The organism is Pseudomonas sp. rhizo66 (genome assembly GCF_031931925.1).
GTDB lineage: Bacteria > Pseudomonadota > Gammaproteobacteria > Pseudomonadales > Pseudomonadaceae > Aquipseudomonas.
In genome coordinates this window covers 1-54,848 of the sequence record NZ_JAUJWZ010000005.1, presented here as the reverse complement: position 1 = coordinate 54,848, position 54,848 = coordinate 1, and the positions used below count along the sequence as shown (strand labels likewise).

Genomic DNA, 54,848 nt, shown 5'->3' with positions numbered 1-54,848 from the left:
TCGCGCCGAGCAGACCGCCCTGCACAATCGGTTCAGGTTTGTCCGCCTCTTCGGCGGTGGCCGGGACACCCGGCAATGCAGCGGCGTCGATTTCACTAGCGCCGAGAAACAACAGTGCTCCCAGCAGAATGGCGATCCTGAACTTGCCCAAAACTCCGATCTCCCGTGGCTGAACCTGTAAGGAACTGATCAAATTTTATGCGGCAAGTTCAAGAGCCCCCTCACCCTAGCCCTCTCCCAGAGGGAGAGGGAACAGACCGAGTTGTCTGCGAGAAGTACATCGACCTGAGTGTCCGGAGTCGAACTCCAACTTTGAAAACACTGAAGATCTGCTCCCTTCCCCCTCGCCCCCTCTGGGGGAGAGGGTTGGGGTGAGGGGGAGCGCTTTTGATCTTCGCCTTGGACGTGACCGTCCGTAACGCCATCGAAACTTTCGCGAACCGCCCGCAGTCATCAAAAGATACGGGCAACACGAGGACTTTTCGACGGAGGGCGGCATGGCAACGATTCACATCGGTATTTCCGGCTGGCGCTACGAACCGTGGCGCGGGGACTTCTACCCCAAGGGACTGGCGCAGAAACGCGAATTGCAGTTCGCTTCGCGGGCGGTCAACAGCATCGAAATCAATGGATCGTTCTACGCCCTGCAACGGCCCGAACGCTATGCGCAGTGGTACGCCGAGACGCCCGACGACTTTGTTTTCAGCGTCAAGGCGCCGCGCTTCATCACTCACATCCGCCGCTTGCGCGAGATCGAAAAACCTCTGGCGAACTTCTTTGCCTCCGGGGTGCTGGAACTCAAGGAAAAACTCGGGCCGATCCTTTGGCAATTCCCGCCGAACTTCAAATTCGAGCCTGAGCGTTTCGAACATTTCCTCGCGCTTCTGCCCCACGACACCGAAGCCGCCGCCACCCTCGCCCGGCAACATGATGCCCATCTGCACGGCCACGCGAGCATGAAAGCCTGGCGCAAAAAGCCGCTGCGCCATGCTGTGGAGATTCGCAACGAAAGCTTCATCGATCCGGAGTTCGTGCGCTTGTTGAAACGCTACAACACTGCACTGGTCATCGCCGACACCGCGAACAAATGGCCCTACCGCGAAGACCTCACCAGCGACTTTGTCTACCTGCGCCTGCACGGTGCCGAAGAACTTTACGCCAGCGGCTACACCGCGCCAGCCCTCAAGCGCTGGGCCGAACGGATCGACGCCTGGCACCACGGCCAGCAACCGAAAGACGCGCACTTGATCGCCCCACGCCTGAAACCGCGCGCACGCAAATCCCGTGAGGTGTTCTGCTATTTCGACAACGACATCAAAGTCCGCGCGCCCTATGACGCCCGCGAGTTGCTGCAGCGTTTCGAGCTGGATAAAAACCTCGCCACCGCTCCCGGTGAACCCGCTGGCGAAGGAGTGCTGCCATGAGCATTCCGGAACCGGTCGGTTTCACCGATGAAGGCTCGGTGGTCGCGCCGTCGGTGCGTACGTTCACCGTACTGACGGTCAATACCCACAAGGGTTTTACCGCCCTGAATCGGCGCTTCATCCTGCCGGAACTGCGCGAAGCGGTGCGCAGCGTCGCCGCCGACGTGGTGTTCCTGCAGGAAGTCCACGGCACCCACGAGCATCATCCCAAGCGCTACAGCAACTGGCCGACAATGCCGCAGTACGAGTTTCTCGCCGACAGCCTCTGGCCGCAGTTCGCCTATGGGCGCAACGCGGTGTATCCGGAGGGCGATCACGGCAACGCACTGCTGTCGAAATTCCAGATCATCCGCCACGACAACCTCGACGTGTCGATCAGCGGCCACGAGAACCGCGGCCTGTTGCATTGCGTGCTGCGCCTGCCCGGTGACGGCACCGAAGTGCATGCAATCTGCGTGCATCTGGGCCTGCGCGAAAGTCATCGCAACGCCCAACTGGATTTGCTTATGCAACGCTTGGCGGAGCTGCCTGACGACGCGCCGGTGATCGTCGCCGGCGACTTCAACGACTGGCGCCAGCGCGCCGATGCACAACTCAAGCCTTGCGGTCTGCGCGAAGTGTTCGCCGAGCACCAGGGCAAACCGGCGCGCAGTTTTCCGGCGCGCCTGCCGACGCTGCGGCTCGACCGTATCTATGTACGCAACCTCAAGGCCAGCCAACCGAAAGTCCTGGCCAACCGTCCCTGGTCGCACCTTTCCGACCATGTCCCGTTATCGGTGGAGATCGAATTATGAGCAGCGCGCCGCTGGAGAAATCCGCCGTGGAACCGATCGCCATCAACCCGCCGATACGCGAGCCCGGCCAGGTTGATGTCGAGTACCACTGGCAGGGCAACAACCATGTGCAATTGCTGGAAAACGGCGAGGAATATTTCCCCCGAGTATTCGAAGCGATGCGCGCGGCGAAGAGTGAAATCCTCCTTGAGACCTTTATCGTTTTCGAAGACAAGGTCGGTGCCGAGTTGCAGGAGATTCTGATCGACGCCGCCCGGCGCGGCGTGCGCACCACCGTCAGCCTCGACGGCTTTGGTTGCGGCGAATTGAGCACCGGTTATCTCGCCGCACTGAGCGAGGCCGGCGTGCATCTGCAAATCTTCGATCCGGCCCCGAAACACCTGGGCATCCGCACCAACTGGTTCCGCCGTTTGCACCGCAAGATCGTGGTGGTCGACGGTCTGATCGCGTTCATTGGCGGGATCAACTTTTCCGGCGATCACCTGGCCGATTTCGGCCCCGAAGCCAAGCAGGATTACTCGGTGGAAGTCCAGGGCCCGGTGGTCGCCGACATCCACCACTTTGCCCTGCTGCAAAGCGGTCGCCCCGGACGCGCACGCTTCTGGTGGCAACGCCGGCGCCAGCGTCGCGCAGAGATGGCCTTCGACGATCACGACGGTCAGGTGCGTCTGGTGTTCCGCGACAACGATCAACACAGCACCGATATCGAAGACATCTATTTACAGGCGCTGCGCCGCGCCAAGCGCCGAGTGGTGATTGCCAACGCCTACTTTTTTCCCGGTTACCGCTTGCTGCGGGAAATCCGTAATGCAGCACGTCGCGGGGTCGAGGTACGCCTGATTCTGCAGGGGCAACCGGACATGCTGGTAGCCAAACTGGCGGCGCGCATGACCTACGATTATTTGCTCAAGGCCGGGGTGCAGATCCACGAATACTGCCAGCGCCCGCTGCACGGCAAAGTCGCGTTGGTCGATGAAGAGTGGAGCACGGTCGGCTCAAGCAATCTCGACCCGCTGAGCCTCTCACTGAACCTGGAAGCCAACGTGCTGATTCGCGACCGCGCTTTCAATCAGCACCTGTACGAGCGCCTTGAAGACCTCAGCCAGAACCACTGCAAAGCCATGGACCCGAGCAAGTCGCCACGTGGGCGGATCTGGCACATGACGGTGGGCTTTCTGGTGTTTCACTTTTTGCGGCATTTCCCGGCAATGGCCGGTTGGTTGCCGGCGCACAAACCACGGCTCAAGCCATTTCGAGGGAACACGCCATGAGCCATTCCGACGTGCATTCGAGCAGCCATGCAGCGCCAGCGTCCCCGTCGAAATGGAGCCGCTGGAAACGTCCGCTGACGCTGCTGTTTTTCCTCGCGCTGATCGTCTTGCTGACGATGTTCGCCACGCGCATTGAATGGGCCGAAGTGTTGGAAACCCTCGCCGACTTCAAGGTGCGCACGCTGATGATTGCCGCCGGCCTGACCTTGCTGAGTTTTTTGACCTACGCCAGTTTCGACCTGATCGGCCGCACCTACATCCGGCAGGATCTGACCTGGAAGCAGATCCTGCCGGTGGGAATCATCAGCTACGCGTTCAACCTCAATCTCAGCGCCTGGGTCGGCGGGATTGCCATGCGCTATCGGCTGTATTCGCGCCTGGGCGTGAGCAAAGGCAACATCGCCAAGATTCTTGGTTTGAGCCTGGCGACCAACTGGTTCGGCTACATGACCATTGCCGGCGTGGTATTCAGCAGCGGGCTGGTGAGCATGCCGCCGGGCTGGAAAATCAGCAGTGCTGCGTTGCAAGGCATCGGTGTGTTGTTGCTGCTGGCCAGCGCCGGCTATCTTGCGGCGTGTCAGTTTTCCAGGCGCCGCGAGTGGTCGATTCGCGGGGTGGAAATCAATCTGCCCTCCTTGCGTATGGCAGTGTTGCAACTGCTGCTGGGCGCGCTGAACTGGTCGCTGATGGCCGCGGTTATTTTCACTTTGCTGCCGAGCAAACTGGATTATCCGTTGGTGCTGGGGGTGTTGCTGATCAGCGCAATTGCCGGGGTCATCACGCATATTCCGGCGGGGCTTGGGGTGCTGGAGGCGGTGTTTGTCGCGCTGCTGCAACACGAGGCTTCGCGCGGCAGTCTGGTGGCGGGGTTGCTGGCGTATCGGGCGATTTATTTTCTGTTGCCGTTGTTGATTACGGTGGTGATGTATCTGGTGGTTGAGGCCAAGGCCAAGGCGTTGCGGATCGAGAAGAAACCCAGACATTAGAATCAAGAACAAAAGATCGCAGCCTTCGGCAGCTCCTACACTTGGAATGTATTCTCCCTGTAGGAGCTGCCGAAGGCTGCGATCTTTTGATCTTCAGGATTGAATAATGCTCAACCGTTCACCCACGACCATCTCGGTGATCCAGTCCACCAGAATCGAGGTGTAAGCCTGCTGCGAAACCGGTTCGCTCAGCGCGTGATCGGCGCCGTCGATAATCCTGTGCGTCAATGAATGCGTCTGCTGGCACGCGGCGCGGTAACTCATGATCGTCGCATGGGGCACGTAATCGTCGGTTTCCGATTCCACCAGCAACACATCCCCGGTGAATTGCGAACACGCATGCAGCGCCCGATTGGTGTCGGCGCGGATCAGCGTATTGCGATAGTCACGCAGGTCCGCCTTGTCCAGATCACGCTTGGGCGTGTGCCATTGATCGTCGCGATACAGCGCTGGCACGCGCAACGCCAGCCAGCGCACCGGGCGCAGCGAGGTCAGGATCGAAGCCAGGTAACCGCCGTAACTGGTGCCGACCACCGCGATCGCCGAGGTGTCGAGCGCCGGATGCGCAAGGAGGCGATCATAGGCCGCGAGCAAGTCTCGCAGATTGTCTTCGCGAGTCACGCGGGTCAGCGGTATTCCGGTGCCACCGGTATGCCCGCGCAAGTCAAAGGTCAGACACACACAACCGAGACCGGCGATGCCCTTGGCGCGCTCAAGATCGCGCTCCTGACTACCGCCCCAACCGTGGACAAACAACACCCCCGGCACTTTCGATTTGGGACTGAGAAACGTCCCGCTCATCTGCTCATCATCAATGTCGATTTGAATGCTTTCGCTTCTAGCCGTCATAAGATTTGACCGTTACGTATTTGAGAAGAAATTCACTGTTTTCAGCCGGGCCACGGTAGACCTCGATGGCGTCCGCCGGCAGCGGCTGATCGATATAGGTTTCCACCGATGAGACGCGGATCGCGCGCATCCCCGGATCGTTGACGAAGCTTTGCAGCGCCGCCACTTCGGCGCTGCTGGCGCCGCCCATGCGCCAGGATTGTTCGAGCACGCCGCTGCGGGATTTGCCATTACTGTCCAGGCCTTGGGCGATGTCGTAATTGCGCCGCGAAGCGTAAAAACTCGGATAGGCTTCATCCGCCGCACTGTCGAATACCTGTGCCTGCTCGATGGCCAGGCGCACATCGTCAGGCAACTCCAGCGCCAGCAGTTCCTCGTAACCACCCTGCACCACCAGCAAGTTCGAGCCACCGTAGACGTCTTCGCCGTGAGCATCCTTGGTCAAGTATTGATCGCCGCAGTAACTCAGCACCTTGCCGCCGATGAATGACTGGCCGACGCTGTGGGTGAAGACCTTGCTCAAGTCCTGCTCCAGCACCACGCCCTCGCTGAATTGTTTATCGATGCCGGGGCGGGCAAGGATTTCATCGAAGGCGTCGAGGCTTTTGATCACTTCCTGACCGCGACCGGCACAGGCGTGCACTGGCTTCATGCGTATCGGGCCGCTGTACAGCAGATGCTCGGCGGCGGGGCGCGCATCTTCCAGGGCAAACACGCTGAGACCATCCAGCACCACATTGCGCACGCGCTCGGAAAACAACGGCGACCAGCCTTGCGGCGCATGAGCCAGATGACTGCGCAGGCCGTGGCTGATGGCTTTGGTGCAGATGAAGTCGTGCTCGACAAAACCGCCCCACAGATCACCCGGGCCGTTGATGCCGAGTTCATGCGCGCGGGCGGCTCCGACAATGGTTTGCGTCGGCAGCAGATACAGATCACGGCCACGATGTTTGTCCGGATCGTAACTGCCGCCGAATTTGCATCCGAGAATCTGCGCCAGCCAGCGCGCCAGAGCCTTGTTGGTCTGCACTTCATGCTGTGGCGCGTGAGTGCGCACTGAGTGGGCGACGATCAGTTTTTTGCGGAGTGTCGGGGTCATGCGGTCCCCTTTAATCGGTTTGATGACTGTAGCGATGAGCGGTGCAGAGATCAGGCCAACGGTCGCTTTACGAAAATCCTAGCCCAATCAGAAGCTTGCCAGAAACGTGCTGGCACCACGCCTGTTTCAATCTGCACGAACGCGCGCAAAACTCCGGTAAATTGCACGATCTATCGTCCTATGGAGTTCAATGTGGGAGCGAGCCTGCTCGCGAAGGCGTCGTGTCGACCGACATCAAACATGCTGACCCACCGCTTTCGCGAGCAGGCTCGCTCCCACATTAGGCATTCGAAATTTTCGAAAACGGGCTCACACCAAACCGCGTCCGATAATCACTCGGCGCCAGCCCGGTGATCTTCTTGAAGATCGCGCGAAACGCGCCCGGATCCTGATAGCCCACCGTCCACGCAATGTGATCAATCGTGCCATTGCTGAATTCGAGCATTTCCCGTGCCTTGCCCACCCGCAGATGCTGGCAGTATTCGGTCGGTTTCAACCCGGTCGCCGCACGGAACCGGCGCAGAAAGGTGCGTTCCTCCAACCCGGCCCGCTGCGCCATCGCCGTCAGCGAAACATCGGTCGCGCCGGTGCTTTGCAACCAGTGCTGAACCTTGAGAATCGCCGCATCGCCATGACCGAGAATCGGCGCGAAGTTACTCCCGCACTCACTGGCGCTGTCACTGTGCTCTATCACCAGAAATCGCGCGGTGCCGGTGGCAATGCTCGGCCCGAGCAACCTGTCGACCAGGCGTAATCCCAGTTCCGACCAAGCCATCAATCCGGCCGTCGTGATCAAATCGCCGTCGTCGACAATCGGGGTATCAGCCTTGAGCTTGATCTTTGGGTAACGCTCGGCAAAGGCCTTGGCCGACGTCCAGTGAGTGGTCGCGCTGCGACCGTCGAGCAGACCGCTTTCAGCCAACAGCAGCGAGCCTACACAGACCCCGCCCAGCGTCGCACCGCTGGCATGCTGGTCGCGTAACCATTGCATCAGGCTGGCCGGCGCTTGCCCCGTTGAGAACCCTGCGATCGATGGCGGAATCAGCACTGCCAGTAAAGCGCCGTCGTCCCCCGCGAGACTGTTGTAAATCCGCGTCGGTGGCTGATCACCTTCGACCTGCCAATGACTCACCCGCAGCAACGGCAACTGCGCCGCCTGATGTTCGCCGGCAATCCGGTTGGCCACCGCAAACAGATCGGTCAGACCATGCACCGCTGCCATCTGCGCACCGGGATAGATCAGCACGCCCAGCTCAGCGATGGCGGCCCTTTCTGCGCCCATTGTCAGTTTTCCCCTGTCTATTGTCGGTGCGGCCAATCCTCGAATCGCTGCTCAGCGCCAATACTGCAGCCACTTCCAGCCAATACATCGAGGACACACCCATGGCCAAGCAAGCGCTCATCGTAGTCGATATCCAGAACGACTACTTCCCCCAAGGCAAGTGGCCGCTGGCCGGTGCCGACGCCGCAGCCGACAACGCCGCCCGGCTGATTGCCGCGTTCCGCCAGGCCGGCGATTCGGTCGTGCACATTCGCCACGAATTCACCTCAGCGGACGCGCCGTTTTTCACCCCGGGATCGGACGGCGCCAAACTGCATCCGAAAGTGCTCAACCGCGCCGATGAACCAGTGGTGCTCAAGCACTTCGTCAACTCGTTCCGCGAAACCGAACTGCAAGCGATCCTTGACGAACAAGGCATCAAGGAACTGGTGGTGGTCGGCAGCATGAGCCACATGTGTGTTGACGGCATTACCCGTGCGGCGGCGGATCTGGGTTATACCGTCACGGTGATTCATGATGCCTGCGCCAGCCGTGACCTGGAGTTCAATGGCCTGACGGTGCCGGCCGCCCATGTCCACGCTGCGTTCATGTCAGCGCTGGGTTTCGCCTACGCCAGCGTGGTGTCCACGGACGAATTTCTCGCTGCCAAACGCTGAGTCACATTCTGCAGAACACCAGGCCCGCCTCGCTGCGGGCCTTTTTTCGTCTGTCATGAAAATCTCACGCGTGAGCCATTGATGGCACTTTGAATTGGTTGTAGTGTGGCTCACGCGTGAGATGTTCATAACCGAGCCATTGCCATGAAAAGCCGTTCCCCCACCGCGAAGTCAGAGAGCCCCAAGGGAGAGCGTGCGAAAGCGTCCACGAAAAAACCGTCGAGCTTCTATATGAAGCAGATGCGCGCGGGCCTCGCGGCGGCCGGTTATGTGAAACACGAAACTTGGGTGCTTCCCGAAAACCGAAGCTTGCTCAAGCAAATGGAGCAACAGCTACGCCAACCGATTCTGGCTGGCTCTTTCATGTCGGAGAATTACATGAGCGCAGGCAACAACTGGACCATCGATAGCCTCTTCAACGCCCTCAAGGCCCTGGACGAGGTGGCTTCGCAAGAGATCACGCTGTCGCTGATCCAGAGCTCCGAACCCAGCATCAAGCTGGAAATGAACGAATTCGGCGGTCTGCCGATTCACATCGCCCTGGCCGGCCAGCAGATCATCGTCGACACCGTACTGGTGGACATCGACTCGATCACTGACGTGCGCGCCTTCAACGATGCCGTGCTGCGCAGCCGGGAAATGTTCCCGCTGTCGTCGATCGGGATCGAGTCGATGCCGAACGGGCAGACCGTTTACAACATGTTTGGCGCCCTCAGCGCCGACTCGAGCCTGACCAACGTCGTCACCGAGGTGAAAACCCTGGTCGACAACGTGCAGCGCGCGAGCGAAGCCTTCGAACACTTCTTCAAGTAATCAACAGGGAATATCCAATGACTCAGTCCATCTGGAGCAAGTTGTTCACCGCACTGCGCGGCGGCGCCAATGAAGTCGGCGAAGCGATCGCTGACCAACAGGCCCTGCGCATTCTTGATCAGGAAATCCGCGATGCCGACAGCGCGCTGTCGAATGCTCGCCGCGAGCTGGTCACCATCATGGCCAAACACAAACTGGCCGCCGACCGCGTAAGCGAGTACGACGCCAAGATCAAGGATCTGGAAGCCAAAGCCGTCTCGGCACTGAATGCCGGCCGTGAAGACCTGGCACTGGAAGTGGCCGAAGCGATTTCGACCCTGACCAACGAGCTGGATGTTGAGAAAAAGCAGAGCGATGAGTTCGGCACTTACGCCGAAAACATGCGCAAAGACATCAGCAAGGCGGAGTCGCGCATCAAGAGCCTGCGCCAGCAAGTGGACATGGCCAAGGCCCGTGAAAGCGTGCAGAAAGCCCAGGTAAGCGCCTCCATCGCCAGCGGCGGCGCCAATGGCAAACTGGAAACCGCCGTTGGTACGCTGAACCGTCTGCAAGCCAAGCAGCAACAGCGCGCGGCTGAACTCAGCGCTGCGGACGAGCTGGCTGACGCCTCGACCGGCAACGATCTGGAACGCAAACTGCGCGACGCCGGCATCACGCCGAACGAAGGCAGCGCCAATGCGATTCTTGAGCGCCTGAAGCAAAAGTCCTCGCAGTAACGCAGGGCAAAAAATCTGTGGGAGCGAGCCTGCTCGCGAAAGCGTCGTATCAGTCGACATCAATATTGACTGGTATGCCCTCTTCGCGAGCAGGCTCGCTCCCACACGGTTTGCGGCGTAAAAATCCTTCTGCTCGTTCACCGGTTCGCCCGGTACACTAGCGACGCTTTTTCGCCGACGAACACTTCCACCCGCTTCAAGGAACGTACCCATGGGATGGTTTAAAGACTTGCTGGGCACCAGCAACTGGCAGACCGCTGCGCCAACACCGACCGTTGCCAGTGGCCCACTCGGTCTGGCCCAAGGCAAGGCTGTCAGGTTCGATACGACCCTGGCGCTGTTGCTCGACGGTTCGACCACGGTGCGCGTGCCCTTCGATCAGGCGATCTGGAGCCACGGCTGGGTCGACCTCGGCCAGTCCAACAAACTGCACCGCTATTACATGAACGACGAGGATTTCTGGCTACAGATCCACGTCACCGGTGAAGATCAGATCGAATCGGTCACGCTGTTCAATTACCTCAGCTACGTAACGGTCAACAGTGACGCCGAACTGCAGCGTCTGGCTGGCCCCAACAGTCAGATCGGCCTGCCCGCCTACAGCCACGACGGCGTCGAATACACCCGCGAGTGGGGCACTGAACAAGGCCAGACCGAACTGGTGCCGATGACCGAACAAGTGGTCAATCCGGACGAAAGCTACACCATCGAACACCACTCCATGCTTTATGCGCGCGAGACCGGCCTGACCGATCGCCGCGAATTGCTGCTGTTCTCCGTCGAACAGGACGAAGAAGGCACCGTCAGCCTGAGCACCTCGCTGGGCATTTCGCTGTACACGACAGATCTGAGCACCATTTAAAAAAGGAAGTTTTTCATGCTGGAAGTGCTAGCCGTTTCCCTGAACAAAACCGCCCTGGTCGGTTTCGTCGTCTACCTGATCGGCGCCGTGCTGCTGTTCATGCTGTTTCAATTCGTCTACACGCGCATCACGCCGCACAAGGAGTTCGAGCTGATCCGCTCCGGCAACGTCGCCGCCGCCATCGCCCTGTCGGGCGCGATCATCGGCTTCGCGATTCCGGCCAGTAACGTGATTGCGTTTTCGGTCAACGTCCTCGACTTCGTGCTCTGGGCGGTGATTGCCGCCGTCGTGCAACTGCTGGCATTCCTCGCCACGGGCCTGGTGCTCAAAGGTACGTCCCAGCGCATCGCCAACGGTGAAGTGGCTTCCGGCATTTATGTCGCGGCGGTCGCGATCAGCGTCGGCATGCTCAACGCCGCGTGCATGACACCGTCCAACTGATCGGCAGGAAGCCTTCGATGAAACGCAGCAAATACGTTCAGTTGTCCCTTGCCGCTTCGGTGGCCATGGCTATCTCCGGCCAGGCGACAGCCGCGGATCAACCGCGCAATTTCCAGAATGTGGAACAGTGTGTCGACGCCGAAGTGGCTGCCGATGTCTGCTCCAATGCTTACGTCGCCGCCCTGACCGAGCACCGGCGCATCGCGCCAGCGTACGACAACAAGGCCAAATGCGACGCGGACTTTGCCGCTGACTGGTGCCAGAAGAACTCCGATGGCCGCTTCGTGCCGAAACTCGGCGGCTTCAAAGTGCCTGCGAGCGGTGAACCGGCACAGAACCTCGACGCCATCGCCGATGCACAAATGCCCGCCGGTAATCCAGCGGCGCAGAATGTACAAAGCACTTCGCACGTCTCCAGCGGCGGTAGCGGTGGCGGCAACGGCTGGCTGACCGGTTGGCTGATCGGCAACGCGATGAGCAACAACGCCGAACGCACGGTTTACCGCGATCGCGAAACGCGCCAGCCGTACAACACCTCGACGCAGTACCGCAGAGCCGAAACCACGACGCGCAGCCAAACGGATTACGAAAGCAGCAAAAGCAAACCGGTCAACGTGGCTTCTTCGACCTCACGCGGCGGCTTCGGCAGCCAGTCCAGTGCCCGTAGTGGCTGGGGTGGTTGGGGCAGCAGTTCCGGTCGTTCGAGCAGCTGACGATGAAGAAGATCCTCTGCGCCGAGCGGCCTGACTGGAAACAGACTGCCGAAAGCCTTGGCTTCATGTTCCACACCATCGATGACGAGCCGTACTGGGACGAAAGCGCGTACTACCAGTTCACGCTCGCGCAAATCGAAAACGATCTGGAGGACCCGACCACCGAACTGCACGAAATGTGCATGGACCTGGTCGACCGCGTGGTGCACAGCGAAGAACTGCTGGATCGCCTGAGCATCCCGGCGCCGTACTACGACATGATCCGCACCTCCTGGCTGCAAGGTCATCCGCATCTGTACGGGCGCATGGACTTTTCCTACAGCGGCAACGGCCCGGCGAAACTGCTGGAGCTCAACTACGACACGCCGACCAGTCTTTACGAAGCGGCGGCGTTCCAGTGGGGCTGGCTGGAACAATGCATCGAGCGCGGCACACTGCCGCGCCATGCTGACCAGTTCAACAGCATTGATACCAAACTGCATCAGGCCTTCGCCGAGTTACAGCTGAAGCGACCGTTCTACTTCGCCTCGATGAAAGACTCGGTCGAAGACAAGGGCACCACGGATTACCTTCGCCTGATCGCCGAGAAGGTCGGCATCGAATCGCGGCACATCGATATCGAAGACATTGGCTTGACCGCTGAAGGTCGATTTGTCGACCTGGAAGATCGCTGGATCCCGCACCTGTTCAAACTGCATGCCTGGGAGTTCATCTTCCACGAGCCGTTCGGCGCGGCGATTGCCGAGTGCGATACGCAGTTTTTCGAACCGGCGTGGAAGGCGATTCTGTCGAACAAGGGGGCACTGCCGTTGCTGTGGGAACTGCACAAAGGTCATCCGAATCTGCTGGCGACGCATCTCGACCCGAACCCGGCCGGCACGGTACCCAAGGGCTGGGTGCGCAAGCCGTACTTTTCCCGCGAGGGCGCCAACATTGAACTGCAAACGGTAGAAGGGCTGATCGTCAAAGAGGATGGGCCCTACACAGATGCGCCATTTATCCTGCAGGAATTCGCGCCGTTGCCGAAGTTTGGCGATAGCTACACGCTGATTGGCTCTTGGGTGATTGGCGATCAGGCTGCGGGGATTGGAGTGCGGGAGGACAACAGTTTGATCACCAAAGACTCCAGCCGCTTCCTGCCGCACCTGATCCTCAACTAAACCACAAATCCCCATGTGGGAACTGGGATAACCGCAGACGAAACAAATCCCACAAAAAAGGCCCGTCGCTTCAAGCGACGGGCCTTTTTATTTGCAGCGGTTACAGCAGCGAATCAGAACGGAATATCGTCATCAAAGCTGTCGAAATCCGGAGCCGGTTGCGGTGCGGCCTGCTGTGGAGCCGGGGCCGAACGCTGTTGCGGAGCCGACTGCTGCGGGCGCGGAGCCTGCTGGCGTGGAGCCGGGGCCGACTGCTGGTAGTTGTTGCCACCGCCTTGTTGGTCGCCCTGTTGTGGACGGCCGCCGAGCAGTTGCATGGTGCCTTGCATGTCGACCACGATTTCGGTGGTGTAACGCTTGATACCGTCTTTTTCCCACTCACGGGTCTGCAGCTTGCCTTCGATGTAGACCTGCGAACCTTTACGCAGGTATTCGCCGGCGATTTCGGCAACCTTGCCGAACATCGAAACGCGGTGCCACTCGGTCTTCTCGACCTTCTGACCGGTTTGCTTGTCGGTCCATTGTTCGCTGGTGGCCAGACTCAGGTTGGTCACGGCGTTACCGTTAGGCAGGTAGCGAACTTCGGGATCCTGGCCGCAAGTGCCGACCAATATGACTTTGTTAACCCCACGGGCCATAACGTTCTCCTAGGCTTCGCAAGCAGCCCCGGCCGGGTTGTTCACCAGGCGTTCGAGGGTGTCGCGATCCACTAATTCTTTGTCCAGTTTGATGTAAACAGCCGCTTCATCAGCGACTATCACTGCATCGGTTACCCCTACGAGGGCCTTGAGGCGCTCGACCAGACCCGCTTCGCGGATCGCCTCGGGCGACAACGGCAAGCGCAGACTCGTCACGTAGGGAGGTTCACGCATGGTAACAGCAAAGGCCAGCCAGATGGCAGCCAGCCCGGCACATCCAAGGAACACAACCGACAGACCGCCATGCTGAAACAGCCAGCCGCCGAGTATCCCGCCAAGTGCCGAACCGAGGAACTGGCTGGTGGAATACACGCCCATGGCCGTGCCCTTCCCGCCCGCCGGTGAAACCTTGCTGATCAGCGACGGCAATGAAGCCTCCAGCAGATTGAATGCGGTGAAGAACACCACCGTACCGATCACCAGAGCCCGCAGGCTGTCACCGAACTGCCAGAAGAATAGCTCAGTGAGCATCAGCGTCATGACGGCGCCGAGCAAAACTCGTTTCATTTTGCGTTTCTTCTCGCCATAGATGATGAACGGGATCATGGCGAAGAACGAAATCAGCAGCGCTGTGAGATAGACCCACCAGTGCTGTTCCTTGGGCAAACCGGCTTTTTCCACCAGCGCCAGAGGCAGTGCGACGAAGCTCGACATCAGCATCGCATGCAACACAAAGATACCTAAATCCAGGCGCAGCAAGTCTGGATGCTTGAGCGTCGGCATCAACGCCTGACGCGCCACGCCGGATTCACGATGCTGCAACGGCCCGGTGGAACGCGGCACCATGAACATGATGATGGCGATACCGACCAGTGCCATGGCACCGGTGGCGAGGAACAGTCCGGACAGGCCGAAAGCGCGGGTCAACAGCGGCCCGACAACCATGGCCACCGCAAACGACAAACCGATGGTCATGCCGATCATCGCCATTGCTTTGGTCCGGTGTTGTTCGCGGGTCAGGTCGGAAAGCAGCGCCATGACTGCAGCGGAAATAGCCCCGGCGCCCTGCAGGATCCGCCCGGCGATCACGCCCCAGATCGAGTCGGCCTGAGACGCCAGCACGCTGCCGAGGGCAAATACGATCAGCCCGAGGTAAATCACCGGACGACGGCCAATGCGGTCGGAAATGATCCCGAAAGGAATCTGGAAAATCGCCTGGGTCAGACCGTAAGCGCCGATAGCCAAGCCGATCAGGGCCGGGGTCGCGCCAGCCAGGTCCATGCCGTAGGTCGCCAGTACCGGCAACACCATGAACATGCCAAGCATACGGAAGGCGAACACTAGGGCCAGACCGCTCGCTGCGCGAGTCTCGCTGCCACTCATGCGTTCGCTGTGGGGATCGTGCATGGAAAAACCTCGTGTGAACCGGCGGCGATTCTACCAGTCCCATCGAAAGACGGGGTATATCGCGACGCTATGACGCGTATAGATGAAACTCTCTTCATGTAAGGCAAAAAGCCCTTTGCTTGATAGTGTGCATCCATCCAGTATTTGCCCGTATACTCCTACGTTTTCGACGCCCGCCGAGCGAGGCCACTTTGGACAAGATCCTGATACGTGGGGCCCGTACCCACAACCTGAAGAACATCGACCTGACCCTGCCACGGGACAAATTGATCGTCATCACCGGCCTGTCCGGATCCGGCAAGTCGTCCCTGGCCTTCGATACGCTCTACGCCGAAGGTCAGCGCCGCTATGTCGAATCGCTGTCGGCCTATGCCCGCCAGTTCCTGTCGATGATGGAAAAGCCAGACGTCGACACCATCGAAGGCCTGTCGCCGGCGATTTCCATCGAACAGAAGTCGACCTCGCACAACCCGCGTTCCACGGTCGGCACCATCACCGAAATCTACGACTACCTGCGTTTGCTTTATGCACGCGTGGGTACGCCGCGCTGCCCGGATCACGATATTCCACTGGAGGCGCAGACCGTCAGCCAGATGGTCGATCTGGTGCTGGCGCAGCCGGAAGGCAGCAAACTGATGCTGCTGGCCCCAGTGATCCGCGAACGCAAAGGTGAACATCTTTCAGTCTTCGAAGAGCTGCGTGCCCAAGGTTTCGTTCGCGCCCGGGTCAACGGGCGGATCTGCGAACTCGATGAACTGCCGAAACTGGATAAACAGAAGAAGCACTCGATCGATGTGATCGTCGACCGTTTCAAGGTTCGCGCCGATCTGCAGCAACGTCTGGCCGAATCCTTCGAGACCGCGCTGAAATTGGCGGATGGCATCGCCCTGGTCGCACCGATGGACGATGAGCCGGGCGAAGAGATGATCTTCTCCGCGCGCTTCGCTTGCCCGATCTGTGGCCACGCGATCAGCGAGCTGGAACCCAAGCTGTTCTCCTTCAACAACCCGGCCGGCGCTTGCCCGACCTGTGATGGCCTGGGGGTTAAGCAGTTCTTCGATATCAAGCGGCTGGTCAACGGCGACCTGACCTTGGCCGAAGGTGCGATTCGCGGCTGGGACCGGCGCAACGTCTATTACTTCCAGATGCTCGGCTCACTGGCCTCGCACTACGGTTTCAGCCTCGAAGTACCGTTCAACGAACTGCCGGCCGATCAGCAGAAATTCATCCTGCATGGCAGCGGTTCGCAGAACGTCGACTTCAAATACCTGAACGACCGTGGCGACATCGTCAAACGTTCGCACCCGTTCGAAGGTATCGTGCCGAACCTGGAGCGTCGCTACCGCGAGACCGAGTCGGCGAGCGTGCGCGAAGAGCTGGCCAAGTTCCTCAGCACCCAATCGTGCCCGGATTGCCGGGGTACCCGTCTGCGTCGCGAAGCGCGGCATGTGTGGGTGGGCGAAAAAACGCTGCCAGCGGTGACCAACCTGCCGATCGGCGATGCCTGCGAATACTTCGGCGAGCTGAAGATGACCGGCCGCCGCGGCGAGATCGCTGACAAGATCCTCAAGGAGATTCGCGAGCGTCTGCAGTTCCTCGTCAATGTCGGTCTCGACTATCTCTCGCTGGACCGCAGTGCCGACACCCTGTCCGGTGGCGAGGCGCAACGGATTCGTCTGGCCAGCCAGATCGGTGCCGGGCTCGTCGGTGTTCTGTACATCCTCGATGAACCGTCCATCGGCTTGCACCAACGCGATAACGATCGACTGCTCGGCACACTCAAGCACCTGCGCGATATCGGCAACACGGTGATCGTGGTCGAGCATGACGAAGACGCGATTCGCCTGGCCGACTACGTGGTGGATATCGGCCCGGGCGCCGGCGTGCATGGCGGACAAATCGTGGCCGAAGGCACACCGGCCGAAGTCATGGCGCACCCGGATTCCCTGACGGGTAAATACCTGTCGGGCCGCGTGAAGATTGAAGTGCCGGCCAAACGTACGCCGCGCAACAAGAAGCTGAATCTGTCGCTCAAAGGGGCGCGCGGGAACAACCTGCGCAATGTCGATCTGGACATCCCGATTGGTCTGCTGACGTGTGTGACCGGCGTGTCCGGCTCGGGCAAATCGACGCTGATCAACAATACGTTGTTCCCGCTGAGCGCTACGGCTCTCAACGGCGCAACAACGCTGGAAGCGGCAGCGCACGACAGCATCAAAGGCCTGGAGCATCTCGACAAGGTGGTCGATATCGACCAGAGCCCGATTGGCCGTACACCGCGCTCCAACCCCGCGACCTATACCGGCCTGTTTACGCCTATCCGGGAACTGTTCGCCGGCGTACCGGAGTCACGTTCACGTGGTTACGGCCCTGGGCGTTTCTCGTTCAACGTCAAGGGCGGGCGCTGCGAAGCGTGTCAGGGCGATGGTCTGATCAAGGTAGAAATGCACTTCCTGCCAGATATCTACGTGCCGTGTGATGTGTGCAAGAGCAAGCGCTACAACCGTGAAACCCTTGAGATCAAATACAAGGGCAAGAGCATCCACGAAACCCTCGAGATGACCATCGAAGAGGCCCGGGAGTTCTTCGATGCGGTGCCGGCACTGGCGCGCAAGCTGCAGACGCTGATGGATGTTGGCCTGTCGTACATCAAGCTCGGCCAGTCGGCGACGACGTTGTCCGGCGGTGAGGCGCAGCGCGTGAAGCTGTCTCGCGAGCTGTCCAAGCGCGACACCGGCAAAACGCTGTACATCCTCGATGAGCCAACCACCGGTTTGCACTTCGCAGACATTCAGCAATTGCTCGATGTTCTGCATCGACTGCGCGACCACGGCAACACCGTGGTGGTGATTGAGCACAACCTCGACGTGATCAAGACGGCCGACTGGCTGGTCGATCTCGGGCCGGAGGGTGGTTCCAAAGGCGGGCAGATCATTGCCACCGGCACGCCTGAGGATGTCGCCGAGATGAAGCAATCTCACACCGGTCATTACCTCAAGCCACTGCTGATCCGCGACCGGGCCTAAACGCCAGGCATGAAAAAGCCCCTGTCACTTCAGCAGTGACAGGGGCTTCTTTATATCGGTTGCAATCAGGACGCCTGGGATTGCAGGTAGTTCTCGAGACCGATTCGCTTGATCAGGCCCAACTGCTTTTCCAGCCAGTAGGTGTGATCTTCTTCGGTATCGTTGAGCTGAACCCGCAGGATCTCACGGCTGACATAGTCTTTGTGCTGCTCGCACAGCTCGATGCCTTTGCACAGGGCAGCGCGAACTTTGTATTCAAGACGCAGATCCGCCTCAAGCATCTCCGGCACAGTGGTACCGACATCCAGATCATCCGGACGCATGCGCGGCGTGCCTTCCAACATCAGAATCCGGCGCATCAACGCATCAGCGTGACCCGCTTCCTCTTCCATCTCGTGGTTGATTCGCTCGTAGAGCTTGGTGAACCCCCAGTCCTCATACATCCGCGAATGAACGAAATATTGATCACGCGCGGCCAGTTCGCCGGTCAGCAACGTGTTGAGGTAATCGATTACGTCTGGGTGGCCTTGCATCGCCCTACATCTCCCTACTTGAAAGTCTGTAGTTTGAACCAAGCTGACCGGAAGGTCACCCGATTCGCGCAATAAAAGCGAAGATATTCTTAGAAAAGCAGCCTAAATAACGCAAAAACCGCCCAGATGAGGGCGGTTCTGCTTCTCGTTTAGACTTCGTTAAGCTGTACGTTGAGCAGCTTTGCGATTGCTTCTCCATACGCTGGATCGGCTTTGTAGAAATGCTGCAACTGACGATCAACCACATCTGACGAAACACCGCTCATGGCGCCGGCGATATTGCTGACCAGCAAAGCTTTCTGCTCATCGTTCATCAGGCGGAACAGCGCACCTGCATGGCTGTAGTAATCGGTATCTTCGCGGTGATCGTAGCGATCGGCAGCACCGCTCAAGGCCAGTGCAGGCTCAGCGTAACGCGGAGCTTGTTTCGGCGCATCCGTGTAGCTGTTCGGCTCGTAGTTAGGTGCTGCACCACCGTTGCTGCCGAACGCCATCGAGCCATCACGCTGGTAGGTGTTAACCGGGTTGCGTGGTGCATTCACCGGCAACTGCTGGTGGTTTGTACCCACACGGTAGCGGTGGGCATCGGCGTAAGCGAATACACGACCTTGCAGCATGCGATCAGGCGACAGACCGACACCTGGCACCATATTGCTTGGGCCGAACGCGGCTTGCTCGACTTCAGCAAAGTAGTTCTGCGGGTTGCGGTTCAGCTCCAGCTCACCCACTTCGATCAGCGGGAATTCTTTCTGCGACCAGGTTTTGGTGACGTCGAAAGGGTTCTCGTAATGCGCCGCAGCCTGGGCTTCGGTCATGATCTGAATGCACACGCGCCATTTCGGGAAGTCACCGCGCTCGATGGCTTCGAACAGGTCGCGCTGAGCGTAGTCAGGATCAGTGCCCGCCAATCGCGCAGCATCGGCCGGTGCCAGATTCTTTATGCCTTGTTTGGTCTTGTAGTGCCACTTGACCCAGTGACGTTCACCTTGAGCGTTGATCAGGCTGTAGGTATGGCTGCCGAAGCCGTGCATGTGACGGTAGCCGTCGGGGATGCCTCGATCGGAGAACAGAATAGTGACCTGGTGCAGCGCTTCGGGCGAATGCGACCAGAAATCCCACATCATTTGCGTACTTTTCAGGTTGCTTTGCGGCAGGCGTTTTTGCGTGTGGATAAAGTCAGGAAACTTCAGCGGATCACGAATGAAGAACACTGGCGTGTTGTTACCGACGATGTCCCAGTTACCTTCTTCGGTATAGAACTTCAGAGCGAAGCCGCGCGGATCGCGCTCAGTGTCAGCCGAACCACGTTCACCACCAACAGTGGAGAATCGCAAAAAGGTCGGCGTCTGTTTTCCTACCGATTCGAACAGCTTGGCGCTGGTGTACTCGGTGATATCGCGGGTCACGGTGAATGTGCCGTAAGCACCCGAGCCTTTGGCGTGAACACGACGCTCAGGAATGTTCTCACGGTTGAAGTGGGCAAGCTTCTCGATCAGATGAAAGTCGTCGAGCAGCAGCGGGCCACGAGGGCCAGCGGAGCGAGAATTCTGGTTATCAGCGACAGGAGCGCCACTGGCGGTCGTAAGCGTTTTGATCTGGCTCATACGGTCTTCTTCCTCTGTCAGTCTTGAAACTGCCGGCTAATCGGCTTGGAGGGAAGTATCAATCATCCATGTGACAGCCACAAATTCATTAACTTGCGCACATCGATAGATAATTACTAATCATGTTTCCCGGCACATAGTGCCAACAGAGACATGTCAGAAGCTTGTATGAACAGCGCATTTTATTGCGCGCACAAAAAACCGGGCACTAGGCCCGGTTCTTTGTTTCAGACTGACGTCTTACTCGGCGGATACAGCTTCGCCAGCAGTAGCACGATCAACCAACTCGACGTACGCCATAGGCGCGTTGTCGCCAGCGCGGAAACCGCACTTGAGGATGCGCAGGTAGCCACCCTCACGGGTAGCATAACGCTTGCCCAGGTCGTTGAAGAGCTTACCAACGATAGCTTTCGAACGAGTACGGTCGAAAGCCAGACGGCGGTTAGCCAGGCTGTCTGTCTTGGCCAGAGTGATCAGCGGCTCGGCAACGCGGCGCAGTTCTTTGGCTTTTGGCAGAGTAGTTTTGATCAGCTCGTGCTCGAACAGCGACACCGCCATGTTTTGGAACATGGCCTTGCGGTGCGAGCTGGTGCGGCTCAGGTGACGACCACTTTTACGATGACGCATGGTTCATTCCTTACCAAACACTACGTTCGGTGATTACGACGATCAGGCAGTCGCCTTGTCGTCCTTCTTAAGACTTGCAGGCGGCCAGTTGTCGAGGCGCATGCCGAGGGACAGACCGCGGGAGGCCAGAACGTCCTTGATTTCAGTCAAGGATTTCTTGCCCAGGTTCGGAGTCTTCAACAGCTCTACTTCGGTACGCTGAATCAGGTCACCGATGTAGTAGATGTTTTCCGCCTTAAGGCAGTTAGCCGAACGTACAGTCAGTTCCAGATCGTCAACCGGGCGAAGCAGGATCGGATCGATCTCGTCTTCCTGCTCGACAACCACTGGCTCACTGTCACCCTTGAGGTCGACGAACGCAGCCAACTGCTGTTGCAGGATGGTTGCAGCGCGGCGGATAGCCTCTTCAGGATCCAGAGTACCGTTGGTTTCCAGATCAATAACCAGCTTGTCCAGGTTGGTACGCTGCTCGACACGGGCGTTTTCCACCACGTATGCGATACGGCGAACCGGGCTGAACGAAGAGTCAAGCTGCAAGCGACCGATGCTGCGGCTTTCGTCTTCATCGCTCTGACGCGAGTCGGCTGGTTCATAACCACGACCACGAGCTACGGTGAGCTTCATGTTCAGGGCGCCGTTAGACGCCAGGTTAGCGATTACGTGATCGGGATTAACGATCTCGACATCATGATCCAGCTGAATATCGGCAGCGGTAACCACCCCCGAACCCTTCTTCGACAAGGTCAGCGTAACTTCGTCACGACCGTGCAGCTTGATGGCCAGACCTTTAAGGTTCAACAGGATTTCAATTACGTCTTCCTGTACACCTTCGATGGCGCTGTACTCGTGGAGCACACCGTCAATCTCGGCCTCGACTACTGCGCAGCCGGGCATTGAGGACAACAGGATGCGTCGCAGCGCGTTGCCCAGGGTGTGGCCAAAACCACGCTCGAGAGGCTCGAGAGTGATCTTGGCGCGGGTTGGACTGACAACCTGCACATCAATGTGGCGGGGTGTCAGGAACTCATTTACCGAAATCTGCATGGATGCACCTATTTTCTAGCCCTTACTTGGAGTAGAGCTCGACAATCAGGCTTTCGTTGATGTCGGCGGACAGATCACTGCGAGCAGGAACGTTCTTGAAAACGCCCGACTTCTTCTCAGTGTCTACTTCTACCCATTCTACGCGGCCACGTTGGGCACACAGATCGAGAGCTTGGACAATGCGAAGTTGGTTTTTTGCTTTCTCGCGAACTGCAACCACGTCACCAGCACGAACCTGATACGACGGAACGTTTACGGTCTGACCGTTAACGCTGATCGACTTGTGCGATACCAGCTGACGGGATTCGGCACGAGTCGAACCAAAGCCCATACGGTATACAACGTTGTCCAGACGGCATTCGAGCAGTTGCAGCAGGTTTTCACCGGTTGCACCTTTCTTGCCAGCAGCTTCTTTGTAGTAGCCGCTGAACTGACGCTCGAGAACGCCGTAGATACGACGGACCTTCTGCTTTTCACGCAGTTGGGTGCCGTAATCGGACTGGCGACCGCGGCGTTGGCCGTGGATACCAGGTGCTGCTTCAATGTTGCACTTCGATTCGATCGCGCGCACGCCGCTCTTCAGGAAGAGATCGGTGCCTTCGCGACGAGCGAGTTTGCATTTTGGACCAATGTAACGAGCCATTCTTTACAATCTCCTGGATTACACGCGGCGCTTCTTCGGCGGACGGCACCCGTTGTGCGGGATTGGCGTCACGTCGGTGATGCTGGCGATCTTGTAGCCACAGCCGTTCAAAGCGCGGACTGCGGATTCACGACCTGGACCTGGACCCTTGACGTTAACGTCGAGGTTTTTCAGGCCGTATTCCAGCGCAGCTTGACCAGCACGTTCAGCAGCTACTTGAGCAGCAAACGGGGTGGACTTGCGGGAACCGCGGAAACCCGAACCACCGGAGGTAGCCCAGGAAAGAGCGTTACCTTGACGGTCGGTAATGGTCACGATGGTGTTGTTAAAAGATGCATGGATGTGGGCGATGCCATCAACCACTGTCTTTTTAACTTTTTTACGAGGACGAGCAGCAGGTTTTGCCATGATTAAATTCCTGTCGATTCGCTGGGGCGATTACTTGCGGATCGGCTTACGCGGACCTTTACGGGTACGCGCGTTGGTCTTGGTACGCTGACCGCGTACTGGCAGACCACGACGATGACGCAGACCGCGATAGCAACCGAGGTCCATCAAGCGCTTGATTTTCATGTTGATTTCGCGACGCAGGTCACCTTCAGTGGTGAACTTCGCCACTTCGCCACGCAGCTGTTCAATTTGCTCGTCGCTCAGATCTTTGATCTTTGCTGCTGGGTTTACCCCAGTCACTGCACAGATCTTCTGCGCAGTTGTGCGACCAACACCATAGATGTAGGTCAGCGAGATAACAGTATGCTTGTTATCTGGAATGTTAACGCCTGCAATACGGGCCATTCAGTGGGACTCCAATTGACAGCTACCTACGCCCCGGAAGCCAAGAAATAGGGCGCGAGATAATATCGCTGTAATAACAAATAATCAACCCGGTAGCGCACTAGCTACCGGGCTTGAAGCACAATCACACTCAGCCTTGGCGCTGTTTGTGACGCGGTTCCGCGCTGCAAATTACTCGAACAACACCTTCGCGGCGAATAATCTTGCAGTTACGGCACAGCTTTTTCACCGATGCACGAACTTTCATCACCAACTCCTCGAACCTTATGGGTACTCAGCGCAACATGCCGCTGCCGTAACCCTTCAGGTTGGCTTTCTTCATCAGGGATTCGTACTGGTGCGAAACGAGGTGCGATTGTACTTGGGACATGAAGTCCATCACAACCACGACCACGATCAGCAACGAGGTCCCGCCAAGGTAGAACGGAACGTTTGCTGCAACCACCAGGAACTGGGGCAACAGGCACACGGCCGTCATGTAAAGAGCACCGAACATGGTCAAGCGGGTCAGAACGCCATCAATGTAGCGCGCCGACTGCTCACCTGGACGGATGCCCGGAATAAAGGCACCGGACTTCTTCAGGTTTTCCGCTACGTCTTTCGGATTGAACATCAACGCCGTATAGAAGAAGCAGAAGAAAATAATCCCTGCACTAAACAGCAGAATATTCAACGGCTGACCAGGAGCGATCGACTGCGAGATGTCCTGCAACCAGCCCATACCTTCAGACTGACCGAACCAGGCACCCAACGAAGCCGGGAACAGCAAAATGCTGCTCGCGAAAATAGCCGGAATAACACCGGCCATGTTCACCTTCAACGGTAGGTGGCTAGTCTGCGCAGCAAAAACCTTACGGCCCTGCTGACGCTTGGCGTAGTGAACAGCGATACGACGCTGACCACGCTCAATGAACACCACGAAACCGATAATCGCTACTGCCAGCAAACCGATGGCAACCAAGGCGAAGATGTTGATATCACCCTGACGCGCAGACTCGAAAGACTGCCCGATTGCTCTCGGAAGACCGGCGACGATACCCGAAAAAATCAACATCGAGATACCGTTGCCTACACCACGCTCAGTAATCTGCTCACCCAGCCACATCATGAACATCGCACCAGCCACAAAAGTGGATACCGCGACGAAATGGAAGCCAAAGTCACCAGTGAACGCAACGCCCTGCCCCGCCAGACCAATGGACATGCCAATAGCCTGAACGAGAGCGAGGACGACGGTGCCGTAGCGGGTGTACTGGCTGATCTTGCGACGGCCAGCTTCACCTTCCTTCTTCAACTGCTCCAGCTGCGGGCTGACGGCGGTCATCAGTTGCATGATGATCGATGCCGAAATGTACGGCATGATCCCCAGTGCAAAGATGCTCATCCGTTCCAGCGCGCCGCCGGAGAACATGTTGAACAAGCTAAGAATGGTCCCCTCATTCTGTCGAAACAGGTCTGCGAGTCGGTCCGGGTTGATACCTGGAACCGGGATGTGTGCGCCTATTCGGTAGACGATAATCGCCAGGAACAGAAAACGCAGACGAGCCCAGAGTTCAGACATACCGCCTTTGCCGAGCGCAGAGAGAGCACCTTGCTTAGCCATTTATTCCTCGAACTTGCCGCCAGCTGCTTCGATAGCCGCACGCGCACCTTTGGTGGCGCCGATTCCCTTGCCGATAGTGACAGCGCGAGTCACTTCACCGGACAGCATGATTTTCACACGCTGTACGTTGACGTTGATCACGTTGGCATCTTTCAGGGACTGCACGGTGACGATGTCGCCTTCCACTTTAGCCAGCTCGGACAGACGCACTTCTGCGCGGTCCATGGCTTTCAGGGAAACGAAACCGAACTTCGGCAGGCGACGATGCAGCGGCTGTTGACCGCCTTCAAAGCCTGGAGCAATGGTGCCACCGGAGCGGGAGGTCTGACCTTTGTGACCACGGCCACCAGTCTTACCCAAACCGCTACCGATACCACGGCCCGGACGATGCTTTTCGCGACGGGAACCCGGCGCTGGACTCAGATCATTGAGTTTCATCGATTAACCCTCGACACGCAGCATGTAGTAAGCCTTGTTGATCATCCCGCGATTCTCGGGAGTATCCTGGACTTCTACAGTGTGACCGATGCGACGCAGACCCAGACCCTTAACGCACAGTTTGTGGTTAGGGATGCGGCCGGTCATGCTTTTGATCAGCGTTACTTTAACGGTAGCCATGATCAGAAGATCTCCTTAACGCTTTTGCCACGCTTGGCGGCAATGGATTCAGGAGACTGCATAGCTTTCAAACCTTTGAAAGTGGCGTGAACCACGTTTACCGGGTTAGTCGAGCCGTAGCATTTGGCCAGAACGTTCTGAACGCCAGCAACTTCGAGGACAGCACGCATAGCGCCGCCAGCGATGATACCGGTACCTTCAGAAGCAGGCTGCATGTACACCTTCGAAGCGCCGTGAGCGGACTTCATTGCGTACTGCAGAGTGGTGCCGTTCAGATCAACTTGGATCATGTTGCGGCGAGCAGCTTCCATTGCCTTCTGGATCGCAGCAGGCACTTCACGCGACTTGCCACGGCCGAAGCCAACACGCCCTTTACCATCACCAACCACGGTCAACGCGGTGAAAGTGAAGATACGGCCGCCTTTAACGGTTTTGGCTACGCGGTTAACTTGAACCAGCTTCTCAATGTAGCCTTCGTCGCGCTTTTGGTCGTTATTTGACATAACTTAGAACTCCAGCCCAGCTTCACGAGCAGCATCAGCCAGCGCTTTAACGCGGCCGTGGTACTTGAAGCCAGAGCGGTCGAAAGCCACTTGCGAGACGCCAGCGGCCTTAGCACGCGTAGCGACCAGCTGGCCAACCTTTGTGGCCGCGTCGATGTTGCCAGTGGCGCCATCACGCAGTTCTTTATCCAAAGTCGAGGCGCTTGCCAGGACTTTGTTGCCGTCGGCCGAGATGACCTGGGCGTAGATGTGCTGCGACGAGCGGAACACGCAGAGACGCACGACTTCGAGTTCGTGCATTTTCAGGCGTGCTTTGCGAGCGCGACGCAGTCGAGTAACTTTTTTGTCGGTCATTTGCTATGCCCTACTTCTTCTTGGCTTCTTTACGACGGACGACTTCGTCCGCGTAGCGCACACCTTTGCCTTTGTACGGCTCTGGTGGACGGAAGTCGCGGATCTCAGCGGCCACTTGACCTACCAGCTGCTTGTCGATGCCCTTGATCAGGATATCGGTCTGGCTAGGAGTCTCAGCGGTGATGCCTTCCGGCAGTTCGTAATCCACTGGGTGCGAGAAGCCAAGGGCCAGGTTCAGAACCGTGCCTTTTGCTTGCGCCTTGTAACCAACACCGACCAGCTGGAGCTTGCGCTCGAAGCCTTGGCTTACGCCTTGGACCATATTGTTTACCAACGCACGCGTGGTACCGGCCATTGCGCGAGTTTGTTGATCGCCATTGCGAGCAGCGAAACGCAGCTCACCAGCTTCTTCAACGATCTCAACGGACGAATGGATGTTCAGTTCAAGAGTACCCTTGGCACCCTTCACCGAAAGCTGTTGGCCTGCGAATTTTACTTCGACACCGGCTGGCAGCTTAACGGGGTTCTTAGCGACGCGAGACATGCTTATCCCCCCTTAGAACACAGTGCAAAGAACTTCGCCGCCGACACCGGCAGCGCGCGCAGCACGATCCGTCATCACACCTTTGTTGGTGGAGACGATAGACACGCCAAGACCGCCACGAACTTTCGGCAGATCTTCAACGGACTTGTACTGACGCAGGCCTGGACGACTAACGCGCTTCACTTCTTCGATAACCGGACGGCCTTCGAAGTACTTCAGCTCGATGGACAACGACGGCTTAGCGTCGGTGGTGATCTGAAAATCCGCGATGTAACCTTCGTCCTTCAGGACTTTTGCTACAGCCACCTTCAGCGTGGAAGACGGCATGCTTACGACAGACTTTTCAGCCATCTGGGCATTACGGATTCGAGTTAGCATGTCCGCTAACGGGTCCTGCATACTCATGGGCTAGACGCTCCTAATACAGAAAAATTAGCCTTGCGGCTACTACTTGTCGCCGAGAACTTCCGGGCATGAAAAACACGGGCTCAGGCGAGCCGGTCATTCTAGACACACCCCAGAAATGAATCAAGCCCCAAAAGGGGCTTGATTCAGATTCAAGGCCACCGATGGTCAGGTTCTTGCGAACCCGAACATCGAGACTTTGACAGCAATTACCAGCTGGCTTTAACCAGACCTGGTACGTCACCACGCATTGCAGCTTCACGCAGCTTGTTACGGCCAAGGCCGAACTTGCGGTAAACGCCGTGCGGACGACCAGTCAGGCGGCAACGGTTACGCATGCGCGAGGCGCTTGCGTCACGTGGTTGCTTCTGCAGCGCTACGGTAGCTTCCCAACGCGCTTCTGGACTTGCGTTCAGATCAACGATGATAGCTTTCAGCGCTGCACGCTTGGTGGCGTACTTGGCAACGGTAAGCTGACGCTTCAGCTCACGGTTTTTCATGCTCTTCTTGGCCATTTTCCTACTCCAATCAGTTGCGGAACGGGAATTTGAAAGCACGCAGCAGAGCGCGGCCTTCATCATCGTTCTTGGCAGTGGTGGTCAGGGTAATGTCCAGACCGCGGAGAGCATCGATCTTGTCGTAGTCGATTTCCGGGAAAATGATCTGCTCTTTCACGCCCATGCTGTAGTTACCACGACCATCGAAGGACTTGGCATTCAGGCCGCGGAAGTCGCGAACCCGAGGCAGGGAGATCGACAGCAGACGATCCAGGAACTCATACATACGCTCACGGCGCAGGGTCACTTTGACGCCGATCGGCCATCCTTCGCGGACTTTAAAGCCAGCGATGGATTTCCGAGCGTAGGTCACAACGACTTTCTGGCCGGTGATCTTTTCCAGGTCAGCAACAGCGTGCTCGATGACTTTTTTGTCGCCGATCGCTTCGCCCAGACCCATGTTCAGGGTGATTTTTGTAACGCGCGGAACTTCCATCACGTTCGAAAGCTTAAGTTCTTCCTTAAGTTTCGGAGCGATTTCCTTCCGGTAAATCTCTTTTAGTCGTGCCATGGTCTTCTACCTAGCAGTGTTCAAGCATCAACCGCTTTTTGGGTCGACTTGAAGACACGAATTTTCTTACCGTCTTCTACTTTGAAACCAACGCGGTCAGCCTTGTTGGTTTCGCCGTTGAAGATGGCGACGTTGGAAGCGTGCAGTGGCGCTTCTTTCTCGACGATACCGCCCTGTACGCCCGACATCGGGTTAGGCTTGGTATGACGCTTGACCAGGTTCAGACCACCAACAACCAGACGGTTGTCAGCAAGAACCTTCAGCACCTTACCGCGCTTACCTTTGTCTTTGCCGGCGATCACGATGATCTCGTCGTCACGACGAATCTTTTGCATGTCGGATCTCCTTACAGCACTTCTGGGGCGAGCGAGACGATCTTCATGAACTTCTCAGTACGAAGTTCACGGGTCACTGGCCCAAAGATACGGGTGCCGATCGGCTCTTGCTTGTTGTTCAGAAGAACAGCAGCGTTGCCATCAAAGCGGATAATGGAGCCATCAGCACGACGTACGCCGTGACGAGTGCGGACTACAACAGCAGTCATCACTTGGCCTTTTTTCACTTTACCGCGAGGAATTGCTTCCTTAACGGTAACTTTGATGATGTCACCGATACCAGCGTAACGACGATGGGAGCCACCCAGCACCTTGATGCACATAACACGGCGAGCGCCGCTGTTATCGGCCACATCGAGCATGGATTGAGTCTGAATCATATAATTTCTCCGACCCCTAGCCCTTAGACTTCCACAGCGCGTTCGAGAACATCAACCAGCGCCCAAGACTTGGTCTTGGCCATCGGACGAGTTTCACGAATAGTGACTTTGTCGCCGATGTGGCACTGATTGGTTTCGTCGTGCGCGTGCAGCTTAGTCGAACGCTTAACGTATTTACCGTAGATCGGGTGCTTTACGCGACGCTCGATCAGAACGGTGATGGTTTTGTCCATCTTGTCGCTGACAACACGGCCAGTCAGCGTACGGACAGTTTTTTCGGCTTCAGCCATGATCACTTACCTGCCTGCTGGTTGAGCACAGTCTTCACGCGAGCGATGTCACGCTTAACTTGCGAGAGCAGATGAGACTGCCCCAACTGGCCAGTTGCTTTCTGCATGCGCAGATTGAACTGGTCGCGCAGCAAGCCGAGCAGTTGCTCGTTCAGCTGCTGTGCGGATTTTTCACGAAGTTCATTCGCTTTCATCACATCACCGTCCGTTTAACAAAGGAGGTGGCGAGCGGCAGCTTTGCAGCAGCCAGGGCGAAAGCCTCACGCGCCAGCTCTTCAGAAACACCCTCGATTTCATACAGGACTTTACCTGGCTGAATCTGGGCAACCCAGTACTCCACGTTACCCTTACCTTTACCCATACGAACCTCGAGAGGTTTTTTGGAGATCGGCTTGTCCGGGAATACACGGATCCAGATCTTGCCGCCACGTTTTACGTGACGGGTCAGAGCACGACGCGCTGACTCGATCTGACGAGCGGTGAGACGACCACGAGCAACAGACTTCAGCGCGAACTCGCCGAAGCTGACTTTGCTACCGCGCAGTGCCAGACCACGGTTGTGGCCGGTCATCTGCTTGCGGAACTTCGTACGCTTTGGTTGCAACATTTGGCGTACCCCTTACTTAGCAGCTTTTTTACGAGGCGCTGGTGCTTGTGGTTTCAGTTCTTCTTGGCGACCACCAATAACTTCGCCTTTGAAGATCCAAACCTTTACACCGATCACACCGTAAGTGGTGTGAGCTTCGTAGTTGGCATAGTCGATGTCGGCACGCAGGGTGTGCAATGGCACACGACCTTCGCGATACCATTCAGTACGTGCGATTTCAGCACCGCCGAGACGACCGCTCACTTGGATTTTGATGCCTTTGGCACCAATGCGCATGGCGTTCTGTACTGCGCGCTTCATAGCGCGACGGAACATTACGCGACGCTCCAGCTGCTGAGCTACGCTCTGCGCAACCAGCATACCGTCGAGCTCCGGCTTGCGGATCTCTTCGATATTGATGTGCACAGGCACACCCATTTGCTTGGTCAGGTCCTGACGCAGTTTCTCAACATCTTCACCTTTCTTCCCGATAACGATACCTGGACGAGCGGTGTGGATGGTGATGCGTGCAGTTTGGGCCGGACGATGGATATCGATACGGCTTACGGACGCGCTTTTTAGTTTGTCTTGGAGATACTCACGCACTTTCAGATCTGCGAACAAGTAGTCCGCATAAGTCCGACCGTCTGCGTACCAGACGGAGGTGTGCTCCTTGACGATTCCCAGGCGAATGCCAATGGGATGTACTTTCTGACCCATCTCTTCGACTCCGTTACTTGTCAGCAACCTTGACAGTGATATGGCAAGACCGCTTGACGATGCGATCAGCACGGCCTTTGGCACGTGGCATGATGCGCTTCAGCGAACGCCCTTCGTTGACGAAAACGGTGCTGACCTTCAGGTCATCAACGTCTGCGCCTTCGTTATGCTCGGCGTTGGCTACGGCCGACTCCAGCACTTTCTTCATGATCTCGGCGGCTTTCTTACTGCTGAAAGCCAACAGGTTGAGCGCTTCGCCCACCTTCTTCCCGCGGATCTGGTCGGCGACCAAGCGGGCTTTCTGGGCGGAGATTCGAGCGCCCGACAACTTAGCGGCTACTTCCATTTCCTTACCCCTTAACGCTTGGCTTTCTTGTCAGCCACGTGCCCGCGATAGTTGCGGGTACCGGCGAACTCGCCCAGTTTGTGGCCGACCATGTCTTCGTTAACGAGAACTGGGACGTGCTGACGACCGTTGTGTACTGCGATGGTCAGACCGACCATTTGTGGCAGGATCATCGAACGACGCGACCAGGTTTTAATTGGTTTGCGATCGTTCTTTTCCGCCGCCACTTCGATCTTCTTCAGTAGGTGAAGATCAATAAAAGGACCTTTTTTCAGAGAACGTGGCACTGTCGTATCCCTCTATTTACTTGCGACGACGGACGATCATTTTGTCGGTACGCTTATTACCACGAGTCTTCGCGCCCTTAGTCGGGAAGCCCCATGGCGATACCGGATGACGACCACCAGAGGTACGACCTTCACCACCACCATGTGGGTGGTCAACCGGGTTCATGGCAACACCACGAACGGTTGGGCGAACGCCACGCCAGCGTTTGGCACCAGCTTTACCCAGCGAACGCAGGCTGTGCTCGGAGTTCGAGACTTCACCCAGGGTCGCACGGCATTCAGCCAGGACTTTACGCATTTCACCGGAACGCAGACGCAGGGTCACGTAGACACCTTCACGAGCGATCAGCTGAGCCGAAGCACCAGCGGAACGAGCGATCTGTGCACCTTTACCTGGCTTCAATTCGATGCCGTGTACGGTAGAACCGACTGGAATGTTGCGCAGTTGCAGAGCGTTGCCTGGCTTGATTGGAGCCAGAGCGCCTGCGATCAGCTGGTCGCCAGCACTCACGCCTTTAGGGGCGATGATGTAGCGGCGCTCGCCGTCTGCGTAGCAGAGCAGTGCGATGTGAGCAGTACGGTTTGGATCGTATTCGATACGCTCGACAGTGGCGACGATGCCATCTTTGTCGTTACGACGAAAATCGACCATACGGTAATGCTGCTTATGACCACCACCGATGTGACGAGTGGTAATACGGCCATTGTTGTTACGACCACCAGTCTTCGATTTTTTCTCGAGCAGCGGTGCGTGAGGAGCGCCTTTATGCAGCTCCTGGTTGACCACCTTGACCACAAAACGGCGGCCAGGGGAAGTCGGTTTGCATTTAACGATTGCCATGATGCACCCCTTCCTTACTCAGCACTGCTGCTGAAATCGAGATCTTGGCCTGGCTGAAGGGAGATAACTGCCTTCTTCCAGTCATTACGCTTGCCCAGACCGCGAGCAGTGCGCTTGCTCTTACCCAGAACATTCAGGGTAGTGACGCGCTCTACTTTCACGCTGAACAGGCTTTCGACGGCCTTCTTGATTTCCAGCTTGGTTGCATCAGTAGCAACCTTGAAAACGAACTGGCCTTTCTTGTCTGCCAGAACCGTAGCCTTCTCGGAAACGTGCGGGCCAAGCAGAACTTTAAATACGCGTTCCTGGTTCATCCCAGCAGCTCCTCGAATTTCTTCACGGCCGACACAGTGATCAACACCTTGTCGTATGCGATCAGACTAACTGGATCGGAACCTTGAACGTCACGTACATCTACGTGCGGCAGGTTACGAGCAGCCAGGTACAGGTTCTGATCAACAGCGTCCGACACGATGAGAACATCGGTCAGGCTCATGTTGTTCAGCTTGCCCAGCAGATCTTTGGTTTTCGGAGTTTCAACAGCGAAATCCTGAACCACGACCAGACGATCAGTACGCACCAGCTCAGCAAGGATGGAACGCATTGCTGCGCGATACATCTTCTTGTTCAGCTTCTGGGAGTGATCCTGAGGACGAGCTGCGAAAGTGGTACCGCCGCCACGCCAGATTGGGCTACGGATAGTACCGGCACGAGCACGGCCAGTACCTTTCTGACGCCATGGGCGCTTGCCGCCACCACGAACGTCGGAACGGGTCTTCTGCTGCTTGCTACCTTGACGGCCGCCAGCCATGTAGGCCACGACTGCTTGGTGAACCAGCGTCTCGTTGAATTCGCCGCCAAATGTCAGTTCGGAAACTTCGATCGCTTGAGCGTCATTTACATTTAATTGCATGTCAGCTTCCCCTTAACCGCGAGCCTTGGCTGCTGGACGTACAACCAGGTTGCCGCCAGTAGCGCCAGGAACAGCGCCCTTGACCAACAACAGATTGCGTTCAGCGTCCACGCGCACTACTTCCAGGGACTGCACGGTCACGCGCTCAGCGCCCATATGACCGGACATTTTTTTGCCCTTGAATACACGACCAGGAGTCTGGCACTGGCCGATAGAGCCTGGGACGCGGTGGGATACGGAGTTACCGTGGGTGTTATCTTGCCCGCGGAAATTCCAACGCTTGATCGTACCCTGGAAGCCTTTACCTTTGGACTGACCGGTTACATCAACCAGTTGACCAGCGGCGAAGATTTCAGCGTTGATCAGATCGCCAGCCTGGTACTCGCCTTCTTCAAGACGGAATTCCATGGTGGTGCGACCAGCGGCAACGTTCGCCTTAGCGAAGTGGCCAGCTTGAGCTGCTGTTACACGCGAAGCACGACGCTCGCCGACAGTGACTTGCACTGCACGATAGCCATCGGTCTCTTCAGTTTTGAACTGGGTGACGCGATTCGGCTCGATCTCAATGACCGTGACCGGAATGGAGACACCTTCTTCGGTGAAAATACGGGTCATACCGCATTTACGACCGACTACACCAATAGTCATGTTGTAAACCTCATGAGTGTACGGGGCTTTCACCCGCTATGGCCGCCCATTTCAGAGCGTTACACGACTAAGACCGAGTCTTAGCCGAGGCTGATCTGCACTTCCACACCGGCCGCAAGATCAAGCTTCATAAGAGCATCAACGGTTTTATCCGTTGGCTGGACGATGTCCAGAACGCGCTTATGAGTGCGGATTTCGTACTGGTCACGCGCGTCTTTGTTGACGTGCGGGGAAACCAGAACGGTGAACCGCTCTTTACGGGTAGGCAGTGGAATTGGACCACGCACTTGAGCACCAGTACGTTTCGCGGTTTCCACGATTTCCTGGGTTGATTGGTCGATCAGGCGATGGTCGAAAGCCTTCAACCTGATACGGATTTGCTGATTTTGCATTGGATTTCAGACTCCGGCTGCTATTCCCACCGGGCGCAATACGCCCGTTAAAAGGAGGCGCAATTCTATAGACGCCCCAGATAGGTGTCAACCCAATAAAAAAGCCCCCGCTGAGCGGGGGCTTTTTCAATCCATCAAGCAGACTCTATAAAAGAGATTACTCGATGATTTTGGCTACGACGCCAGCGCCGACGGTACGACCGCCTTCACGGATAGCGAAACGCAGACCGTCTTCCATCGCGATGGTTTTGATCAGGGTAACAGTCATCTGAATGTTGTCACCTGGCATTACCATTTCAACGCCTTCTGGCAGCTCGCAGTTACCAGTCACGTCAGTAGTACGGAAGTAGAACTGTGGACGGTAGCCTTTGAAGAACGGAGTGTGACGACCGCCTTCTTCCTTGCTCAGAACGTAAACTTCTGCGGTGAACTTGGTGTGTGGCTTAACCGAACCCGGCTTAACCAGAACCTGACCACGCTCAACGTCGTCACGCTTGGTACCACGCAGCAGAACGCCGCAGTTCTCGCCAGCACGACCTTCGTCGAGCAGCTTGCGGAACATTTCAACACCGGTGCAAGTAGTAACGGTGGTGTCACGCAGACCAACGATTTCCAGCGGATCCTGAACGCGAACGATACCGCGCTCGATACGACCAGTCACAACAGTACCGCGACCCGAGATCGAGAATACGTCTTCGATTGGCATCAGGAACGGCTTGTCGATCATACGAACTGGTTCTGGGATGTAGCTATCCAGAGTCTCTACCAGTTTCTTGACGGCAGTGGTGCCCATCTCGTTGTCGTCTTTGCCTTCCAGAGCCATACGAGCCGAACCGATGATGATCGGAGTGTCGTCGCCCGGGAAGTCGTAGGTGGACAGCAGGTCGCGAACTTCCATCTCAACCAGTTCCAACAGCTCAGCGTCGTCTACCAGGTCAGCCTTGTTCAGGAAAACCACGATGTACGGAACGCCTACCTGACGGGACAGCAGGATGTGCTCACGGGTTTGTGGCATCGGACCATCAGCGGCCGAGCAAACCAGGATAGCGCCGTCCATCTGAGCAGCACCGGTGATCATGTTCTTCACGTAGTCAGCGTGACCTGGGCAGTCAACGTGAGCGTAGTGACGGATCAGCGAGTTGTACTCAACGTGCGCGGTGTTGATGGTGATACCGCGAGCTTTTTCTTCTGGAGCGCTGTCGATCTTGTCGAATTCAACTACGGCCGAACCGAAAACTTCGGAGCAGACGCGGGTCAGAGCAGCGGTCAGAGTGGTTTTACCGTGGTCAACGTGACCGATGGTGCCAACGTTGACGTGCGGTAGGGAACGATCAAATTTTTCTTTAGCCACGACAATTAACTCCTAGCCTAAAGGGGCTGAATCAGCCTTGTTTTTTGGTTACGGATTCGACGATGTGCGACGGAGCCGTATCGTATTTTTTGAATTCCATAGAGTAGCTTGCGCGACCCTGGGACATGGAACGAACGTCGGTCGCATAACCGAACATCTCACCCAGCGGAACTTCGGCACGGATAACCTTGCCGGACACTGTGTCTTCCATACCCTGGATCATGCCGCGACGACGGTTAAGGTCGCCCATTACATCACCCATATAGTCTTCAGGCGTAACAACCTCTACAGCCATGATCGGCTCAAGCAACTCACCACCGCCCTTCTGGGCCAGCTGCTTGGTCGCCATGGAGGCAGCCACTTTAAACGCCATCTCGTTGGAGTCGACGTCGTGGTAAGAACCATCGAACACGGTAGCCTTCAGGCCGATCAGCGGATAGCCGGCAACAACGCCGTTCTTCATCTGCTCTTCGATACCCTTCTGGATAGCCGGGATGTATTCCTTAGGAACCACACCACCTACAACTTCGTTCACGAATTGCAGACCTTCCTGACCTTCGTCAGCAGGAGCAAAACGAATCCAGCAGTGACCGAACTGGCCGCGACCACCGGACTGACGAACGAACTTGCCTTCGATTTCACAGTTCTTCGTGATGCGCTCACGATACGAAACCTGAGGCTTGCCGATGTTGGCTTCGACGTTGAACTCACGGCGCATCCGGTCAACCAGGATGTCCAAGTGCAGCTCGCCCATGCCGGAGATGATCGTTTGACCAGTCTCTTCATCAGTTTTAACGCGGAAAGACGGGTCTTCCTGAGCGAGTTTGCCCAGAGCGATACCCATTTTTTCCTGGTCATCCTTGGTCTTAGGCTCTACGGCAACCGAAATAACCGGCTCCGGGAAGTCCATGCGAACCAGAATGATTGGCTTGTCAGCGTTGCAGAGGGTTTCACCAGTGGTGACGTCCTTCATGCCGATCAGGGCCGCGATGTCACCAGCGCGCACTTCCTTGATCTCTTCACGGGCGTTTGCGTGCATTTGCACCATACGACCCACGCGCTCTTTCTTGCCTTTAACCGAGTTGATTACGCCGTCGCCGGAGTTCAACACGCCCGAGTAAACACGGACGAAGGTCAAGGTACCCACGAATGGGTCGGTAGCGATTTTGAACGCCAGAGCAGCAAACGGCTCGTCATCACTTGCGTGACGCTCCATTTCCTCTTCCTCGTTATCAGGGTTGGAACCCTTGATAGCTGGAATATCGGTAGGAGCAGGCAGGAAGTCGATAACGGCGTCGAGAACCAGGGGAACGCCCTTGTTCTTGAACGAAGAACCGCAAACAGCCAGAACGATTTCGCCGGCGATAGTACGCTGACGCAAAGCAGCTTTGATCTCTTCGATCGACAGCTCTTCGCCTTCCAGGTACTTGTTCATCAGCTCTTCGTTGGCTTCGGCAGCAGCTTCAACCATGTTGTTGCGCCACTCTTCCGCCAGCTCTTGGAGCTCAGCAGGAATGTCCTTGCGAACAGGGACCATACCTTTGTCAGAGTCGTTCCAGTAGACAGCTTGCATGTTGATCAGATCGATCTGACCCTGGAAGTTGTCTTCGGAACCGATAGCCAACTGGATCGGCACCGGAGTGTGACCCAGACGCTGCTTGATCTGACCGATCACGCGCAGGAAGTTGGCACCAGCACGGTCCATCTTGTTTACGTAAACAAGACGTGGAACGCCGTATTTGTTGGCTTGACGCCATACGGTTTCCGACTGTGGCTCAACACCAGAAGTACCACAGAACACAACGACAGCGCCGTCGAGTACGCGCAGGGAACGCTCAACTTCAATGGTGAAGTCTACGTGGCCCGGGGTATCGATTACGTTGAAGCGATGCTCATGCGGGTACTGCTTCTCGGAACCTTTCCAGAAGGCGGTGATTGCAGCAGAAGTAATGGTAATACCACGCTCCTGCTCCTGCACCATCCAGTCTGTGGTCGCGGCGCCATCATGCACCTCGCCCATTTTGTGACTTTTGCCGGTGTAAAAAAGGACGCGCTCGGTGGTGGTGGTTTTACCAGCATCCACGTGAGCGACGATACCGATGTTACGGTAGCGGCTAATCGGAGTAGTACGAGCCATAAAGCCCTCGCAAAATTAGTGAAGCTAAAATTAGAAGCGGTAGTGCGAGAAAGCTTTGTTGGCTTCAGCCATACGGTGCACGTCTTCACGCTTCTTAACAGCAGCACCTTTACCTTCAGCAGCATCCAGCAGTTCGCCAGCCAAACGCAGAGCCATAGACTTCTCGCCACGCTTACGGGCGAAGTCTACCAACCAGCGCATTGCCAGAGCGTTACGACGGGAAGGACGAACCTCGACCGGAACCTGGTAAGTAGCACCACCAACGCGGCGCGACTTCACTTCGACCAGCGGAGCGATGGCGTCGAGTGCTTTTTCGAAGAGTTCCAGGGGATCGGTGCCAGCCTTACGGGTCGCAACGGTTTCCAGGGCACCATAAACGATACGCTCGGCAACGGCTTTCTTGCCGCTTTCCATAACGTGGTTCATGAATTTGGCGAGGATCTGGCTTCCGTATTTCGGATCGTCCAGAATCTCACGCTTTGCTGCTACGCGACGTCTTGGCATGATAAGCCCTCAAGCGGTCTTCAGGTTAGCTCGGGACAGATCCAGTGGATGCGTGCCCGACCTTACTCTTATCGACTCAATAAAATGAAAATCTGCAAAGCGACCGATTACTTCGGACGCTTGGTACCGTACTTCGAACGACCCTGGTTACGACCTTTAACGCCGGAAGTATCCAAGGAGCCGCGAACGGTGTGGTAACGAACACCTGGCAAGTCTTTTACACGACCGCCGCGGATCAGTACCACGCTGTGCTCTTGCAGGTTGTGACCTTCACCACCGATGTACGAGGAAACCTCGAAACCGTTGGTCAGGCGCACACGGCATACTTTACGCAGTGCCGAGTTAGGTTTTTTCGGCGTAGTGGTGTACACACGGGTGCACACGCCACGACGTTGCGGGCAGTTCTGCAGCGCAGGTACGTCGGATTTCTCGACGATACGCTTACGCGGCTGACGTACCAGCTGGTTGATAGTTGCCATCTACTAGCTCCACTGTTGTCTTGCGACGCTATTGTCTTGCAAGAAAAGCAAAATGGCAGGAACGAATTCCCGCCAAATTTAGGGGATCAAGAGTCTAAAGAGGATCTTGCCCCCAGTCAAGGCAAGGCCCCGACCTCCCCGCCCTTCGAACCTCGACAAAATGTCTCGATTCGATGAACGGAGCGATCAGGGCCTTACGCTCATTTACCGCAGAACTCAGTTACCGCTCGAGTTCAGCGCTTCGGTCAGTGCAGCTTCCACTTCACTGGCGCTTACGCGCAACGGCTTGTCAGCATCACGACGACGCTTACGCTCGCTGTGATATGCCAGACCGGTACCCGCCGGGATCAGACGACCCACGACGACGTTTTCTTTCAGGCCGCGCAGGTAATCGCGCTTGCCGGTGACTGCCGCTTCGGTCAGTACGCGGGTGGTTTCCTGGAAGGAAGCCGCCGAGATGAACGATTCGGTGGACAACGACGCCTTGGTGATACCCAGCAGAACGCGAGTGAACTTGGAGACAAACTTGTCTTCCGCGCCCAGACGCTCGTTCTCTACCAGTACGTGAGTCAGTTCCATCTGGTCGCCCTTGATGAAGCTGGAATCGCCGGACTCGGAGATCTCAACTTTACGCAGCATCTGACGCAGGATGGTCTCGATGTGCTTGTCGTTGATCTTCACGCCTTGCAGACGGTAAACGTCCTGGATCTCGTTCACGATGTACTTCGCCAGCGCGCTCACACCCAGCAGACGCAGGATGTCGTGCGGATCGCTTGGGCCGTCGGAGATAACTTCGCCGCGGTTTACCTGTTCGCCTTCGAACACGTTCAGGTGACGCCACTTCGGAATCAGCTCTTCGTACGGATCGCTACCGTCGTTCGGGGTAATGACCAGACGGCGCTTGCCTTTGGTCTCTTTACCGAACGCGATGGTGCCGCTGACTTCAGCCAGAATCGACGCTTCTTTCGGACGACGGGCTTCAAACAAGTCGGCAACACGCGGCAGACCACCGGTGATGTCACGGGTCTTCGAAGTTTCTTGCGGGATACGCGCGATAACATCACCGATCGCGATCTTCGCACCGTCCGCCACACCGACCAAGGCGTTGGCTGGCAGGAAGTACTGAGCAATAACGTCAGTGCCTGGCAGCAACAGATCCTTGCCATTGTCGTCGACCATCTTCACTGCTGGACGGATTTCCTTACCGGCAGCTGGACGATCTTTCGCGTCGAGTACTTCAATGTTGGTCATACCGGTCAATTCGTCAGTCTGACGCTTGATCGTGATGCCTTCTTCCATGCCCACGTAGGTCACGGTACCTTTCATCTCGGTAACGATCGGGTGAGTGTGCGGATCCCACTTGGCCACGATTGCGCCAGCGTCGACCTTGTCACCTTCTTTAACCGAAATCACAGCACCGTACGGCAGCTTGTAACGCTCACGCTCGCGACCGAAGTCATCAGCAATGGCCAGCTCACCGGAACGGGACACAGCAACCAGGTGACCATCCACTCGCTCAACGTGCTTCAGGTTGTGCAGACGGACGGTACCGCCGTTCTTCACCTGAACGCTGTCAGCTGCGGAAGTACGGCTTGCCGCACCACCGATGTGGAACGTACGCATCGTCAGCTGGGTACCCGGCTCACCGATGGACTGGGCAGCGATAACGCCGACCGCTTCACCGATGTTCACCTGGTGACCACGAGCCAGATCACGGCCGTAGCACTTGGCGCAAATGCCATAGCGGGTTTCGCAACTGATCGGCGAACGCACGATCACTTCGTCGATGCTGTTCAGCTCGATGAACTCAACCCACTTCTCGTCTACCAGAGTACCGGCAGGAACGATGACGTCCTCGGTGCCTGGCTTGAATACGTCACGGGCAATAACACGACCCAATACGCGCTCACCCAACGGCTCTACAACGTCACCGCCTTCAATGTGCGGAGTCATCAGCAGACCGTGTTCGGTGCCGCAATCGATCTCGGTTACAACCAGATCCTGCGCCACGTCTACCAGACGACGAGTCAGGTAACCGGAGTTCGCAGTTTTCAACGCGGTATCCGCCAGACCTTTACGAGCACCGTGAGTCGAGATGAAGTACTGAAGTACGCTCAAACCTTCACGGAAGTTCGCAGTAATCGGCGTTTCAATGATGGAACCGTCCGGCTTGGCCATCAGACCACGCATACCGGCCAGCTGACGAATCTGTGCTGCGGAACCCCGCGCACCCGAGTCAGCCATCATGTACATCGAGTTGAAAGACTCTTGGTCGACTTCAACGCCATGACGGTCGATAACCTTCTCTTTCGAGAGGTTGGCCATCATTGCCTTGGAAACTTCGTCGTTCGCTTTCGACCAAAGGTCGATCACTTTGTTGTACTTCTCGCCCTGCGTTACCAGGCCGGAGGCGTACTGGCTCTCGATCTCTTTCACTTCGTCGGTGGCAGCACCGATGATGCGGGCTTTTTCATCGGGGATAACGAAGTCGTTAACACCGATGGAAACGCCGGAGATGGTCGAGTAAGCAAAACCGGTGTACATCAACTGGTCAGCGAAGATCACGGTCTCTTTCAAACCAACCACGCGGTAGCACTGGTTGATCAGCTTGGAGATCGCCTTTTTCTTCATCGGCAGGTTGACGACGTCGTACGACAGACCTTTTGGCACAACCTGGAACAGCAGCGCACGGCCGACAGTGGTGTCGACGATACGGGTACCGCTCACGCTGTTGCCGTCACGGTCGTTGACGGTTTCGTTGATACGTACTTTAACCTTGGCGTGCAGTGCGGCTTCGCCGGCACGGAACACACGGTCAACTTCCTGCAGATCCGCGAATACACGACCTTCGCCTTTGGCGTTGATCGCTTCACGAGTCATGTAGTACAGACCCAATACAACGTCCTGCGACGGAACGATGATTGGCTCACCGTTGGCTGGCGACAGAATGTTGTTGGTCGACATCATCAACGCACGCGCTTCGAGCTGGGCTTCCAGCGTCAGCGGTACGTGCACGGCCATTTGGTCGCCGTCGAAGTCGGCGTTGTACGCGGCGCAGACCAGAGGGTGCAGCTGGATAGCCTTACCTTCGATCAGTACCGGTTCAAACGCCTGGATACCCAAACGGTGAAGGGTCGGTGCACGGTTGAGAAGAACCGGGTGTTCGCGAATCACTTCAGCGAGAACGTCCCAAACCTCTGGCAGTTCGCGCTCGACCATTTTCTTGGCCGCTTTGATGGTGGTCGCGAGACCACGCATTTCCAGCTTGCCGAAAATGAACGGTTTGAACAGCTCGAGAGCCATCTTCTTCGGCAGACCGCACTGATGCAGACGCAGGGTCGGGCCTACGGTAATTACCGAACGACCGGAGTAGTCAACACGCTTACCGAGCAAGTTCTGACGGAAACGACCTTGCTTACCCTTGATCATGTCAGCCAGGGATTTCAGAGGACGCTTGTTCGAACCGGTGATAGCGCGGCCACGACGACCGTTGTCGAGCAGAGCATCGACAGCTTCCTGCAACATACGCTTTTCGTTGCGCACGATGATGTCCGGAGCGGACAGATCCAGCAGGCGCTTCAAACGGTTGTTACGGTTGATCACTCGACGATACAGATCGTTGAGGTCGGAAGTCGCGAAACGACCGCCGTCCAGCGGGACCAGTGGACGCAGGTCTGGCGGCAGAACCGGCAGAACGGTCAGCACCATCCACTCTGGCAGGTTGCCGGAACCCTGGAAGGCTTCCATCAACTTCAGACGCTTGGACAGCTTCTTGATCTTGGTTTCGGAGTTGGTTTGCGGAATTTCTTCACGCAGACGGCCAATCTCGTGTTCCAGGTCGATAGCGTGCAGCAGTTCACGGACAGCTTCTGCACCCATGCGGGCGTCGAAGTCGTCACCGAACTCTTCCAGCGCTTCGAAGTACTGCTCGTCGTTCAGAAGCTGACCTTTTTCAAGGGTGGTCATGCCTGGATCGATAACGACGTAGCTCTCGAAGTAGAGAACGCGCTCGATATCACGCAGGGTCATGTCCATCAGCAAGCCGATACGGGACGGCAGCGATTTCAGGAACCAGATGTGGGCAACCGGCGAAGCCAGTTCGATGTGCGCCATGCGCTCACGACGAACCTTGGCCAGTGCAACTTCAACGCCGCACTTCTCGCAGATCACACCACGGTGCTTCAAGCGCTTGTACTTACCGCACAGGCACTCGTAATCCTTTACCGGGCCAAAGATCTTGGCGCAGAACAGGCCGTCACGCTCAGGTTTGAACGTACGGTAGTTGATGGTTTCCGGCTTTTTAACTTCACCGAACGACCATGAGCGGATCATCTCAGGCGAGGCCAATCCGATACGGATGGCGTCGAACTCTTCGACTTGACCCTGGTTTTTCAGCAAATTCAGTAGGTCTTTCAAGGCCTTTCCTCCTGGCGGAGCAGAGAGCGGGCAATCCTGCCCCGCTCTCGATTCGCGTCACGTGTTATTCGGTTTCCAGATCGATATCGATGCCGAGGGAACGAATTTCCTTGATCAACACGTTGAAGGACTCGGGCATGCCCGGCTCCATACGGTGATCGCCATCCACGATGTTTTTGTACATCTTGGTACGGCCGTTCACATCGTCCGACTTCACTGTGAGCATTTCTTGCAGAGTGTAAGCAGCACCGTATGCTTCCAGTGCCCAGACCTCCATCTCCCCGAAACGCTGACCACCGAACTGCGCCTTACCACCCAGCGGCTGCTGGGTAACCAGGCTGTACGAACCGGTAGAACGCGCGTGCATCTTGTCGTCTACCAAGTGGTTCAGCTTCAGCATGTACATGTAGCCAACGGTAACTGGACGCTCGAACTTGTTGCCGGTACGGCCGTCAGTCAGCTGCATCTGGCCGCTTTCCGGCAGGTCTGCCAGTTTCAGCATGGCCTTGATTTCGCTTTCCTTGGCGCCGTCGAACACTGGGGTGGCCATTGGAACACCGCCACGCAGGTTCTTCGCCAGATCCAGGATTTCCTGATCGGAGAAGCTGTCCAGATCTTCGTTACGACCGCCGATCTGGTTGTAGATCTCGTCCAGGAAGGTGCGCAGTTCAGCGACTTTACGCTGCTCTTCGACCATCCGGTTGATCTTCTCGCCCAGACCTTTGGCCGCGAGGCCCAAGTGGGTTTCAAGGATCTGACCAACGTTCATACGCGAAGGTACGCCCAGCGGGTTGAGGACCACGTCGACCGGGGTGCCATTGGCATCGTGCGGCATGTCTTCAACCGGCATGATCACGGAGACCACACCTTTGTTACCGTGACGACCGGCCATCTTGTCGCCCGGCTGGATGCGGCGACGGATTGCCAGGTAAACCTTGACGATTTTCAGCACGCCTGGAGCCAGGTCATCGCCCTGCTGCAGTTTGCGCTTCTTGTCTTCGAACTTATCGTCCAGCAGACGGCGGCGATCAACGATGTAAGCCTGAGCCTTCTCGAGCTGCTCGTTCAGAGCATCTTCAGCCATGCGCAGCTTGAACCACTGACCATGCTCAAGACCGTCGAGAACTTCGTCGGTGATTTCCTGACCTTTCTTCAGACCGGCGCCGCCTTCAGCCTTGTGGCCTACCAGAGCGGAACGCAGACGTTCGAAAGTAGCGCCTTCAACGATACGGAACTCTTCGTTCAGATCCTTGCGGATCTCGTCCAGCTGGGACTTCTCGATCGACAGAGCACGAGCATCACGCTCAACGCCGTCGCGAGTGAAGACCTGTACGTCGATGACAGTACCTTTGGTACCGGTAGGTACACGCAGGGAGGTGTCTTTAACGTCGCTGGCTTTTTCACCGAAGATTGCACGCAGCAGTTTTTCTTCCGGAGTCAGCTGGGTCTCGCCTTTCGGAGTGACCTTGCCCACCAGGATGTCGCCTGCGCCAACTTCAGCACCTACATAAACGATACCGGCTTCGTCCAGCTTGTTCAGTGCAGCTTCACCCACGTTAGGGATGTCCGCAGTGATTTCCTCTGGGCCAAGCTTGGTGTCACGGGCCACACAGGTCAGTTCCTGAATGTGGATCGTGGTGAAACGGTCTTCCTGAACCACACGCTCGGACAGGCAGATGGAGTCTTCGAAGTTGAAGCCGTTCCATGCCATGAACGCGATGCGCATGTTCTGACCCAGCGCCAGTTCACCCATGTCGGTGGACGGGCCGTCGGCCATGATGTCGCTACGCTGAACGCGATCACCCTTGCTCACCAGCGGACGCTGGTTGATGCAGGTGTTCTGGTTCGAGCGGGTGTATTTGGTCAGGTTGTAGATGTCGACACCCGCTTCGCCGGTTTCAACTTCGTCATCAGCAACACGAACCACGATACGGCTGGCGTCGACGGAATCGATCACGCCGCCACGACGAGCCACGACGCAAACGCCGGAGTCACGGGCTACGTTACGCTCCATGCCGGTACCTACCAGCGGCTTGTCAGCGCGCAGGGTTGGTACAGCTTGACGCTGCATGTTCGAACCCATCAACGCACGGTTGGCGTCGTCGTGCTCGAGGAACGGAATCAGCGACGCTGCGACCGAAACTACCTGCTTCGGCGAGACGTCCATCAAGGTGACTTCTTCTGGCGCCTTAACGGTGAATTCGTTCAGGTGACGTACGGCTACCAGTTCGTCGATCAGGACTTTCTGGTCGTTCATGGTCGCCGAAGCCTGCGCGATCACGTGATCGGCTTCTTCAATAGCGGACAGGAACACGATCTCGTCGGTAACCACACCCTCTTTCACAACGCGGTACGGACTTTCCAGGAAGCCATACTGGTTGGTGCGAGCGTAAGCTGCCAGGGAGTTGATCAGACCGATGTTCGGACCTTCCGGCGTTTCAATCGGGCATACACGGCCGTAGTGAGTCGGGTGTACGTCACGAACTTCAAAGCCTGCGCGCTCACGAGTCAGACCGCCAGGGCCGAGTGCAGAGACACGACGCTTGTGGGTGATCTCGGACAGCGGGTTGTTCTGGTCCATGAACTGCGAGAGCTGGCTGGAACCGAAGAACTCTTTCACCGCCGCAGCCACTGGCTTGGCGTTGATCAGGTCTTGCGGCATCAGGCCTTCGCTTTCAGCCATCGACAGACGCTCTTTGACCGCACGCTCAACGCGTACCAGGCCAACGCGGAACTGGTTCTCGGCCATTTCACCTACGCAGCGAACACGACGGTTACCCAGGTGGTCGATGTCATCGACGATGCCTTTACCGTTACGGATGTCGACCAGAGTCTTCAGTACCGCGACGATGTCTTCCTTGCACAGCACGCCCGAACCTTCGATCTCGGTACGACCGATACGACGGTTGAACTTCATCCGGCCGACCGCAGACAGGTCATAACGCTCAGGGCTGAAGAACAGGTTGTTGAACAGGGTTTCGGCAGCGTCTTTGGTCGGCGGCTCGCCTGGACGCATCATGCGATAGATCTCGACCAGCGCTTCCAATTGGTTGCTGGTGGAGTCGATCTTCAGGGTGTCGGAGACGAACGGACCGCAGTCGATATCGTTGGTGTACAGAGTTTCGATGCGAACAACGCCGGCCTTGGCAATTTTTGCCAGGACTTCGGTGTTCAGCTCGGTGTTGCACTCTGCCAGGATTTCGCCGGTAGCCGGGTGCACGATGACCTTGGCGGTGGTGCGACCCAGAACGTAGTCCAGAGGCACTTCCAGGGTCTTGATACCGGCTTTTTCGATCTGGTTGATGTGGCGCGCGGTAATACGGCGGCCCGCTTCAACAATGACCTTGCCCTTCTCGTCCTGAATGTCCAGAACCGCGATTTCACCACGCAGGCGCGATGGCACCAGTTCCAGGCTGAGGGTTTCGCCGCTCAGGTGGAAGACGTTGGTGGTGTAGAACGCGTCCAGCACTTCTTCAGTGGTATAGCCGAGCGCGCGCAGCAGTACCGATGCCGGCAGCTTGCGACGACGGTCGATACGCACGAATACGCAGTCTTTCGGGTCGAACTCGAAGTCCAGCCACGAACCGCGGTAAGGAATAATGCGCGCGGAGTACAGCAGTTTGCCGGAGCTATGCGTCTTGCCGCGGTCGTGGTCAAAGAACACGCCCGGGGAACGGTGCAGCTGGGAAACGATTACACGCTCGGTACCGTTGATTACGAAGGTACCGTTCTCAGTCATCAGGGGGATTTCACCCATGTAGACTTCTTGCTCTTTGATGTCCTTGATCGCTTTGTTCGACGATTCTTTGTCGAAAATGATCAGGCGCACTTTAACCCGCAAAGGTACGGCGAAAGTTACACCGCGCAATACGCATTCTTTGACATCAAATGCCGGTTCGCCCAAGCGATAACCGACGTACTCCAGCGCAGCATTGCCGGAGTAGCTGATGATCGGGAAAACGGATTTGAAGGCCGCATGCAGGCCCACGTCGCGGAACTGATCTTTAGTCGCTCCCGCTTGCAAGAATTCACGATACGAATCCAGCTGGATGGCCAGGAGGTACGGCACATCCATGACGTCCGGCAACTTGCTAAAGTCCTTGCGGATACGTTTTTTCTCAGTATATGAGTAAGCCATCAGCGTTCCCCAGCTTGGTCACCTGCTTGTTTGGCCCCTCCCGACGGGAGCAGCCAGAAAATCGTGCAAACCCCATGGTTTGCTCCACCGCATCGGGTGGTTACAGCGCCCTTATCAGCACCGACCCAGTCGGCTGCCAATAACGGAAAAAGGCCGGTGGCAAGAGCCACCAGCCATCAGCCTGTCGCTTGACGCTCGGGCTGGAGGAGCAAAGTCGATACTTATTTCAGTTCGACTTTAGCGCCTGCTTCTTCCAGCTTCTTCTTAGCGTCTTCAGCAGCTTCTTTCGAAACGCCTTCAGCTACAACCTGAGGAGCGCCGTCTACTTTCTCTTTGGCTTCTTTCAGGCCCAGACCGGTCAGTTCACGAACTGCCTTGATCACGTTAACCTTCTTCTCGCCAGCTTCCAGCAGAACAACGTTGAACTCGGTTTGCTCTTCAACAACAGCGGCAGCAGCAGCTGGACCAGCCGAAGCAGCAGCAGCGGTAACACCGAAGGTTTCTTCCATCGCTTTGATCAGCTCAACGATTTCCACTACGGATTTCTGGCCGATTGCTTCGATGATTTGTTCGTTAGTCAGAGACATGACTCAATTCCTGAATTGGGGGACGGCCTACGCGACCATCGAAATAAACAAAAAACGCGAGAAGTTGACGAGCCTTAGGCTGCGGCAGCTTCTTTCTGGTCGCGAATTGCCGCCAGAGTACGAGCCAATTTGCTGGTAGCGCCTTGAATCACGCTCATCAGCTGAGAAATTGCTTCGTCACGGGTCGGCAGAGTTGCCAGTACGTCGATCTGATTAGCTGCGAGGAACTTGCCCTCGAACGCAGCTGCCTTGATCTCGAACTTGTCCTGACCCTTGGCAAACTCTTTGAAGATACGGGCAGCAGCGCCCGGATGTTCGTTCGAGAATGCAATCAGGGTCGGGCCGGTGAACACGTCGTTGAGGACACTGTATTGAGTGTCAGCAACAGCGCGCTTGAGCAGGGTGTTACGTACAACACGTACGTAAACGCCAGCTTCACGAGCCTCTTTACGGAGTCCGGTCATTGCGCCTACTGTTACGCCACGTGCATCAACCACGACAGCGGACAGAGCGACTTTGGCAGCCTCGTTGACTTCAGCGACGATGGCCTTCTTGTCTTCGAGATTAATTGCCACGGGTTTAACTCCTGCTTGTTACCGTTTCATTCGATCGGAACCGAATGTCGTTTTGGTGTCTGATTCGGTAAGGAACCGGGAGCACCATCTGCGTAGGCTTATGGTTTAAGACTTGCGTCGCCTACGGTCTTGGATAGCCCCCGCCAGGCAGGGACCCCAATCTTTCAATTGGCGCGAACCGTCGCGCCAACCTTTGTCTTACGCGTCGAGCGAGCTCTGATCGATAACCAGACCTGGGCCCATAGTGGTGCTCAGGGTAACGCGCTTGACGTAGATACCTTTCGAAGAAGCTGGTTTGATGCGCTTCAGATCAGCGATCAGGGCTTCAACGTTTTCCTTCAGCTTGACGGCATCGAAGCCGATCTTGCCAACGGAAGTGTGGATGATGCCGTTTTTGTCGGTGCGATAACGAACCTGACCAGCTTTGGCGTTCTTAACCGCGGTAGCTACGTCCGGAGTTACGGTACCAACCTTAGGGTTAGGCATCAGGCCACGTGGACCGAGGATCTGACCCAGTTGACCTACAACGCGCATTGCATCCGGGGATGCGATAACCACGTCATAGTTCAGGTCGCCGCCTTTCATTTCGGCAGCCAGGTCGTCCATACCTACACGGTCAGCGCCGGCAGCCAGAGCGGCTTCAGCAGCTGGACCCTGGGTGAACACAGCAACGCGAACGGTCTTGCCAGTGCCGTGTGGCAGCACAGTAGCGCTACGAACGACCTGGTCGGATTTACGCGGGTCAACACCCAGGTTTACAGCAACGTCGAACGACTCGCTGAACTTGACAGTCGACAGCTCAGCCAGCAGAGCAGCAGCGTCTACAATGTTGTAGGCCTTGCCTGCTTCGATTTTGCCGGCGATAGCCTTTTGACGCTTGGTCAGCTTAGCCATTACACACCCTCCACGTTAAGGCCCATGCTACGAGCAGAACCGGCGATAGTACGCACGGCTGCATCCATATCAGCTGCAGTCAGATCCGCGTTTTTGGTTTTCGCGATTTCTTCCAGCTGAGCACGGGTAACAGTGCCAACCTTAACGGTGTTCGGACGAGCGGAACCGCTGGTCAGACCGGCCGCTTTCTTCAGCAGAACCGAAGCAGGGGTGGATTTGGTTTCGAAAGTGAAGCTACGGTCGCTATAGACAGTGATGATCACTGGAGTCGGCAGACCTGCTTCAAGACCCTGAGTACGGGCGTTGAAAGCCTTGCAGAATTCCATGATGTTCACGCCGTGCTGACCCAGAGCAGGACCAACAGGTGGACTTGGGTTAGCCTGAGCGGCCTTCACTTGCAGCTTGATGTAAGCGGTAATTTTCTTGGCCATGAGGCACTCCAATTACGGGTTCGAACGCCTCGAAAGGCTCCCCGGTTACTTGCGCGTTTATCCCAGTGACGACAAAACCCCACAGCCTAGGGCTGCGGGGTTGGGATGCTTGTTCAGTTAGACCTTTTCGACCTGACTGAACTCCAACTCTACCGGAGTAGAGCGACCGAAAATGAGCACCGCCACTTGGATCCGGCTCTTTTCGTAGTTAACTTCTTCAACAACGCCATTGAAATCAGCAAATGGACCGTCATTGACTCGCACCGTTTCACCTGGCTCGAACAGAGTCTTCGGCTTAGGCTTGTCGCTACCATCAGCAACACGACGCAGAATTGCTTCCGCCTCTTTATCGGTGATTGGGGCAGGCTTATCAGCAGTACCGCCGATAAAACCCATCACCCGAGGAGTATCCTTGACCAAGTGCCAAGTACCCTCATTCATATCCATCTGAACCAGCACATAGCCTGGAAAGAACTTGCGTTCGCTTTTGCGCTTCTGGCCATTACGCATTTCAACCACTTCTTCAGTGGGAACCAGAATCTCGCCAAAGCCATCTTCCATGCCAGCCAGCTTTACGCGCTCGATCAGCGAGCGCATCACATGCTTCTCGTAACCCGAGTAAGCATGCACAACATACCAACGCTTAGCCACGGGACACCCTTAGCCGACAATCAAGGAAACAAGCCAGCCGAGCAGGGAATCAAGCCCCCACAACAGCAACGCCATAACCAGAACAACAGCCACCACAATAAGGGTGGTCTGCGTGGTTTCTTGGCGAGTTGGCCAAACGACTTTACGAATCTCGGTGCGAGCTTCCTTAACCAGTACAAAGAAAGACTTGCCCTTCGCAGTCTGCAGGCCTACAAAGGCAGCTACAGCAGCAATGGCAAGTAAAGCGAGTACACGGTACAGGATCGGCGAAGCAGAGTAATACTGATTGCCAACAACGCCAACAACCACCAAAGCGACAACTACAAGCCACTTGAGCAGATCGAAGCGAGAGCCTTGAGCTTCAGCTTTAGGAGTCATCTATGAAGATCCTGTGAAAAGAAAGCCAGACACACCGAGTGAATCTGGCAGGTCAGGAGGGAATCGAACCCCCAACCTACGGTTTTGGAGACCGTCGCTCTGCCAATTGAGCTACTGACCTAAAACAAAATCAGGCCGACCATTATGCCGGCCCGAAAAATACATTACAACTACTTACTCGATGATTTTGGCTACGACGCCAGCGCCGACGGTACGACCGCCCTCACGGATAGCGAAACGCAGACCGTCTTCCATCGCGATGGTTTTGATCAAGGTAACAGTCATCTGAATGTTGTCACCTGGCATTACCATTTCAACGCCTTCTGGCAGCTCGCAGTTACCAGTCACGTCAGTAGTACGGAAGTAGAACTGTGGACGGTAGCCTTTGAAGAACGGAGTGTGACGACCGCCTTCTTCCTTGCTCAGAACGTAAACCTCTGCGGTGAACTTGGTGTGTGGCTTAACCGAACCCGGCTTAACCAGAACCTGACCACGCTCAACGTCGTCACGCTTGGTACCACGCAGCAGAACGCCGCAGTTCTCGCCAGCACGACCTTCGTCGAGCAGCTTGCGGAACATTTCAACACCGGTGCAAGTAGTAACGGTGGTGTCACGCAGACCAACGATTTCAAGCGGATCCTGAACGCGAACGATACCGCGCTCGATACGACCAGTCACAACAGTACCGCGACCCGAGATCGAGAATACGTCTTCGATTGGCATCAGGAACGGCTTGTCGATCATACGAACTGGTTCTGGGATGTAGCTATCCAGAGTCTCTACCAGTTTCTTGACGGCAGTGGTGCCCATCTCGTTGTCGTCTTTGCCTTCCAGAGCCATACGAGCCGAACCGATGATGATTGGAGTGTCATCGCCCGGGAAGTCGTAGGTGGACAGCAGGTCGCGAACTTCCATCTCAACCAATTCCAACAGCTCAGCGTCGTCTACCAGGTCAGCCTTGTTCAGGAAAACCACGATGTACGGAACACCTACCTGACGGGACAGCAGGATGTGCTCACGGGTTTGCGGCATCGGACCATCAGCGGCCGAGCAAACCAGGATAGCGCCGTCCATCTGAGCAGCACCGGTGATCATATTCTTCACGTAGTCAGCGTGACCTGGGCAGTCAACGTGAGCGTAGTGACGGATCAGCGAGTTGTACTCAACGTGCGCGGTATTGATGGTAATACCGCGAGCTTTTTCTTCTGGAGCGCTGTCGATCTTGTCGAATTCAACTACGGCCGAACCGAAAACTTCGGAGCATACGCGAGTCAGAGCAGCGGTCAGAGTGGTTTTACCGTGGTCAACGTGACCAATGGTCCCAACGTTGACGTGGGGCAGGGAACGATCAAATTTTTCCTTAGCCATCGATATCACCCTCTACAGAAGAAATTAGACAAACAATATCAACCATTAAAACAAAGGCAGATATTTTCATATCTGCCTTGTTATATGGAGCTCTTGAGCGGATTTGAACCGCTGACCTCACCCTTACCAAGGGTGTGCTCTACCAACTGAGCTACAAGAGCAAAACACTTTGCACAACCTGCAAACTTGGAGCGGGTAGCGGGAATCGAACCCGCATCATCAGCTTGGAAGGCTGAGGTTCTACCACTAAACTATACCCGCGGAGCCTGCAGCTCACGCTTAAATCTGGTGGAGGGAGAAGGATTCGAACCTTCGAAGTCGTAGACGTCAGATTTACAGTCTGATCCCTTTGGCCGCTCGGGAACCCCTCCTAATCAGGCCGGCATTCTATACCATGCCAAGCCCCTGTCAAGCATTTTCTCATTTAAAAACCTGAGGTTAGCTGCGTTGACATCACCCCACTTTGATTTCCTGTTTAGGTCTTCGCTGTGGAGCGGGCGCCATTCTATGCAAACTATTCAGCAGGTGCAACCCCCTCACACAGCATTATTTTATGTTTTAACTCATTGAATTCCTTGGAAAGGTTTTGCAACTGAGCATCCCCTAGCAAACGCGGGCTCTGAGGCGCGACAGACAACCAATAGCCAGCCCCGGAAGCATCCTTTGACGAAGATTGCACATCCACTCCCATCTCAACCAAGCGCTTGCGCAGAGCAGTCATTGAATCCTGCTGGGTAAGCCCTCCCAGAAACAGGCATTCCTCGCGCCCGGTATCGCGCCCCTCCTTAACATCACCGGTCATTTCACTAAGCAAGCGAATGTCCTGCTGGGAACCTCGATACAAACTGAGAGGCGTAACATCCTTCGCCCGCAAAGGCGCCTCCTGCTGATGCCAGAAATAATAAAAAACATTAAGAACAAGAAGCAGCAGGAACAACCAACGCATACAAACCTCAGGAAAAAGGACACGCCATAGCCAACCCTACAAATACCAGGTCGGGAACGACTCTGGCCTGGGGCGCAACATCCGCAACCAATTCAGCATCGCCGCCAGTTAAAAAAACTGCAAAGCCTCCCCCCCAGTAGGAGCGTGCTATTTCCAGCTGCGTCAAAACGAAACCTCGCAGCATCAATGAACACCCACGCTCCACAGCCTCAACAGTGGTCCGCCCCGGTGCACTACTTGACAGGGCGCGCTCAGCTGCCAGATCTCCATAACGAATCTTGCGGGTATGAGTACGTAACTGATTTCGCATCAACGGCATTCCCGGACAAATGAAACCGCCCAGATGCTCACCATCCGCAGCGATAAAATCGGCAGTTACTGCAGTACCGAAATCAAGAACCAGACAAGCGCCGCGCGATGCGAGATGAAACCCGCCAAGCATGGCCAACCATCGATCAAGCCCTAGACGCTCGTAGTCCTCATAACCGTTTTTTACACCAGACATTTCACGAGCGGGCTTCGCACACACCACCGAAATATTAAACTCCCGCTCGATAACCTCGATTAATGCGCCAGTCTCCTCCGCAGTCCTGACACTGACCAAGCGACACTTGCGAAGCACAAGTCCATCGAGAGCTCTCAAACTCTCAATCAATGCAAGATCAGAGTCGACAACACCTTCGGAAAACAAAGCGCCGAGCGCAGCCTTCAGTACTCGCCATTTAATAAAACTGTTCCCACAGTCGAGCTCAAGAATCATCACGCAACCTCAGGCTGAGCTCACCACCACTAAAGACTTTTTCCACGCCATCCACCTTCAGGCGTAGTGCACCCTGACTGTCGATTCCGAGCACAACACCATTTATATGGCTGGAACCCGCAATCAATGACACAGAGCGATCTTGCCACAAATGATTCGCCTCCCATTCTGCCTGGAGAGCCGAAAATCCATCCACCTGATGGCGCTGGATGTAAGCACTTAATTGCTTACCAAGCTCAGCCACCAAGATATTGCGATCAGTGCATCTGCCTGACTCAAGCCGAATCGACGTCCATTGCTGATCCACCCCATCAGCCTGCTGCATGTTCACGTTAACGCCGATTCCCAGTACGACATGACAAACGTCTGCCGGATCTCCGACGAGCTCAAGAAGAATGCCGGCAATTTTCTTGTTACCCACCAAGACATCGTTAGGCCACTTCAATCCCGCACCCGGCACTCCAAAATTCCTCAGAGCCTGCAAGACAGCCAGCCCCACAACAAGACTCAAGCCTTCGAGCTGGCGCATTCCGCCATCGATGCGAAGGACAAGGCTGTAATAGAGATTCTCTGCAAACGGACTCACCCATTTACGACCCCGTCGCCCCCGCCCAGAGACTTGCCGCTCCGCGAGCACTAAAAAGGGCGCCAAATTACCCTGACCAATCGCACGCAAGGCTTCAGCATTTGTGGAGTCGACAGAATCCAGGACAGTAACCGGCCAACCTGGCGCTATTGCTGATAATGTCCGAGAGTCGAGCAGCGTCAATGGCGCAGCCAATTGATAGCCCCGCCCTCGAACTTTATGGATGGACAAGCCAAGCTCAGCCTCCAGATGCTGAAGCTGCTTCCACACCGCACTTCGACTTATTCCCAGGGCGGCACCCAGATCCTGACCAGAATGGAATCGACCATCTTTCAGGAGGTTCAACAACGTCTGCATGCAGATCTCGCCTCACAATGAGGCCCGAATGATAGCTATGCCCCGGGCCGTTGCATAGAAATCAAGCAGATACA

The 54,848-nt window shown here is 56.4% G+C and carries 64 protein-coding genes and 4 tRNA genes (1 of these 68 running past the window's edge); 12 read left to right on the top strand and 56 right to left on the bottom strand.

Features of this window, described 5'->3' with window-relative positions; all coding sequences use genetic code 11:
* Nucleotides 1–151 carry the 5' portion of a mechanosensitive ion channel family protein gene (locus tag QZR14_RS07615; protein ID WP_311996245.1) on the bottom strand. 1,946 nt of this gene lie to the left of the window's left edge, so only the first 151 of its 2,097 coding nucleotides appear in the window; it begins with the start codon at nt 149–151; its stop codon lies beyond the left edge, outside the window.
* 346 nt (nt 152–497) lie between these two features.
* Between QZR14_RS07615 and QZR14_RS07610 the strand changes: the two genes are divergently transcribed.
* Genes QZR14_RS07610 through QZR14_RS07595 form a run of 4 tightly spaced genes read left to right on the top strand, consistent with a single transcriptional unit; the run spans nt 498 to nt 4,475 of the window.
* Nucleotides 498–1,424 carry a DUF72 domain-containing protein gene (locus QZR14_RS07610; protein WP_250608173.1) on the top strand — a complete coding sequence of 309 codons (927 nt, stop codon included), beginning with the start codon at nt 498–500 and terminating at the stop codon, nt 1,422–1,424.
* The gene (locus tag QZR14_RS07605) at nt 1,421–2,218 is read left to right on the top strand and encodes an endonuclease/exonuclease/phosphatase family protein (RefSeq protein WP_250608175.1); all 798 of its coding nucleotides are present in this window, start codon (nt 1,421–1,423) and stop codon (nt 2,216–2,218) included. Before QZR14_RS07610 ends, QZR14_RS07605 begins: the two co-directional genes overlap by 4 nt.
* Nucleotides 2,215–3,489, top strand: a complete 1,275-nt coding sequence (gene clsB / locus QZR14_RS07600) for a cardiolipin synthase ClsB (protein ID WP_311996244.1) — start codon at nt 2,215–2,217, stop codon at nt 3,487–3,489. Before QZR14_RS07605 ends, clsB begins: the two co-directional genes overlap by 4 nt.
* Nucleotides 3,486–4,475, top strand: a complete 990-nt coding sequence (locus QZR14_RS07595; protein ID WP_311996243.1) for a lysylphosphatidylglycerol synthase domain-containing protein — start codon at nt 3,486–3,488, stop codon at nt 4,473–4,475. Before clsB ends, QZR14_RS07595 begins: the two co-directional genes overlap by 4 nt.
* Nucleotides 4,476–4,568: 93 nt before the next feature.
* Here QZR14_RS07595 and QZR14_RS07590 read toward each other — a convergent pair whose 3' ends face one another.
* From QZR14_RS07590 to QZR14_RS07580, 3 genes are all read right to left on the bottom strand, one after another.
* Nucleotides 4,569–5,324 carry an alpha/beta hydrolase family protein gene (locus QZR14_RS07590; protein WP_123448302.1) on the bottom strand — a complete coding sequence of 252 codons (756 nt, stop codon included), beginning with the start codon at nt 5,322–5,324 and terminating at the stop codon, nt 4,569–4,571.
* Nucleotides 5,314–6,423, bottom strand: coding sequence for a DUF3182 family protein (locus QZR14_RS07585; RefSeq protein ID WP_311996242.1), 1,110 nt, complete (start codon nt 6,421–6,423; stop codon nt 5,314–5,316). The genes QZR14_RS07590 and QZR14_RS07585 overlap by 11 nt, the downstream gene beginning before the upstream one ends.
* 280 nt (nt 6,424–6,703) lie before the next feature.
* The gene (locus tag QZR14_RS07580; RefSeq protein ID WP_311996241.1) at nt 6,704–7,705 is read right to left on the bottom strand and encodes a GlxA family transcriptional regulator; all 1,002 of its coding nucleotides are present in this window, start codon (nt 7,703–7,705) and stop codon (nt 6,704–6,706) included.
* Between the two features lie 101 nt (nt 7,706–7,806).
* Here QZR14_RS07580 and QZR14_RS07575 point away from each other — a divergent pair, with 101 nt between their 5' ends.
* The 7 genes from QZR14_RS07575 to QZR14_RS07545 all read left to right on the top strand — a co-directional run bounded on the left by QZR14_RS07575 (nt 7,807) and on the right by QZR14_RS07545 (nt 13,066).
* Nucleotides 7,807–8,361, top strand: a complete 555-nt coding sequence (locus QZR14_RS07575; RefSeq protein WP_250608187.1) for a cysteine hydrolase family protein — start codon at nt 7,807–7,809, stop codon at nt 8,359–8,361.
* 144 nt (nt 8,362–8,505) lie between these two features.
* The gene (locus tag QZR14_RS07570) at nt 8,506–9,174 is read left to right on the top strand and encodes a YjfI family protein (protein WP_250608189.1); all 669 of its coding nucleotides are present in this window, start codon (nt 8,506–8,508) and stop codon (nt 9,172–9,174) included.
* A 17-nt stretch (nt 9,175–9,191) separates the two neighbouring features.
* Nucleotides 9,192–9,890, top strand: a complete 699-nt coding sequence (locus tag QZR14_RS07565) for a PspA/IM30 family protein (RefSeq protein WP_016983574.1) — start codon at nt 9,192–9,194, stop codon at nt 9,888–9,890.
* 211 nt (nt 9,891–10,101) lie between these two features.
* The gene (locus QZR14_RS07560; RefSeq protein ID WP_250608191.1) at nt 10,102–10,752 is read left to right on the top strand and encodes a DUF2491 family protein; all 651 of its coding nucleotides are present in this window, start codon (nt 10,102–10,104) and stop codon (nt 10,750–10,752) included.
* 15 nt (nt 10,753–10,767) lie between these two features.
* A complete protein-coding gene (locus QZR14_RS07555) occupies nt 10,768–11,193 on the top strand; it encodes a DUF350 domain-containing protein (protein ID WP_007917221.1) in 426 nt (141 codons plus the stop codon).
* 17 nt (nt 11,194–11,210) lie between these two features.
* Nucleotides 11,211–11,906: a DUF1190 domain-containing protein gene (locus tag QZR14_RS07550; protein WP_311996240.1), complete on the top strand. Its 696-nt coding sequence runs from the start codon at nt 11,211–11,213 to the stop codon at nt 11,904–11,906.
* Between the two features lie 2 nt (nt 11,907–11,908).
* On the top strand, nt 11,909–13,066 hold the full coding sequence (locus QZR14_RS07545) for a glutathionylspermidine synthase family protein (protein ID WP_311996239.1): 1,158 nt from the start codon (nt 11,909–11,911) through the stop codon (nt 13,064–13,066).
* A gap of 113 nt (nt 13,067–13,179) precedes the next feature.
* Here QZR14_RS07545 and QZR14_RS07540 read toward each other — a convergent pair whose 3' ends face one another.
* Both QZR14_RS07540 and QZR14_RS07535 read right to left on the bottom strand, forming a co-directional pair.
* Complete coding sequence (locus QZR14_RS07540; protein ID WP_008081898.1) at nt 13,180–13,704, bottom strand: single-stranded DNA-binding protein; 525 nt, start codon at nt 13,702–13,704, stop codon at nt 13,180–13,182.
* A gap of 9 nt (nt 13,705–13,713) precedes the next feature.
* Entirely contained in the window at nt 13,714–15,111 is a 1,398-nt protein-coding gene (locus QZR14_RS07535) for an MFS transporter (RefSeq protein WP_093434412.1), read from the bottom strand.
* 191 nt (nt 15,112–15,302) lie between these two features.
* On the opposite strand from QZR14_RS07535, the gene uvrA reads away from it, so the two are divergent.
* The gene (gene uvrA, locus QZR14_RS07530) at nt 15,303–18,137 is read left to right on the top strand and encodes an excinuclease ABC subunit UvrA (protein ID WP_093434409.1); all 2,835 of its coding nucleotides are present in this window, start codon (nt 15,303–15,305) and stop codon (nt 18,135–18,137) included.
* A gap of 65 nt (nt 18,138–18,202) precedes the next feature.
* On the opposite strand, the gene bfr is transcribed toward uvrA, so the two are convergent.
* The 50 genes from bfr to birA all read right to left on the bottom strand — a co-directional run bounded on the left by bfr (nt 18,203) and on the right by birA (nt 54,774).
* A complete protein-coding gene (bfr, locus tag QZR14_RS07525; protein ID WP_311996238.1) occupies nt 18,203–18,670 on the bottom strand; it encodes a bacterioferritin in 468 nt (155 codons plus the stop codon).
* 149 nt (nt 18,671–18,819) lie between these two features.
* Nucleotides 18,820–20,274 (bottom strand): catalase, encoded by a 1,455-nt coding sequence (locus QZR14_RS07520; RefSeq protein WP_311996237.1) that lies wholly within the window; start codon nt 20,272–20,274, stop codon nt 18,820–18,822.
* Between the two features lie 240 nt (nt 20,275–20,514).
* Entirely contained in the window at nt 20,515–20,901 is a 387-nt protein-coding gene (rplQ, locus tag QZR14_RS07515) for a 50S ribosomal protein L17 (protein ID WP_003176402.1), read from the bottom strand.
* Between the two features lie 42 nt (nt 20,902–20,943).
* Entirely contained in the window at nt 20,944–21,945 is a 1,002-nt protein-coding gene (locus QZR14_RS07510; protein WP_003186012.1) for a DNA-directed RNA polymerase subunit alpha, read from the bottom strand.
* Nucleotides 21,946–21,967: 22 nt separating this feature from the next.
* Entirely contained in the window at nt 21,968–22,588 is a 621-nt protein-coding gene (gene rpsD / locus QZR14_RS07505; protein ID WP_003176404.1) for a 30S ribosomal protein S4, read from the bottom strand.
* Between the two features lie 18 nt (nt 22,589–22,606).
* Entirely contained in the window at nt 22,607–22,996 is a 390-nt protein-coding gene (gene rpsK / locus QZR14_RS07500; protein WP_002555466.1) for a 30S ribosomal protein S11, read from the bottom strand.
* A gap of 30 nt (nt 22,997–23,026) precedes the next feature.
* Nucleotides 23,027–23,383 (bottom strand): 30S ribosomal protein S13, encoded by a 357-nt coding sequence (gene rpsM, locus QZR14_RS07495; protein ID WP_003186020.1) that lies wholly within the window; start codon nt 23,381–23,383, stop codon nt 23,027–23,029.
* Between the two features lie 130 nt (nt 23,384–23,513).
* Nucleotides 23,514–23,630: a 50S ribosomal protein L36 gene (gene rpmJ / locus QZR14_RS07490; RefSeq protein ID WP_002555468.1), complete on the bottom strand. Its 117-nt coding sequence runs from the start codon at nt 23,628–23,630 to the stop codon at nt 23,514–23,516.
* Between the two features lie 27 nt (nt 23,631–23,657).
* Nucleotides 23,658–24,986, bottom strand: a complete 1,329-nt coding sequence (gene secY / locus QZR14_RS07485) for a preprotein translocase subunit SecY (protein ID WP_003228718.1) — start codon at nt 24,984–24,986, stop codon at nt 23,658–23,660.
* A complete protein-coding gene (gene rplO / locus QZR14_RS07480; RefSeq protein WP_003228720.1) occupies nt 24,987–25,424 on the bottom strand; it encodes a 50S ribosomal protein L15 in 438 nt (145 codons plus the stop codon).
* Between the two features lie 3 nt (nt 25,425–25,427).
* On the bottom strand, nt 25,428–25,604 hold the full coding sequence (rpmD, locus tag QZR14_RS07475; protein WP_003176408.1) for a 50S ribosomal protein L30: 177 nt from the start codon (nt 25,602–25,604) through the stop codon (nt 25,428–25,430).
* Nucleotides 25,605–25,606: 2 nt separating this feature from the next.
* Nucleotides 25,607–26,107 (bottom strand): 30S ribosomal protein S5, encoded by a 501-nt coding sequence (gene rpsE / locus QZR14_RS07470; protein WP_003186035.1) that lies wholly within the window; start codon nt 26,105–26,107, stop codon nt 25,607–25,609.
* A 3-nt stretch (nt 26,108–26,110) separates the two neighbouring features.
* Nucleotides 26,111–26,461 carry a 50S ribosomal protein L18 gene (gene rplR, locus QZR14_RS07465; protein WP_003186037.1) on the bottom strand — a complete coding sequence of 117 codons (351 nt, stop codon included), beginning with the start codon at nt 26,459–26,461 and terminating at the stop codon, nt 26,111–26,113.
* A 10-nt stretch (nt 26,462–26,471) separates the two neighbouring features.
* The gene (gene rplF / locus QZR14_RS07460; RefSeq protein ID WP_003176412.1) at nt 26,472–27,005 is read right to left on the bottom strand and encodes a 50S ribosomal protein L6; all 534 of its coding nucleotides are present in this window, start codon (nt 27,003–27,005) and stop codon (nt 26,472–26,474) included.
* A 12-nt stretch (nt 27,006–27,017) separates the two neighbouring features.
* Nucleotides 27,018–27,410, bottom strand: coding sequence for a 30S ribosomal protein S8 (gene rpsH, locus QZR14_RS07455; protein WP_007918458.1), 393 nt, complete (start codon nt 27,408–27,410; stop codon nt 27,018–27,020).
* Nucleotides 27,411–27,619: 209 nt separating this feature from the next.
* Nucleotides 27,620–27,925 (bottom strand): 30S ribosomal protein S14, encoded by a 306-nt coding sequence (rpsN, locus tag QZR14_RS07450; protein WP_003228726.1) that lies wholly within the window; start codon nt 27,923–27,925, stop codon nt 27,620–27,622.
* A 13-nt stretch (nt 27,926–27,938) separates the two neighbouring features.
* A complete protein-coding gene (rplE, locus tag QZR14_RS07445) occupies nt 27,939–28,478 on the bottom strand; it encodes a 50S ribosomal protein L5 (RefSeq protein WP_003210069.1) in 540 nt (179 codons plus the stop codon).
* A 20-nt stretch (nt 28,479–28,498) separates the two neighbouring features.
* Nucleotides 28,499–28,813: a 50S ribosomal protein L24 gene (rplX, locus tag QZR14_RS07440; RefSeq protein WP_003186046.1), complete on the bottom strand. Its 315-nt coding sequence runs from the start codon at nt 28,811–28,813 to the stop codon at nt 28,499–28,501.
* Between the two features lie 11 nt (nt 28,814–28,824).
* The gene (gene rplN / locus QZR14_RS07435; protein ID WP_002555479.1) at nt 28,825–29,193 is read right to left on the bottom strand and encodes a 50S ribosomal protein L14; all 369 of its coding nucleotides are present in this window, start codon (nt 29,191–29,193) and stop codon (nt 28,825–28,827) included.
* Between the two features lie 23 nt (nt 29,194–29,216).
* Nucleotides 29,217–29,483, bottom strand: coding sequence for a 30S ribosomal protein S17 (rpsQ, locus tag QZR14_RS07430; protein ID WP_003194644.1), 267 nt, complete (start codon nt 29,481–29,483; stop codon nt 29,217–29,219).
* Between the two features lie 2 nt (nt 29,484–29,485).
* Nucleotides 29,486–29,677, bottom strand: coding sequence for a 50S ribosomal protein L29 (gene rpmC / locus QZR14_RS07425; RefSeq protein ID WP_002555481.1), 192 nt, complete (start codon nt 29,675–29,677; stop codon nt 29,486–29,488).
* Complete coding sequence (gene rplP, locus QZR14_RS07420) at nt 29,677–30,090, bottom strand: 50S ribosomal protein L16 (RefSeq protein ID WP_003228729.1); 414 nt, start codon at nt 30,088–30,090, stop codon at nt 29,677–29,679. Before rplP ends, rpmC begins: the two co-directional genes overlap by 1 nt.
* A gap of 12 nt (nt 30,091–30,102) precedes the next feature.
* Nucleotides 30,103–30,789 (bottom strand): 30S ribosomal protein S3, encoded by a 687-nt coding sequence (gene rpsC / locus QZR14_RS07415; RefSeq protein WP_003176422.1) that lies wholly within the window; start codon nt 30,787–30,789, stop codon nt 30,103–30,105.
* A gap of 13 nt (nt 30,790–30,802) precedes the next feature.
* Nucleotides 30,803–31,135, bottom strand: coding sequence for a 50S ribosomal protein L22 (gene rplV, locus QZR14_RS07410; protein WP_003103908.1), 333 nt, complete (start codon nt 31,133–31,135; stop codon nt 30,803–30,805).
* A gap of 11 nt (nt 31,136–31,146) precedes the next feature.
* On the bottom strand, nt 31,147–31,422 hold the full coding sequence (gene rpsS, locus QZR14_RS07405; protein WP_011336172.1) for a 30S ribosomal protein S19: 276 nt from the start codon (nt 31,420–31,422) through the stop codon (nt 31,147–31,149).
* 16 nt (nt 31,423–31,438) lie between these two features.
* Nucleotides 31,439–32,263: a 50S ribosomal protein L2 gene (gene rplB / locus QZR14_RS07400; protein ID WP_003228734.1), complete on the bottom strand. Its 825-nt coding sequence runs from the start codon at nt 32,261–32,263 to the stop codon at nt 31,439–31,441.
* 14 nt (nt 32,264–32,277) lie between these two features.
* Nucleotides 32,278–32,577, bottom strand: a complete 300-nt coding sequence (rplW, locus tag QZR14_RS07395) for a 50S ribosomal protein L23 (RefSeq protein ID WP_002555488.1) — start codon at nt 32,575–32,577, stop codon at nt 32,278–32,280.
* Nucleotides 32,574–33,176, bottom strand: a complete 603-nt coding sequence (gene rplD, locus QZR14_RS07390) for a 50S ribosomal protein L4 (RefSeq protein WP_003228735.1) — start codon at nt 33,174–33,176, stop codon at nt 32,574–32,576. Before rplD ends, rplW begins: the two co-directional genes overlap by 4 nt.
* A gap of 12 nt (nt 33,177–33,188) precedes the next feature.
* Complete coding sequence (gene rplC, locus QZR14_RS07385) at nt 33,189–33,824, bottom strand: 50S ribosomal protein L3 (protein ID WP_003228738.1); 636 nt, start codon at nt 33,822–33,824, stop codon at nt 33,189–33,191.
* A gap of 80 nt (nt 33,825–33,904) precedes the next feature.
* The gene (gene rpsJ, locus QZR14_RS07380) at nt 33,905–34,216 is read right to left on the bottom strand and encodes a 30S ribosomal protein S10 (RefSeq protein ID WP_003186070.1); all 312 of its coding nucleotides are present in this window, start codon (nt 34,214–34,216) and stop codon (nt 33,905–33,907) included.
* A gap of 157 nt (nt 34,217–34,373) precedes the next feature.
* Nucleotides 34,374–35,567, bottom strand: coding sequence for an elongation factor Tu (tuf, locus tag QZR14_RS07375; RefSeq protein ID WP_095122212.1), 1,194 nt, complete (start codon nt 35,565–35,567; stop codon nt 34,374–34,376).
* 31 nt (nt 35,568–35,598) lie between these two features.
* Nucleotides 35,599–37,704 carry an elongation factor G gene (gene fusA, locus QZR14_RS07370; RefSeq protein ID WP_064589462.1) on the bottom strand — a complete coding sequence of 702 codons (2,106 nt, stop codon included), beginning with the start codon at nt 37,702–37,704 and terminating at the stop codon, nt 35,599–35,601.
* A gap of 30 nt (nt 37,705–37,734) precedes the next feature.
* Nucleotides 37,735–38,208 carry a 30S ribosomal protein S7 gene (rpsG, locus tag QZR14_RS07365; RefSeq protein WP_007916467.1) on the bottom strand — a complete coding sequence of 158 codons (474 nt, stop codon included), beginning with the start codon at nt 38,206–38,208 and terminating at the stop codon, nt 37,735–37,737.
* Between the two features lie 107 nt (nt 38,209–38,315).
* Nucleotides 38,316–38,687 carry a 30S ribosomal protein S12 gene (gene rpsL / locus QZR14_RS07360; RefSeq protein WP_003186084.1) on the bottom strand — a complete coding sequence of 124 codons (372 nt, stop codon included), beginning with the start codon at nt 38,685–38,687 and terminating at the stop codon, nt 38,316–38,318.
* Nucleotides 38,688–38,903: 216 nt separating this feature from the next.
* Entirely contained in the window at nt 38,904–43,103 is a 4,200-nt protein-coding gene (gene rpoC, locus QZR14_RS07355) for a DNA-directed RNA polymerase subunit beta' (RefSeq protein ID WP_025113548.1), read from the bottom strand.
* Nucleotides 43,104–43,167: 64 nt separating this feature from the next.
* Nucleotides 43,168–47,241 carry a DNA-directed RNA polymerase subunit beta gene (gene rpoB / locus QZR14_RS07350; protein WP_311996236.1) on the bottom strand — a complete coding sequence of 1,358 codons (4,074 nt, stop codon included), beginning with the start codon at nt 47,239–47,241 and terminating at the stop codon, nt 43,168–43,170.
* Between the two features lie 221 nt (nt 47,242–47,462).
* The gene (rplL, locus tag QZR14_RS07345) at nt 47,463–47,828 is read right to left on the bottom strand and encodes a 50S ribosomal protein L7/L12 (RefSeq protein WP_003228750.1); all 366 of its coding nucleotides are present in this window, start codon (nt 47,826–47,828) and stop codon (nt 47,463–47,465) included.
* 74 nt (nt 47,829–47,902) lie between these two features.
* On the bottom strand, nt 47,903–48,403 hold the full coding sequence (gene rplJ, locus QZR14_RS07340) for a 50S ribosomal protein L10 (protein ID WP_008081912.1): 501 nt from the start codon (nt 48,401–48,403) through the stop codon (nt 47,903–47,905).
* A 198-nt stretch (nt 48,404–48,601) separates the two neighbouring features.
* A complete protein-coding gene (gene rplA, locus QZR14_RS07335) occupies nt 48,602–49,297 on the bottom strand; it encodes a 50S ribosomal protein L1 (protein WP_003228754.1) in 696 nt (231 codons plus the stop codon).
* Nucleotides 49,297–49,728, bottom strand: coding sequence for a 50S ribosomal protein L11 (gene rplK / locus QZR14_RS07330; RefSeq protein ID WP_003228756.1), 432 nt, complete (start codon nt 49,726–49,728; stop codon nt 49,297–49,299). The genes rplA and rplK overlap by 1 nt, the downstream gene beginning before the upstream one ends.
* A 117-nt stretch (nt 49,729–49,845) precedes the next feature.
* On the bottom strand, nt 49,846–50,379 hold the full coding sequence (gene nusG, locus QZR14_RS07325) for a transcription termination/antitermination protein NusG (RefSeq protein WP_007957598.1): 534 nt from the start codon (nt 50,377–50,379) through the stop codon (nt 49,846–49,848).
* A 9-nt stretch (nt 50,380–50,388) separates the two neighbouring features.
* Nucleotides 50,389–50,757 carry a preprotein translocase subunit SecE gene (gene secE, locus QZR14_RS07320; protein WP_009045851.1) on the bottom strand — a complete coding sequence of 123 codons (369 nt, stop codon included), beginning with the start codon at nt 50,755–50,757 and terminating at the stop codon, nt 50,389–50,391.
* A 45-nt stretch (nt 50,758–50,802) separates the two neighbouring features.
* Nucleotides 50,803–50,878 (bottom strand) — tRNA-Trp (locus QZR14_RS07315).
* 53 nt (nt 50,879–50,931) lie between these two features.
* Nucleotides 50,932–52,125 carry an elongation factor Tu gene (gene tuf / locus QZR14_RS07310; RefSeq protein WP_095122212.1) on the bottom strand — a complete coding sequence of 398 codons (1,194 nt, stop codon included), beginning with the start codon at nt 52,123–52,125 and terminating at the stop codon, nt 50,932–50,934.
* An 85-nt stretch (nt 52,126–52,210) separates the two neighbouring features.
* Nucleotides 52,211–52,286, bottom strand: a tRNA-Thr gene (locus QZR14_RS07305).
* 26 nt (nt 52,287–52,312) lie between these two features.
* Nucleotides 52,313–52,386 (bottom strand) — tRNA-Gly (locus QZR14_RS07300).
* A gap of 25 nt (nt 52,387–52,411) precedes the next feature.
* Nucleotides 52,412–52,496 (bottom strand) — tRNA-Tyr (locus QZR14_RS07295).
* Nucleotides 52,497–52,639: 143 nt separating this feature from the next.
* Nucleotides 52,640–53,071 (bottom strand): hypothetical protein, encoded by a 432-nt coding sequence (locus QZR14_RS07290; protein ID WP_250608362.1) that lies wholly within the window; start codon nt 53,069–53,071, stop codon nt 52,640–52,642.
* Between the two features lie 7 nt (nt 53,072–53,078).
* The gene (locus tag QZR14_RS07285) at nt 53,079–53,831 is read right to left on the bottom strand and encodes a pantothenate kinase (RefSeq protein ID WP_250608364.1); all 753 of its coding nucleotides are present in this window, start codon (nt 53,829–53,831) and stop codon (nt 53,079–53,081) included.
* Nucleotides 53,821–54,774 (bottom strand): bifunctional biotin--[acetyl-CoA-carboxylase] ligase/biotin operon repressor BirA, encoded by a 954-nt coding sequence (gene birA, locus QZR14_RS07280; protein WP_250608366.1) that lies wholly within the window; start codon nt 54,772–54,774, stop codon nt 53,821–53,823. Before birA ends, QZR14_RS07285 begins: the two co-directional genes overlap by 11 nt.
* Between the last annotated feature and the right edge of the window lie 74 nt (nt 54,775–54,848).

What these genes read in the sequence shown, in the direction of transcription:
- QZR14_RS07610 (WP_250608173.1), top strand. Translation starts at nt 498, where the DNA reads ATGGCAACGATTCACATCGGTATTTCCGGCTGGCGCTACGAACCGTGG.
- QZR14_RS07605 (WP_250608175.1), top strand. Translation starts at nt 1,421, where the DNA reads ATGAGCATTCCGGAACCGGTCGGTTTCACCGATGAAGGCTCGGTGGTC.
- clsB (WP_311996244.1), top strand. Translation starts at nt 2,215, where the DNA reads ATGAGCAGCGCGCCGCTGGAGAAATCCGCCGTGGAACCGATCGCCATC.
- QZR14_RS07595 (WP_311996243.1), top strand. Translation starts at nt 3,486, where the DNA reads ATGAGCCATTCCGACGTGCATTCGAGCAGCCATGCAGCGCCAGCGTCC.
- QZR14_RS07590 (WP_123448302.1), bottom strand. Translation starts at nt 5,324, where the DNA reads ATGACGGCTAGAAGCGAAAGCATTCAAATCGACATTGATGATGAGCAG.
- QZR14_RS07585 (WP_311996242.1), bottom strand. Translation starts at nt 6,423, where the DNA reads ATGACCCCGACACTCCGCAAAAAACTGATCGTCGCCCACTCAGTGCGC.
- QZR14_RS07580 (WP_311996241.1), bottom strand. Translation starts at nt 7,705, where the DNA reads ATGGGCGCAGAAAGGGCCGCCATCGCTGAGCTGGGCGTGCTGATCTAT.
- QZR14_RS07575 (WP_250608187.1), top strand. Translation starts at nt 7,807, where the DNA reads ATGGCCAAGCAAGCGCTCATCGTAGTCGATATCCAGAACGACTACTTC.
- QZR14_RS07570 (WP_250608189.1), top strand. Translation starts at nt 8,506, where the DNA reads ATGAAAAGCCGTTCCCCCACCGCGAAGTCAGAGAGCCCCAAGGGAGAG.
- QZR14_RS07565 (WP_016983574.1), top strand. Translation starts at nt 9,192, where the DNA reads ATGACTCAGTCCATCTGGAGCAAGTTGTTCACCGCACTGCGCGGCGGC.
- QZR14_RS07560 (WP_250608191.1), top strand. Translation starts at nt 10,102, where the DNA reads ATGGGATGGTTTAAAGACTTGCTGGGCACCAGCAACTGGCAGACCGCT.
- QZR14_RS07555 (WP_007917221.1), top strand. Translation starts at nt 10,768, where the DNA reads ATGCTGGAAGTGCTAGCCGTTTCCCTGAACAAAACCGCCCTGGTCGGT.
- QZR14_RS07550 (WP_311996240.1), top strand. Translation starts at nt 11,211, where the DNA reads ATGAAACGCAGCAAATACGTTCAGTTGTCCCTTGCCGCTTCGGTGGCC.
- QZR14_RS07545 (WP_311996239.1), top strand. Translation starts at nt 11,909, where the DNA reads ATGAAGAAGATCCTCTGCGCCGAGCGGCCTGACTGGAAACAGACTGCC.
- QZR14_RS07540 (WP_008081898.1), bottom strand. Translation starts at nt 13,704, where the DNA reads ATGGCCCGTGGGGTTAACAAAGTCATATTGGTCGGCACTTGCGGCCAG.
- QZR14_RS07535 (WP_093434412.1), bottom strand. Translation starts at nt 15,111, where the DNA reads ATGCACGATCCCCACAGCGAACGCATGAGTGGCAGCGAGACTCGCGCA.
- bfr (WP_311996238.1), bottom strand. Translation starts at nt 18,670, where the DNA reads ATGCAAGGCCACCCAGACGTAATCGATTACCTCAACACGTTGCTGACC.
- QZR14_RS07520 (WP_311996237.1), bottom strand. Translation starts at nt 20,274, where the DNA reads ATGAGCCAGATCAAAACGCTTACGACCGCCAGTGGCGCTCCTGTCGCT.
- rplQ (WP_003176402.1), bottom strand. Translation starts at nt 20,901, where the DNA reads ATGCGTCATCGTAAAAGTGGTCGTCACCTGAGCCGCACCAGCTCGCAC.
- QZR14_RS07510 (WP_003186012.1), bottom strand. Translation starts at nt 21,945, where the DNA reads ATGCAGATTTCGGTAAATGAGTTCCTGACACCCCGCCACATTGATGTG.
- rpsD (WP_003176404.1), bottom strand. Translation starts at nt 22,588, where the DNA reads ATGGCTCGTTACATTGGTCCAAAATGCAAACTCGCTCGTCGCGAAGGC.
- rpsK (WP_002555466.1), bottom strand. Translation starts at nt 22,996, where the DNA reads ATGGCAAAACCTGCTGCTCGTCCTCGTAAAAAAGTTAAAAAGACAGTG.
- rpsM (WP_003186020.1), bottom strand. Translation starts at nt 23,383, where the DNA reads ATGGCCCGTATTGCAGGCGTTAACATTCCAGATAACAAGCATACTGTT.
- rpmJ (WP_002555468.1), bottom strand. Translation starts at nt 23,630, where the DNA reads ATGAAAGTTCGTGCATCGGTGAAAAAGCTGTGCCGTAACTGCAAGATT.
- secY (WP_003228718.1), bottom strand. Translation starts at nt 24,986, where the DNA reads ATGGCTAAGCAAGGTGCTCTCTCTGCGCTCGGCAAAGGCGGTATGTCT.
- rplO (WP_003228720.1), bottom strand. Translation starts at nt 25,424, where the DNA reads ATGAAACTCAATGATCTGAGTCCAGCGCCGGGTTCCCGTCGCGAAAAG.
- rpmD (WP_003176408.1), bottom strand. Translation starts at nt 25,604, where the DNA reads ATGGCTACCGTTAAAGTAACGCTGATCAAAAGCATGACCGGCCGCATC.
- rpsE (WP_003186035.1), bottom strand. Translation starts at nt 26,107, where the DNA reads ATGTCAAATAACGACCAAAAGCGCGACGAAGGCTACATTGAGAAGCTG.
- rplR (WP_003186037.1), bottom strand. Translation starts at nt 26,461, where the DNA reads ATGACCGACAAAAAAGTTACTCGACTGCGTCGCGCTCGCAAAGCACGC.
- rplF (WP_003176412.1), bottom strand. Translation starts at nt 27,005, where the DNA reads ATGTCTCGCGTCGCTAAGAACCCCGTTAAGCTGCCAGCCGGTGTCGAA.
- rpsH (WP_007918458.1), bottom strand. Translation starts at nt 27,410, where the DNA reads ATGAGTATGCAGGACCCGTTAGCGGACATGCTAACTCGAATCCGTAAT.
- rpsN (WP_003228726.1), bottom strand. Translation starts at nt 27,925, where the DNA reads ATGGCCAAGAAGAGCATGAAAAACCGTGAGCTGAAGCGTCAGCTTACC.
- rplE (WP_003210069.1), bottom strand. Translation starts at nt 28,478, where the DNA reads ATGGCACGACTAAAAGAGATTTACCGGAAGGAAATCGCTCCGAAACTT.
- rplX (WP_003186046.1), bottom strand. Translation starts at nt 28,813, where the DNA reads ATGCAAAAGATTCGTCGTGACGACGAGATCATCGTGATCGCCGGCAAA.
- rplN (WP_002555479.1), bottom strand. Translation starts at nt 29,193, where the DNA reads ATGATTCAGACTCAATCCATGCTCGATGTGGCCGATAACAGCGGCGCT.
- rpsQ (WP_003194644.1), bottom strand. Translation starts at nt 29,483, where the DNA reads ATGGCTGAAGCCGAAAAAACTGTCCGTACGCTGACTGGCCGTGTTGTC.
- rpmC (WP_002555481.1), bottom strand. Translation starts at nt 29,677, where the DNA reads ATGAAAGCGAATGAACTTCGTGAAAAATCCGCACAGCAGCTGAACGAG.
- rplP (WP_003228729.1), bottom strand. Translation starts at nt 30,090, where the DNA reads ATGTTGCAACCAAAGCGTACGAAGTTCCGCAAGCAGATGACCGGCCAC.
- rpsC (WP_003176422.1), bottom strand. Translation starts at nt 30,789, where the DNA reads ATGGGTCAGAAAGTACATCCCATTGGCATTCGCCTGGGAATCGTCAAG.
- rplV (WP_003103908.1), bottom strand. Translation starts at nt 31,135, where the DNA reads ATGGAAGTAGCCGCTAAGTTGTCGGGCGCTCGAATCTCCGCCCAGAAA.
- rplB (WP_003228734.1), bottom strand. Translation starts at nt 32,263, where the DNA reads ATGGCAATCGTTAAATGCAAACCGACTTCCCCTGGCCGCCGTTTTGTG.
- rplW (WP_002555488.1), bottom strand. Translation starts at nt 32,577, where the DNA reads ATGAACCAGGAACGCGTATTTAAAGTTCTGCTTGGCCCGCACGTTTCC.
- rplD (WP_003228735.1), bottom strand. Translation starts at nt 33,176, where the DNA reads ATGCAATTAAATGTAAATGACGCTCAAGCGATCGAAGTTTCCGAACTG.
- rplC (WP_003228738.1), bottom strand. Translation starts at nt 33,824, where the DNA reads ATGACTATTGGTGTAGTCGGTCGTAAATGCGGTATGACCCGTATTTTC.
- rpsJ (WP_003186070.1), bottom strand. Translation starts at nt 34,216, where the DNA reads ATGCAAAATCAGCAAATCCGTATCAGGTTGAAGGCTTTCGACCATCGC.
- fusA (WP_064589462.1), bottom strand. Translation starts at nt 37,704, where the DNA reads ATGGCTCGTACTACTCCGATTAGCCGCTACCGTAACATCGGTATCGTC.
- rpsG (WP_007916467.1), bottom strand. Translation starts at nt 38,208, where the DNA reads ATGCCAAGACGTCGCGTAGCAGCAAAGCGTGAGATTCTGGACGATCCG.
- rpsL (WP_003186084.1), bottom strand. Translation starts at nt 38,687, where the DNA reads ATGGCAACTATCAACCAGCTGGTACGTCAGCCGCGTAAGCGTATCGTC.
- rpoB (WP_311996236.1), bottom strand. Translation starts at nt 47,241, where the DNA reads ATGGCTTACTCATATACTGAGAAAAAACGTATCCGCAAGGACTTTAGC.
- rplL (WP_003228750.1), bottom strand. Translation starts at nt 47,828, where the DNA reads ATGTCTCTGACTAACGAACAAATCATCGAAGCAATCGGCCAGAAATCC.
- rplA (WP_003228754.1), bottom strand. Translation starts at nt 49,297, where the DNA reads ATGGCTAAGCTGACCAAGCGTCAAAAGGCTATCGCCGGCAAAATCGAA.
- rplK (WP_003228756.1), bottom strand. Translation starts at nt 49,728, where the DNA reads ATGGCCAAGAAAATTACCGCTTACATCAAGCTGCAAGTGAAGGCCGCT.
- secE (WP_009045851.1), bottom strand. Translation starts at nt 50,757, where the DNA reads ATGACTCCTAAAGCTGAAGCTCAAGGCTCTCGCTTCGATCTGCTCAAG.
- tuf (WP_095122212.1), bottom strand. Translation starts at nt 52,125, where the DNA reads ATGGCTAAGGAAAAATTTGATCGTTCCCTGCCCCACGTCAACGTTGGG.
- QZR14_RS07290 (WP_250608362.1), bottom strand. Translation starts at nt 53,071, where the DNA reads ATGCGTTGGTTGTTCCTGCTGCTTCTTGTTCTTAATGTTTTTTATTAT.
- QZR14_RS07285 (WP_250608364.1), bottom strand. Translation starts at nt 53,831, where the DNA reads ATGATTCTTGAGCTCGACTGTGGGAACAGTTTTATTAAATGGCGAGTA.
- birA (WP_250608366.1), bottom strand. Translation starts at nt 54,774, where the DNA reads ATGCAGACGTTGTTGAACCTCCTGAAAGATGGTCGATTCCATTCTGGT.